This window comes from Variovorax sp. GW821-FHT06D12 (assembly GCF_059419205.1).
Map to the genome: position 1 here is coordinate 1 of NZ_JBWKRI010000012.1, position 53980 is coordinate 53980.

Here is a 53980-nt window from a genome sequence, read left to right on the forward strand (position 1 = left end):
CGCCTTTTCTTTGCTTACTTTCTTTTGGCGAAGCAAAAGAAAGTGAGTCCGCCGCCGGGCGGAACTCCCGGCCCCGGAAAGCAAACCCACGCGCCAAGTTCAACGAGCCAGCAAGGCAGGCAAAGCCGAAGCCAACATAGCAACCCCAGACAACGTCAACAAGCTCAACACGATCTTGCGAAACGCCGCTTCACTGATCCCGATATACAACCGCGCCCCCAACAACACCGGCACCGCAACAGCCGCAGCGACCAACACCAGCAACGGCAAAACCGACCGCCCGATGCTCCCGCTCGCCACATGCACAGCAAATGCCACAGCCAACATCGAGAGATTGAAGTTCTGGATCACAGCACGTTGCGTGTCGCGCTGAAAGCCGCGCAGCGTGCACCACAACGTAGGCACGACACCCGAGAAGCCGCCGATGCCCGCCATCACACCGCCGATGGCACCCGCGACACCGTCCGCCGCGCGACCGCCAAAAGTGATCTTCGGCAGGTGCTGCGACATCAGCATGGCCGGGCACCACAGCACCAGCAGCGTACCCAGGCACACCTTGAACAGCACGATGTCCAGGTGCGGCAGCAGCCAGACACCGAAGGGCACGCCGACCAGTCCGCCGAGCACGAAGGGCCAGAGGATGCGCTTGTCGAAAGACCGCCGCACCGTGAGCGCCGCAATCACCTGCCCCGTGAGGGCGCCGAACAGCGCGAGCACGGCGGCCAGTTGCGGCTCCAGCGTCCAGGCCCACACGGACATCGCGACCATGCCGAAGGCAAAGCCCGACAGGCCCTGCACGAACCCCGCCAGCACAGCGCCGACGATCACATAGACATACAAGGCTTGCATGCGGCCGATGATTGGGGGCCGCCCCCCGCGCCCAAGTGGCTTACGCCGACGCAGGCACCAGCGCCGTGCGCCGCACGCGCCGCACATTGAAGGCACTGGCGATCAACACGCCCTGCACCAGCGCCAGCCCGACGATCACGCTCGTGTACTGGCCGGCGTCCATCAGGCGACCGAACACCAGCGGCGCCACGGCCTGGCCGATGTCCAGGCCCGCGTACACCACGCCGTAGACGCGCCCCGTCGCATTGGGCGGCGTCGACTTCTTCACCAGCAGGTCGCGCGACGGCCCGGCGATGCCCGAGACGAAACCCATCGCGCCGAACAACACCGGCACCATCACCGGCGGAAACTGCGCAAAGGCCAGCACCAACGCCAGCGCCGCCGCCACGCCGAAGCCCGCGCCCACGATGCGCTCGCAGCGCGACGGGTCGGAGGCCAGGAAGCCCCCCACCACCATGCCGGCCGCACTCGCCACCATGTAGACCGTGAGGCACACCGCCACCAGCGCCACAGGCACGGCGTGCAGATGGCCGGCCGCCACGGGCGCGAAGGTCTGCACCACGCTGATCACGGCGGCGTAGAAAAAGAAGAAGCCGAAGCACATCCACACGGCCGGGATGCGCAGGAAGTCGAACTCGCCGCCCACCGGTGCGGGCTCGCCCTGCCCCGTGGCCTTGTGCACGGCCGCAGCATCGAGAGCCAGCACGCTGCGATAGATCCACAGCACCAGCAGCACCACGATCGCCACCACGCCGGCCGAGGCCAGCGCCACGCGCCACGAGAAGGCGATGGCGATCGGCACCACGAAGGCCGGCGCCAACGCCCAGCCCAGGCTGCCGGTGATGCCGTGCACGCTGTAGGCATGGCCCAGGCGCGTGGGCGCGACCTTGCGGTTGAACAACGTGTAGTCGACCGGGTGGAACACGCCGTTGCCGATGCCGCCGACCACCGCGCACGCCAGCAGCATCCAGTAGCTCTGCGCCATGGCATAGCCGAAGGCCGCGAGCCCCAGCGCGCCCAGCCCGACGAACAGCACCGGGCGCGGGCCCAGCTTGTCGACGATGAAGCCCGAGGCCGCCTGCACGATGCACGAGACCACGAAGAACACGGTGAGCACCGCCCCGAGCTCGACATAGCTCACCTGGAACGCGTCCTTCAGCCACGGAAACAGCGGCGCCAGGATCAGCTGGCTGAAATGGCTCACCGCATGCGCCAGGCCGACCAGCCCGATCAGTTGGGCGTCGGTGCGCAAAGTGGTGGCGGGAACGGCTGTCGAGGAAGTGGATGACATGGATTGCTACAAAAAACCGGTGCGGGCACCGATGCTATGCGGCACCGACGCGGCAGAATGGCGATACAGCGACAACATTTGTCGAAACCATGCCAAGCGCCGTTCCCCCCCACGCTCCGCCCGCTCCCGAGCCAGCCTCCCCCGCCAAGGCGCGCGGAACCCCCACCGCGCCGACCAACAGCGTGGGCCCGCTCACGCCGCACCTGTACGCCCCCGACGCGGTGCGACCGCTGCGCGCCAAGGAACATTTCCTGAGCGCCGACACGCTGGTCGAGCTGCACGAGCACCCGTGGCCGCAGCTCACGTTCTCGACGCGCGGCGTGATCCGTTTGAGTACGCAGGACGGCAGCTACATCGTGCCGCCGTCGCGCGCGCTGTGGGTGCCGGCCAACATGCCGCACAGCATCACGCTGATCGAAGACGCCGAGCTGCGCACCGTCTACCTGCACGCCTGGATCGCGCCCACCTGGGAGAAGTGCGAGGTGCTCGAGATCAGCCCGCTGCTGCGCGCGCTGATGCTCGCACTCGACACCACGCCCGACGGCCTGCCCCCGGCCGACCCGCATGCGCCGCAGCGCGAACGCATGATCGCGCCGCTGCTGGTCGACGAGGTCGAGCGCGCCACGCAGATCCGCATCGACGTGCCGCTGCCCTCCGACAAGCGCCTGCGCCAGCTGTGCGAGACGCTGCTGCGCAACCCGGCCGACCGCGCCACGCTGGCCGAGCGCGCCGCCGCCATCGGCGCCAGCGAGCGCACGGTGGCGCGGCTGTTCCGCGACCAGCTCGGCATGAGCTGGCAGCAATGGCGCCAGCAGGCCGTGATGGCGCACGCGCTGCCGCTGCTCGCGCGCGGCATGGCCGTGAGCCAGGTGGCGTCGGCCAGCGGCTACGCCACCGACAGCGCGTTCTGCGCCATGTTCAAGGCCGCCACGGGACGCTCGCCCACCTCGTTCCAGCACCGCAAGCGGCCGGCCACCCTTTGATGCCGCAGGGCATGGACCGGGCACACCATGGGGCTCTGGCAAGATCGGCGACCGACACCGACACCATGCACTCACCGATCCCCCTGCACATCGCGGCCGAGGCCAGGCCTGCAACGTGGACCGCCGACATCTGGCTGCGCATCCGCCGCCATTTCCTGCTGAAGGCGGTCGGCACCACGGCCTTCACCTGGCTGTTCTTCATCGGCTACTTCCACCTGCTGCGCAACCCGGCCTTTCCGGTCACGGTGATGCCGCTGACGCCGCTGGACCACCTGATCCCGTTCCAGCCCTACACGCTCGGCGCCTACCTGTCGCTGTGGGTGTACGTGGGCTTTGCGCCGGGGCTGCAGCTCACGTTTCGCGAGCTGGTGGTCTACGGGCTGTGGATCGGCGCGCTGTGCCTGAGCGGCCTGGGCCTTTTCTACTTCTGGCCGACGCAGATCCCGCCGCTGGACATCGACGTCTCGGGCTACCCCGGCTTCGCGATGCTGCAGGGCGTGGACGCGGCGGGCAACGCCTGCCCGTCGATGCACGTGGCGGTCGCCATCTTCACCGCCGTGCGCCTGGCCGACGTGCTGCGCGCGGCGCGCACGCCGTGGCTGTTGCAGGCGATCAACTGGGCCTGGTTTGCCGCCATTGCCTATTCCACGCTGGCGGTCAAGCAGCATGTGGTGCTCGACGCGGTGGCCGGCGCGCTGCTCGGGCTGGCCTTCGCGCTGCCCTCGTTGCGCTGGCGCCCCGGCCCCCGTTGATCCGGGGCCGCCCCGAGGATTTCCCTAAGGTCGAAGCGGATATCATCAATCACCATTGATCATCAACACAGGCCGAACGAGGAAGGGATCGACCCCGTGGCCCGCCACCCGCAAGGGACAGGCAGCCCATCGATCAACGGCGGCACAAGACGACAGGCATCGCAGATGAGTTCGCTGAAGGAATTGCAGGACCTGATCCACGAGAAGTACGGCATCGAACCGTCCAAGCTCGACCCGCACGCCTCGATGCGTGAAACCGGCGGACTCGATTCGCTGGCCCTGGCCGAATTCCTGTTCGCCATCGAAGACCATTTCGGCATCACCATGCCAGACGACGACGCGAGCATCGACACCCTGGCCGAGCTCGCGCAGCTGGTCGACAAGGTCCGGGCCGCCAAGACAGCGTGAGCACGCACGAAGTCGCCGTCACCGGGCTGGGCGTCATGGCGCCGCATGGCGACGCGCCCGACGCACTGTTCGATGCGCTCTTGCAGGGCCGCTCGGCCATCGCACCGGTCTTTCCCGAACTCCCCAAACCCGCCGCCGCCGCCACGGTCGCCTTCGACGAAACGCGCTGGTTCACCAAGCTGCAGCTCGCCGGCGTCGACCGCGTGAGCCAGCTGGCCGTGGCCGCCGCCGACCTCGCCCTGCGCGATGCGGGGCTGACCCTGAGCGATGCCGGCATCGATGCCGAGCGCGTCGGCGTCTACGCCGGCTGCGGCATGGGCGGCGCCGCCGCGCTCGAGGCCGCCTACCGCGGCAACGGGCGCGTCTCGCCGCTCACCATTCCCGCCTTCATGCCCAACGCGCCGGCCGCCCATGTGGCGATGCGCAACGGCGTGCTGGGCCCGGTGCTCACGTACTCGGTCGCCTGCGCCTCGTCGTCGGTGGCCATTGCCGAGGCCGCCAAGGCGGTGCAGCGCGGCGAGGTCGACATCGCCATCGCGGGCGGCAGCGAAGCGCTCATCGTCCCGGGCGTGGTGCTGGCCTGGCAGGCCATGCAGACGCTGGCCGGCTTCCAGCCCGGCGAAGCGGCCGGCGCGGTGCGCCCCTTTGCCACCGACCGCAGCGGCTTCGCACTGGGCGAAGGCTCGGCCTTCCTCATTCTCGAATCGGCCGAACGCGCCCGCGCACGCGGCGCCCGCCGCTACGCCACGCTGGCCGGCTGGGGCCTGAGCAGCGACGCCACCCACCTCACCAAGCCCGACGCACCGGGCCAGGCCCGCGCCCTGCGCGCCGCGCTGCGCCAGGCCGGCCTGCAGCCGCGCGACGTGGGCTACTGCAACGCGCACGGCACGGCCACGCGCATCGGCGACGTGGTCGAGCGCAACGCGCTAGCCGAGGTCTGGGGCGCCGATTTCGACGCCCTGCGCGTCAGCTCGACCAAGGCGCTGCACGGCCACATGCTCGGCGCGGCCGGGGCCATCGAGGCGCTGATCACCGTGCTGGCGCTGCACCGGCGCGAGCTGCCGCCCAACGCGAACTGCCGCGAGGTCGACCCCGACTGCCGGATGAACCTCGTCGCCCTCGGTGACAGCGCCGCGCCCGCGCTCGACGCCGCCATCAGCAACTCCTTCGCCTTCGGCGGCACGAACTCGGTGCTGCTGTTCCGCCGAGGCTGAGCCGCGTGCTCTTGCGGGCGCTGCGCACCCCGTGGCGCTGTGCCCCGCGCGATAGAGACATTCCGGGCTCTCCGGTATGCTGGTGGGCGCTTCTCCCCCCATGTCCGTCCAAGGAGGCCACCATGCACGTTCGCTCCACATTCGTCGCCCTTGCCCTGCTCGCCGCAGGCGCTTCGGTGCAGGCCAACAACCTGCTCGACCAGCTGAAAGAACAGGCCGGCGCGGCGGTCAACTCGCAAGGCAGCAGCAACAGCAGCGGTGGCAGCTCGGCGCTCAGCGGCCTCAGCCTCGGCGGCTTCAAGATGCCCGCCATCGGCTCCAGCACCATCGGCAGCGCGGCCGGCGTGCTCGAGTACTGCGTCAAGAACAACTACCTCGGTGGCGATGCCGCCTCCGTCAAGGACAAGCTGCTGGCCAAGATCACCGGCCAGAAGAAACAGGAAAACGACTTCGCGAGCGGTGCCAAGGGCCTGCTCAAGGGCGGCGACGGCAAGTCGCTCAACCTCAAGGGGCTGTCGTCGAAGGTCAAGGAAAAGGCCTGCGACTACGTCCTGAAGAACGCGACCTCACTGATCTAGGCTCTTTCTCTCTCTCCCGCTCTCCGCGCGCGGCGTGCCCGCCGTGCGCGCGCCCCGCTTCATGAATCCGGCTTCCCCTTCCTCTTCCCCCGCACCGTCTCTTCGCCAGCGCCTCGCACGCTGGGTTCCCTGCCTCGGCTGGCCCCGCCCGTCCGCCGCGCTGCTGCGCAACGAGGCCATGGCCGGCATCACCGTCGCGCTGATGGTGCTGCCGCAGGGCGTGGCCTATGCGGCGCTGGCCGGCATGCCGCTGGTCACGGGCGTGTACGCGGCGCTGTTTCCGGCGCTCATCGCCGTGATGTTCAGCTCGTCGCAGCGGCTGTCGGTCGGGCCGACCGCGCTCACCAGCCTGCTGGTGGGCGCGTCGCTCGCGCCGCTGGCGGTGGCGGGCAGCGACGAATGGGTGGCGATGGCGGTGTGGCTCACGCTGATGTCGGGCGCGATCCAGATCGTGCTCGGCGCGGGGCGCTTCGGCTGGCTGCTGCGGCTGGTCAATTCGCCGGTGCTGATCGGCTTCACGCAGGGCGCGGCGGTGCTGATCGCGATTTCGCAACTGCCCGCGTTGCTGGGCTTCACGGGGCGCACCATCCCGCAGGTGCTGCAGGGCGGGCCGCTGCCCGACCTCACGGCCATCGCCTTCGGCCTGGGCAGCATCGCCGTGCTGTGGCTGGGCAAGCGCTGGGTGCCACGCTTTCCGACCACGATGGCGCTGGTGGCCGGCGCGGCCGCCATCAGCTGGAGCATCAACTACGCGCTGCGCGGCGGCGCCGTGGTGGGCGCCCTGCCATCGGGCCTGCCCTCTTTCTACTGGCCCGGCCTGCTGCCGGCGCACACCTTCAGCGCGCTGGTACTGCCCGCGCTGATGATCACGCTGGTGAGCTTTCTCGAAACCGCGTCGAGCGCCAAGGTCGACAACGGCCGCGCCGGCACGCTGTGGAACGAAAACCAGGACCTGATCGGCCAGGGGCTGGCCAAGCTGGCCTCGGGCTTCACGGGGTCGTTCCCCACCAGCTCGTCGTTCTCGCGCTCGGCCATCACGCTCTACGCGGGCGCGCAGACCGGCTGGGCGACGCTGTTCAGCGTGGCGGTGGTGGCCGGCGCGCTGCTGTGGCTCATGCCGCTGCTGTACCACGTGCCGCAGGCGGTGCTGGCGGCAGTGGTGGTCACGGCCATCCTCGGGCTGGTGAAGCCGTCGAGCTTCACCGCGCTGTGGCGCGTTTCGCGGCTCGAAGCCGGCATCGCCTTCGGCACCTTCGTGCTCACCATCGCCACCGCGCCGAGCATCTACTGGGGCGTGCTGGGCGGCCTGCTCGCCAGCCTGGCGCACTACATGTACCGCCACCTGCACCCGCGCATCATCGAAGTGGGCCTGCACCCCGACGGCAGCCTGCGCGACCGCCACCTCTGGAAGCTGCCGCCGCTCGCGCCGCAGCTGTATGCGGTGCGCATGGACGCCGAACTCGACTTCGCCTCCGCCTCCACGCTGGAGCGCGCGCTCACGGTCGCGCTGGCCGAGCGCCCCGACCTGACCGACGTGTGCCTGTTCGCACAGCCGATCAACCGCATCGACATCACCGGTGCCGAGGTGTTCGGCTCGATCCGCCGGATGATGGAATCCAAGGGCGTGCGCCTGCACCTGAGCGGCATGAAGCTGCCAGCCATGCAGGTGCTCGAACGCGCCGGCCTGCTCGCACCGGGGCCGATGCTCTTCAGCTACCGCACCGACGCCGAGGCGCTGGCCGCGCTGATGCCGCGCATCGACATGCCCGAAGAGGCCGAAGCCGCGGCCTGACCGCGCGCGCCTCTTCCCCCACACGGGCGCCATGAAAACCACCATCGAAGAACTGGTCGCCTTCCGCGCCGTGGTGGACACCGGCTCGATCACCGCTGCGGCCGACCAGCTGGGCCAGACCGTGTCGGGCATCAGCCGCGCGCTGAGCCGGCTCGAGCAGAAGCTCGGCACCACGCTGATGCGTCGCACCACGCGGCGGCTCGAACTCACCGAGGAAGGCGCCGCCTTTTTGCAGCGCACACGCGCCATCCTCGACGCGATCGACGACGCCGAAGAGCACATGGCCGCGCGCCGCCAGCAGCCCGCCGGCCGGCTGCGCGTGAACGCGGCCTCGCCCTTCATGCTGCACGCCATCGTGCCGCTGGTGCCGGAGTTCCGCCGGCTCTATCCGCAGATCAGCCTCGAACTCGACACCGACGACCTGCCCATCGACCTGCTGGAGCGGCGCACCGACGTGGCGATCCGCATCGGCCCGCTGCGCGATTCCACGCTGCACGCGCGCCCGCTCGGCACGCACCGGCTGCGCGTGCTCGCGAGCCCCGCCTACCTCGAGGCCCATGGCAAGCCGCGCAAGGTCGACGAGCTGGCCGGGCATGCGCTGCTGGGCTTCACACAGCCCGAGTCGCTCAACCGCTGGCCGCTGCGCGGCGTGCATGGCGACGAATGGACCATCGCGCCCACCGTGGTCGCGTCCAGCGGCGAGACGCTGCGCCAGCTCGCGCTGGCCGGCGTGGGCATCGTCTGCCTGTCGGACTTCATGACCGCCGCCGACCGCGCCAGCGGCGCGCTGGTGCAGGTGCTGCCCAAGGACACGGTCGACGTGCGCCAGCCCGTCAACGCCGTGTACTACCGCAACACGCAGCTGTCGGCGCGGATCACCTCGTTCCTCGACTTCCTGTCGCAGCGCATGGGCTGAGTTCAGCCTGGTGGCATCCGCTCGAACTTCGGCAGCGCCGGATCGAGGAAGTCCCAGGCGTGCCCGCGCACCGCGTACGTGACCGCCTGCGGCCGGTAGCGCCCCGGGTCGTCCAGGCTGGCGGCATGCACGGTGAAGACGCCGGGCATCGCCGCGAAGGTCATGTACACGGGCGAGCCGCAGGTCGGACAGAACGCGCGCGTCTTGACGTTGCCGCTGTCGCCCTTGAGGCTCCACAGCGTGGCCGCGCCGGTCTGCTTCACCTCGGCGCCCGCGAAGCTGAGGTACGAGCCGTGGCCCGTGCCGCTCTTGTGCTGGCAGTCCAGGCACTGGCAGTCGTTCTGGAACACGGGTTCCCCTGAAATCTCGTAGCGGATGGCGCCGCATGCGCAACCGCCGGTGTAGGCCGGGTTCATGGTTCTTGTCCTTTTCGAAGTGGTGAAGGGCAATCTAGTCGCGCGAGGCCTGGAGCGGGGAGTAACAAGATCGTCGTGAATCCGGGGCGGGCCAGAATCCGGCAGTCACGAAGACGCATCCCCAAGGAAATGCCATGCACGTCGACCTGGTGTCCGAAGCCCAACACGACTCGCTCATCGAGCTGCTGACCGAACTGCACGGCTTCTACAACGAAGGCGCGCGCGTGCCGCACGAGCTGGTGCGCGAGCACCTGCTGGGCAATCTCCTCGCCCCCGGCTCGCCGCACCAGCTCGTGGTGGCATCGACAGACGCGCACACCGTGGTCGGGCTGGCCGCGATCACCTGGGTCTTCTCGCTGGTCGACTTCGCACCGGCGCAACGCAGGCACTGCCAGCTCAAGGAGCTCTATGTGAAGTCGGGCCACCGCAGCGCCGGGGCGGGCCGCGCCCTCATGGCATGGGTGGCCGCGCGCGCCATCGCCAAGGGATGCCACCGCATCGACTGGCCCGTGAAGGCGACGAATGCGCGCGGCATCGCGTTCTATGAAGGGCTCGGCGCCTTCCAGGTTGCGGAGCGACTGAGCTATCGGTTGCTGGAACCGGCCCTGGGCGAGCTTGCGGCCTTCACGGCCCCTGCGTGACCGCCACCCGCTCCACCGCCGCCGACGCGATCTCGTAGCCGCTCACGCCCATGTCGGCCGATGCGTAGCGCGCCGCCTTCAGCGTGCCGCTCACGCGCACCGTGTCCATCGCATGCAGCCCCTTCACGGGCGCGGGCGCGATCACGTGGACGATCTGGTTGGCGGGCGGTGGCGGGGTGTGGATGCAGGCGCCGAAGTACGGCACCAGCAGGAACTCGCGGATGCCGTCTTGCGTGGCATCGAGCGGCACGACGAAGCCCGACAGCTTCGCGGGCTTGCCGTCGAGCGCGACGTTGACCGGCGCGTTGTCCCAGACGGCACGCATCTCGTCGAGCATCTGGATCGCGCGCGGGTCGTTGTCGCGCAGCGCTTCGAGGCTGATGTTGCGGTAGCGCTGGGTCGGGTCCCACTCCTTGGGCACCAGCGCGTCCCAGGCCATCTCCTGCGCGGCCGGCGCGCTGGCCGCGCCCTGCCCCTGGGCCGCGTCCGGGCTGCAGGCGGACAGCAGGCTGCCCGCGACCGCCATCAGCAGCACCATTCCCGTGCGACGAACAAAAACACTCATGGCCCCGATTGTGCTTGCCGAAGGTGACACAGCGCTCGGGGCAGGCCGGAAGACCCGCCTTGAAACGAATGGGCACACATGGCAAAAAGGCGGGCGCCGCGCCAGAATGCCGCACCACGACCACGAGGAGATCCGCATGGCACCCACAGGATGGCTTGGATTGACGTCACTCGGCACGGTTCACACCGCGATCAGCCTGATCGCCGTGTTCGCAGGCATCTGGGCCCTCCTGCGCTACAAGGAAATCACCCTGCGCACCGGCCTGGGCCAGGTCTTCGTCTGGACCACGGTGCTGACCTGCCTCACGGGCTTCGGCATCTTCCAGCACGGCGGCTTCGGCAAGCCCCATGCGCTGGGCATCATCACTTTGGTGGCGCTGGCCGTCGGCGCGCTGGCGGGGTATGGGCGGCTCGGGGCGAAATCACGCTACATCGAGGCGGTCGCCTATTCGGCGAGCTTTCTCTTCCACTGGATTCCGGCCTTCACCGAGACGCTGACGCGGCTGCCGCTGGGCGCGCCGCTGCTGCCGAACGCCGAGGCGCCCGAACTGAAGGCGATCACCGCGGTGCTCGGCGCGCTGTACGTGGTCGGCGTGACGCTGCAGATCAAGCGGCTGCGCGGCGACAAGCCCGTCAGTCCTGCACCCGCCCGCGCAGGCTCTTGATCTGCGAACGCTGGCTCTTGCCTTCGAGCCGGCGCTGCTTCGAACCGTAGGTGGGCTTGGTGGCGCGCCGCACGCGCGGCGGCGTGGCCACGCTGTCGATCACCGCCTGCAGCCGCGCGAGCGCGTCGGCGCGGTTCATCTCCTGCGTGCGGTGCTGCTGCGCCTTGAGCACGAACACGCCTTCCTGCGTGATGCGGCTGTCGCGCAAGGCGAGCAGCCGTTCCTTCACGTCGGCCGGCAGCGAGCTGGCGTGGATGTCGTAGCGCAGGTGCACCGCGCTCGACACCTTGTTGACGTTCTGCCCGCCCGCACCCTGCGCACGGATGGCGCTGATCTCGACTTCGTCGGGGTCGATCAGGAGTGGGGGGCGGAGCATGCCCGCGAGTGTGCCTTCAAACGCGTTCAAACACGGCGGCAATGCCTTGCCCGCCGCCGATGCACATCGTCACCAGCGCGTAGCGGCCGCCCGTGCGGTGCAGCTCGGCGATCGCCTTCGTCGTGATGATCGCGCCGGTCGCGCCCACCGGGTGGCCCAGCGAAATGCCCGAGCCGTTCGGGTTCACCTTGGCGGGGTCGAAGCCCAGCTCCTTGATGACGGCGCAAGCCTGCGCCGCGAACGCTTCGTTCGACTCGATCACGTCGAAGTCGCTGACCTTCAGGCCCGTGCGCTCCAACACCTTGCGCGTGGCCGGCACCGGGCCGATGCCCATGTACGCGGGTTCGACGCCGGCGTGCGCATAGCCCACGAGCCGTGCCAGCGGCTTCAGGCCCAGCGCCTTCACGCGGCCGCCTTCGGCCAGCACCACGGCAGCGGCGCCGTCGTTGATGCCCGAGGCGTTGCCGGCGGTCACGAGGCCGTCCTTCTTGAACGCGGGCTTCATCTTCGCGAGCGTGTCGACGGTGGTGTCAGCGCGCACGTGCTCGTCGGTGTCGAACAGCACGACGCCCTTGCGCGTCTTCACCTCGACCGGAACGATCTGATCCTTGAAGCGGCCCGCGGCAATGGCGGCGGCGGCGCGCTGCTGGCTGGTCACGGCCAGTTCGTCCATCTGCTCGCGCGTGATGCCGTAGCGCGCGGCCACGTTCTCGGCCGTGATGCCCATGTGGATCTTCTCCCACGGGTCGTGCAGGATGCCCAGCATGTAGTCGACCAGCACCGCGTCGCCCATGCGTGCGCCGTAGCGGGCCGAGGTGTCGAAGTACGGGCCGCGGCTCATCGATTCGGAGCCACCGCCGATGGCGATGTCGCAGTCGCCCAGCGCAATGGCCTGCGCCGCCGACACGATGGCCTGCAGGCCCGAGCCGCACAGGCGGTTCACGTTGAAGGCCGGCGTCTCGATCGGGCAGCCCGCATCGATGGCGGCCACGCGGCTCAGGTACGCGTCCTTCACGTCGGTGGGAATCACGTTGCCCATGACCACATGGCCGATGGCGTCGGCGGCCACGCCGCTGCGCTCGATGGCGGCCTTGACGGCGGTGGTGGCCAGTTGCGTGTTGGGCACGTCCTTGAGCGCACCGCCGAAGGTGCCGATGGCGGTGCGGGCGGTGCCGACCACGAAGATGTCGCGTTGGGTCATGGGATGGATCTCCTGGATTGAAAAAACGAAAACAAGGAATTCTTCAGCGGCCCGTGAAGGCCGCGGGCTTCTTGCCGAAAAAGGCATCGAGGCCGATGCGGAAATCGGCGGTGGCCGCGCACGACTGGAACGCGGCCGACTCGGCATCGAGCTGGCTCGCCAGGTCGCGGTCAAGCGATCCGCGCATCAGCCGGCGCAGGTGGCCCAGCGCCACGGTCGGGCCCTTGGCCAGCCGCTGCGCGAGTGCCATGGCCTCGGCTTCGAGCTCGGCCGCGGGCACCACGCGGTTGATGAGGCCCATGCGCTCGGCGGCGGCGGAGTCGTAGGTATCGCCGAGCATCGCGATCTCCAGCGCGCGGCGCATGCCGACCAGGCGCGGCAGCGCCCACGAGGCGCCGACGTCGCAGCTGGTGCCGACGTTCACGTAGGCCAGGTTGAAGCGCGTGCCCTCGGCCGCGAGCACGAAGTCGGCCTGCAGCATCAGGCTCAGCCCCGCACCGGCCGCCACGCCGTGCACCTGCGCGACCAGCGGCGCGTCCATGGCGTCGAGCACGGTCAGCGCCTCGTGCAGCGGGCCGATGAGGTCGGCCGCGCCCTGCTTCGGGTCGGCGCTGAGCACGCCGAGGTCGCCGCCGGCCATGAAGCCCTTGCCCGCGCCGCTCAGCAGCACGGCGCGCACGCTCTTGTCGGCAGCCAGGGTGCGCGCGGCGGCGAGGAAGGCGGTGGCCATCGGCACGTCGATGGCGTTGAGCGCGGCCGGCCGGTTGAAGCGCAGCGTGGCCACCGCGCCTTCGCGGCCCACCAGCAGGGGCGAAGAAGAAGTCTCTGAAGTCATGGGTTCGCTTTCGTCGGGGCGCGCTGCAGCACGCCGTTGAGCAGCAGCTCGATGCCCTGGTCGGCAATCTGGTCGGGCGTGAGGTCGCCGTCGGGGCGGTACCAGCGGCCGATCCAGCTCAGCGCGCCGGCCAGCATGAAGGCCGCCATCTTCGGGTCGCAGGGCGCCAGCGCGCCCTCGGCCACGCCCTCTTCGATGAGGCGGCGGAAATGCCCGTCGATGCCGGCCTTGAGGCGGCGCAGTTCCTTCTTGAGCGGATCGGGCAGCGGGTCTTCGCCGATGCGGATCACGCACATGCCGAAGTCCTGCGTGACCACGCCCGAGTAGATGCGCATGCAGGCCTTGAGCTGGTCGATGGCGCTGCCGCCTGCGGCGCGCACCTCGCCGATGCCGGTCTGCATGAGGTCCAGCGCCATCTTCACGCACTCGAGCAGGATCTGGTCCTTGTTCTCGATGTAGTAGTACAGCGTGGGCTTGCTCACGTTGAGCCGCTCGGCAATGTCGTCGAGCGAGGTCGCGTGGAAGCCGCGCTCGTTGAACAGCTGGGCGGCCGTGCGCAACACGGCCATGCGCTTGACCTCGCGCTGCTGCGCGCGGCGGTCGGCAGGCGCCCACGGAGAGGCTGAAGCAGGAACGGCGGTGGAACGGGGCATGGGGTTTGTGCGGGCGGGGAAAGTCCCGATGCCGCGAACTGCGGCGAACACGGACATTACCGGCCAGTAGGAATTTTACGGGCCAGTAGCATTTCGCTGCTGGACACAAACCCTGACCTTGCGGCGCGCCCCTTAGCCATGCCTGACGAGACTCGACGGGATACCTCCATGTCCGCACCTTCCGCCACGGCCCCGGTGCTGCAGGCCGAGGCGTTGACGCTGGCATTCGGCGGCGTGAAGGCGCTCACCAACGTCGGCTTCAGCGTCGCGCCCGGCTCCATCACCGCGGTGATCGGGCCCAACGGCGCGGGCAAGACCTCGCTGTTCAACACCATCTCGGGCTTCTACAAGCCCTCGCAGGGCCGCGTGCTGTTCGAGGGCGCCGACATCACCCGCCTGCCCGCCCCCAGGCGCGCCGCGCTGGGCCTGGCGCGCAGCTTCCAGAACATCGCGCTGTTCCGTGGCATGACCGTGCTCGACAACATCAAGCTCGGCCGCCACGCCCACCTGAAGACCAACGTGTTCGACGCCCTCTTCTACCTGGGCCGCGCGCGCCGCGAAGAGGCCGAGCTGCGCCGTGACGTGGAAGAACGCATCATCGATTTCCTCGAGATCGACCACATCCGCCACGCCTCGGTGGCCGCCCTGCCCTACGGCCTGCAGAAGCGCGTCGAAATGGCGCGCGCCCTGGCCATGCAGCCCAAGGTGCTGATGCTCGACGAACCCGTGGCTGGCATGAACCGCGAAGAGACCGAAGACATGGCGCGCTTCATCCTCGACGTGCGGCGCGAATGGGGCATCACGGTGCTGATGGTGGAGCACGACATGGGCATGGTGATGGACCTGTCGGACCACGTGGTGGTGCTCAACTTCGGCCAAGTCATCGCGCAAGGCACGCCCGCGCAGGTGCAGGCCGACCCGGAAGTGATCCGCGCCTACCTCGGCGCGGGCGACGTGGGCGAGCTGCGCCGCCGGCTGCGCGGCGAAGCCACGGCAGGAGCCGCCTGATGGATTGGGCCTACCTCTTCGAGATCGCGCTCACCGGCATCGCCGGCGGCGGCCTGTATGCGCTGGCGGCGCTGGCCTTCGTGCTGGTCTACAAGGCGACGCGCGTGGTCAACATCGCCATCGGCGAGATGCTGATGGTCGGCGCCTACCTGTTCTTCACCTTCGCCGCGAGCTTCTCGCTGCCGATCTGGATGGCGGTGCTGGGCTCGGTGATCGGCACCGGCCTGCTGGGCGCGGTGATCGAGCGCACCATGATCCGCCCGCTGCTGGGCGAGCCGCCGATCTCGGTGTTCATGGTGACGGTGGGGCTGGCGTCGATCCTCGTCGGGCTGGTCGAGATCATCTGGACCGCCGACCAGCGCCGCCTGCCCGAGTTCCTGCCCAACACGCCCGTGATGATCGGCGAGGCCTTCCTGGCGCCCAAGATCGCCTACGGCGCACTCATCGCCGTGGTGCTGATCGGCCTGGTGCTGCTGCTGTTCCGCTTCTGGCGCGGCGGCGTGGCGCTGCGGGCCACGGCCTCGGACCAGGCGGCTGCGTACTCGATGGGCATCCACGTGCCGCGCGTGTTCTCGCTCGCCTGGGTCGCCTCGGCCATGATCGCGGCGGTGGCCGGCATCATCGTCGGCGCCATCGGCGGCATCTCGTCGTCGATGGGCGTGTTCGGGCTGTCGGTGCTGGTGGTGGTGATCGTCGGCGGGCTCGACAGCGTGCTCGGCGCACTCGTCGGCGGCGTGCTCATCGGGTTGATCGAAGCACTGGCCGGCTCCTACCTGGGCGGCGAATACAAGCTGCTCGCCACCTTCATCGTGCTGGTGTTCGTGCTGATGGTGCGGCCGTACGGGCTCTTCGGCACGCACGAGATCGAGAGACTCTAGCCATGCGCATCGGCACCCTCAAGCAAAGCTACATCGCCGACGCGGCGCTGTTCGACTCGCGCACGCAGAAGGTGTGGCTCGCGATCGGCGCGGCGCTGCTCGTGCTGTTCCCCTTCATGGCCAGCGACTACTGGCTGTACCTCGCGTGCCTCGTCGCCATCAACGTCGCGAGCGCCACGGGCCTGAACATCCTCACGGGCTACACGGGCCTCGTGAGCCTCGGGCAGGCCGCGTTCATGGGGCTGGGCGCGTACACGGTCGCGATCATGCAGACGCGGTTGGGCACGCCCTTCCTGCTGAACATCCTCGCGGGCGGCGTGGTCGCGATGCTCGGCGGGCTCGTCGTCGGCATTCCGTCGCTGCGCGTGAAGGGCCTGTACCTGGCCATCGCGACCATCGCCGCGTCGTTCATCACGCACTTCCTGTTCGCCAACCTCAAGCTCACGGGCGGCACCACGGGCATCTCGCTGCCGCCCGCGCAGCTCTTCGGCCTGCCGCTGGACACCTCGTTTCGCCTGTACTGGGTGATCGTGCCCGTGATGGTGCTGATGGTGCTCGGCGCGGCCAACCTGTTCCGCACGCGCGTGGGTCGCGCCTTCATCGCCATCCGCGACCGCGACATCTCGGCCGAGGTGCTGGGCATTCCGCTGCTGCGCTACAAGCTGCTGTCGTTCGGGCTGTCGTCGTTCTACGCCGGCGTGGCGGGGGGCCTGTGGGCCTACTTCTTCCGCGTGGTCACGCCCGAGAGCTTTCCGCTCCTGATGTCGATCTTCTTCCTGGCCGCCATCATCGTCGGCGGCATGGGCACCATCCTGGGTGGCATCTTCGGCGCCGTGTTCATGACCATGGTGCCCGAGCTGCTCAAGCTGGTGGTCGACCTGCTGCCGGGCGGCGTCGAGATGACCGTGTTCCTCTCGCCGGTGCGCACCGTCGTCTTCGGCCTGCTGATCGTCGGATTTCTGGTGTTCGAGCCGCACGGGCTCGCAGAAGTGTGGCGGCGCCTGCGCCGCTTTTTCCATCTATGGCCGTTTCGTAACTAGAACCAGGAGACACACATGCCCAAGACAACGAAGAAGCTTTCCCCCCAGCGCCGCGCCCTGCTGATCGCCGCAGGCCTGGCCGCCGCCGTGCCGTTCGCAGCGAACGCGCAAGGCAACGAGGACATCGTCATCGGCGGCTCGATCCCCATGACCGGCGTGTTCGCCTTCGCGGGCGTGGGCATCAACGCCGGCATTGCCGACTACGTGAAGATGGTCAACGACGCGGGCGGCATCAAGGGCCGCAAGCTGCGCTACGTACCGGAAGACACGGGCTACAAGGTCGACGTGTCGGTGGCGGCCTTCAAGAAGATCACGAGCCAGAACAAGGTCAACCTCTACTACGGCGACTCCACCGGTTTCTCCAAGACCATCAACCCCGAGCTCGACCGCGGCGGCCAGATTTTGATGGCGGGCGCCTCGTTCGCGACCGAGCTGAACGACCCGGCCAAGTACCCGAACCAGTTCCTCGTGGGCCCCGACTACACCGAGCAGATCGGCATCCTGCTGCGCCACATCGCCAAGGAAAAGCCGGGCGCGAAGGTGGCCTTCGTGTACTCCGACTCCGAGTTCGGCCGCGACCCCATCGAGGCCAGCGAAGCTGCTGCCAAAAAGCTGGGCCTGAGCGTGCCCGTGAAGCTCATGACGCCCGCGGGCAGCGTCGACGTGTCGACCGAAGTCATCAAGCTGCGCCGCGCCGCGCCCGACTACACGATCTTCCACGGCTACATCCTGGCGCCCATTCCCGAGTTCGTGCAGCAGGGCAAGCAGATGGGCATGACCAGCAAGTGGATGGGCACCTTCTGGACCATGGACAGCTCCACCGTCATGAAGATGGGCGAAGGCGGCGACGGCTTCATGGGTGTCATGCCCTACCGCTACTACTACGACACCTCGGCCAAGGCGCCGATGCTCGACAAGATCCGCGCGCTGCGCCCCGAGTACCAGAGCACGGCCTACACGCAGGGCTTCCTCACGGCGATGCTGTTCACCGAGGCCGCCAAGCGCACGCTCGACGCCGGCAAGCCGCTCGATGGCAAGAACCTGAAGGCCGCGCTCAACACCATCAAGGACTTCGACACCGGCGGGATCATCGGCACGCCGATCACCATCAAGGGCAATTCGATTCCCGTGGGCCGCGTCTACAAGGCCGACATGAAGGCGCAGAAGATGGTGCCGGCCTCCGACTGGATCGCACTGAACTGATCGACACGATGGACGCGCGCGCGGCACCGCCCGACCTCGTACTGGAGGTCAACAACATCGAGGTGGTCTACAACAAGGTCGTGCAGGTGCTGCGCGGCCTGTCGCTGGCCGTGCCGCGCGGACAGATCGTGGCGCTGCTGGGCAGCAACGGCGCGGGCAAGTCGACCACGCTGAAGGCGGTGTCGGGCCTGCTCGCGCTGGAGGACGGCGAGGTCGAGGCCGGGCGCATCGTGTTCGACGGCGCACCGACCGAGCGGCTCGCGCCGCAGCAGCTGGTGCGGCGCGGCCTGAGCCATGTGATGGAAGGCCGGCGCGTGTTCGAAGACCTCACGGTCGAAGAGAACCTGGTCGCTGCGACCTACGCGCTGACGGGCCGCACGGGCGTCGCGCCCGCGTCGCGCAACTTCGACGACGTCTACGCCTACTTCCCTCGCCTGCACGAGCGCCGCAAGGGCCTCGCGGGCTACCTCTCGGGCGGCGAGCAGCAGATGCTCGCCATCGGCCGCGCGCTGGTCGCGCAGCCCCAGCTGATATTGCTCGACGAGCCTTCGCTGGGCCTGTCGCCCAAGCTGGTCGAGGACATCTTCACGATCATCGCGCGCATCAACGCCGAGCGCGGCACCTCGATGCTGCTGGTGGAACAGAACGCCAGCGTGGCACTGGCCATTGCGCACACGGGCTACATCATGGAAAGCGGCAAGGTCGTGATCGACGGCAGCGCCGAGCGCCTTGCGGCCGACCCCGACGTGCGCGAGTTCTACCTCGGCGTGGGCGGCAGCGGCGAATCGCGCAGCTTCCGCGAGCTGAAGCACTACAAGCGCCGCAAGCGCTGGCTGTCATGACGACGAACCCGCTCCCTTCGCTCACGCTGCCGCAGATGCTGCGCGAGCAGGCACGCCTGCAGCCGCAGCGCACCGCGATCCGCCAGAAGGACTTCGGCATCTGGCATCCGCTGGACTGGGCCGGCTACCTGCAGCGCGCGAGCCGCTTCGGCCTGGGCCTGCACGCCATGGGCCTCGCGCCCGGCGGGCACCTGGGCGTGATCTCGGAGAACCGCGTCGAGTGGCTGCTCGCGCAGATGGGCGCGGGGCTCATCGGCGCCGTGACCGTGGGCGTGTACCCCACCAGCCCGAGCAACGAGGTGGCCTACGTGGTCGGCCATGCGGACATCGAGGTGATCGTCTGCGAGGACCAGGAGCAGACCGACAAGGTGCTCGACGCGCTCGACCAATTGCCGCGCCTGCGCAAGATCGTCGTGATCGAGACCAAGGGCCTTGCGAGCTACCCGCCCGAAGTGCGCGAGCGCATCGCGACCTTTGCGGAGGTCGAGCAGGCCGGCGCCGAGGTGCTGGCGCGCGATGGCACCGCGCTCATCGACGCCGCGCTGCAGCGGCAGACGCTCGCCGACATCGGTTTGATGATCTACACCTCGGGCTCCACCGGCAAGCCCAAGGGCGCGATGATTTCGTACCGCAACATCCGCGGCGTCGTGCCCGGCATCGTCGAGCGGCTCGGGCTCGACGGCGGCACCACGCACCTGTCGTACCTGCCGCTGTGCCACGTGGCCGAGCAGATGCTCACGGCCTTCGTGCCGCTGTACCTGGGCTCGCAGGTCAACTTCGGCGAATCGATCCGCACCGTGCAGGAAGACCTGCGCGAGGTGGCCCCCACCATGTTCCTCGGCGTGCCACGCATCTGGGAAAAGCTGCACGCGGGCATCAGCATCAAGATGCAGGAAACCGGGCGGCTGCAGCGCGCGCTGTTCCGCAAGGCCATCGAGGCCTGCGCGCCGCTGGCCGAGAAGCCGCGCAGCACCTGGACGCTGGCCGAGCGCGGCCGCTTCGCCCTCGCCTACTGGACCGTGCTGCGCGCCCTGCAGAACTTCATCGGCCTGCGCCGCGCGCGCATCGCGCTCACGGGCGCGGCGCCGATTCCCGCGGACGTGGTGCGCTTCTTTCGCACGCTGGGCGTGCCGCTGGTCGAGGTGTACGGGCTCACCGAATCGACCGGCATGGTCTCGGGCCACCGCGCCGACGCCGTGACCATCGGCACCGTCGGCCCGCCCACGCTGGGCACCGAGCACCGCGTGGGCGAAGCCGGCGAGCTGCTGGTGCGCGGCGACATGGTGTTCGAGGGCTACTACAAGAACCCCGAGGCCACGGCCTCATCGATCCGCGATGGCTGGCTGCACACGGGCGACGTGGTGCGCGAGGAAGCCGGCGGGCAGCTGCGCATCGTCGACCGGCTGAAGGACATCATGATCACCGCCGGCGGCAAGAACCTCACGCCCTCGGAGATCGAGAACACCATGAAGGGCAGCCCCTTCATCAAGGAATGCATCGTGGTGGCGGACGGCCGCAAGTTCGTCGGCGCGCTGCTGCAGATCGACTACGAGACGGTCGGCAAATGGGCCGAAGCGCAGCGCCTGCCCTTTACGCATTTCCGCTCGCTGGTGGAAGAACCCAAGGTGCGCGCGCTGATCGAGGCCGAAGTGGCGCGCGGCAATGGGAAGCTGGCGCAGGTGTCGCAGATCAGACGTTTTCATCTGCTCACCAAAGAGTTGGACCATGACGACGGTGAAGTCACCGCCACCATGAAGGTGCGGCGCTCCAGCATCTACAAGGCCTACGCCAACGAGATCGAGGCGCTGTACAGCGCCTGATCGGGAAGAAAAAGGCTCAGTCGCCGCGCACGGGCCGGGCCCGCACGTCGGTCACATCGTCGGCAGGGCCCAGCACGACCGGGCTGCGCACCGATTCGCCGCGCGCACGGGCACTGACCACGTCGGCGGCCGTGGGCTCGGCCGGCTGTTGTGCCGCATGGCGAAATCGGTCGAAACCCGAGCGCGGGTTGAAACGCATGACCCAGGGCGTCACGGGCTTGCCCGTGAGGCGCCCCCAGGCGTAGCGCACACCCCACACCGCCGCCAGCAGCAGGGCCGCCACGGCCAGGCTGGCCGCGAAGACCAGCCCCAGGAGCAGAAGAATGACGCGAAGAATGAAGTTCATCATCCGACTTTAGGCCGATGCAGCCGCCGTTGGTTCCCCGCCCTTGCGGAACGAGAACTGGCCCGGCGACTGGATCGGGTCGGTTTCGACCTCGATCGTGTCCTTCGGCCCGAAGCTGCCGTCCAGCAACAGCTTCGAGAGCGGGTTCTCGATGCGCTGCTGGATCGCACGCTTGAGCGGACGCGCACCGAACACCGGGTCGAAGCCGACCTTGGCAATTTCGGCCAGCGCCGCAGGCGACACCTGCAGGCCCAGGTCCATCTTCGCCAGGCGCGCCTGCAGCACCTTGAGCTGGATCGCGGCGATCGATTCGATGTTCTTCGCGTCGAGCGCGTGGAACACGACGGTCTCGTCGATGCGGTTCAGAAACTCGGGGCGGAAGTAGTTCTTCAGCTCGTCCCACACCGCTTCCTTGATCTCCTCGCTCGGCTGGCCCACCATCGCCTGGATGATCGGCGAGCCGATGTTGCTGGTCATCACGATCACGGTGTTCTTGAAGTCCACGGTGCGGCCCTGGCCGTCCGTGAGGCGACCGTCGTCGAGCACCTGCAGCAGCACGTTGAACACGTCGGGGTGGGCCTTCTCGACCTCGTCGAGCAGCACCACGCTGTAGGGCTTGCGGCGCACGGCTTCCGTGAGGTAGCCGCCCTCTTCATAGCCCACGTAGCCCGGCGGCGCGCCGATGAGGCGGGCGACCGAATGCTTCTCCATGAACTCGCTCATGTCGATGCGGATCAGGTGGTCTTCGCTGTCGAACAGGAAGCCCGCGAGCGCCTTGCACAGTTCGGTCTTGCCCACGCCCGTGGGGCCGAGGAACAGGAACGAACCCGTGGGGCGGTTCGGATCGCTCAGGCCCGAGCGCGAGCGGCGGATCGCGTTGGCGACCGCACCGATGGCCTCGTCCTGGCCGACCACGCGCTCGTGCAGCTTGTCTTCCATCACGAGCAGCTTGTCGCGTTCGCCCTGCATCAGCTTGGCGACCGGGATGCCGGTGGCGCGTGCCACGACCTCGGCGATTTCTTCCGAACCGACCTGCGTGCGCAGCAGCGTGGGCGCACTGGACTTGCCCTTGCTCGCCTCGCTCTCTTCGGCTTCCTTCAGGCGCTTCTCGAGCGCCGGCAGTTGGCCGTATTGCAGCTCGGCGACCTTGTTGAAGTCGCCCTTGCGCTTCCATTCCTCGATCTGGAACTTGATCTTGTCGATGTCTTCGCGCACGTGCGCGCTGCCCTGGGCCTGGGCCTTCTCGGCCTGCCAGATCTCGTCGTAGTCGGCGATTTCCTTTTGCAGCTTGGTGATCTCGTCCTCGATGAGGCCGAAGCGCTTCTGCGAGGCTTCGTCCTTTTCGCGGCGCACGGCTTCGCGCTCGATCTGCAGCTGGATCAGGCGGCGGTCGAGGCGGTCCATGACCTCGGGCTTGGAGTCCATCTCGATCTTGATCTTGGCCGCGGCCTCGTCGATCAGGTCGATGGCCTTGTCGGGCAGGAAGCGGTCGGTGATGTAGCGATCAGACAGCTCGGCCGCGGCCACGATGGCCGGGTCGGTGATCTGCACGCCGTGGTGCACTTCGTACTTCTCCTGCAGGCCGCGCAGGATGGCGATGGTGGCCTCGACGCTGGGCTCGCCCACGATGATCTTCTGGAAGCGGCGCTCCAGCGCGGCGTCCTTCTCGATGTACTTGCGGTACTCGTCCAGGGTGGTGGCACCCACGCAGTGCAGCTCGCCGCGCGCGAGCGCGGGCTTGAGCATGTTGCCCGCGTCCATCGCGCCTTCGGCCTTGCCGGCACCGACCATGGTGTGCAGCTCGTCGATGAAGACGATGGTCTGGCCTTCGTCCTTCGCGAGTTCGTTGAGCACGGTCTTCAGGCGCTCTTCGAACTCGCCGCGGAACTTGGCACCGGCCAGCAGCGCGGCCATGTCGAGCGACAGCACGCGTTTGCCCTTCAGCGACTCGGGCACTTCGCCCGCGACGATGCGCTGGGCCAGGCCTTCGACGATGGCGGTCTTGCCCACGCCGGGTTCGCCGATGAGCACGGGGTTGTTCTTGGTGCGGCGTTGCAGCACCTGGATGGCGCGGCGGATTTCCTCGTCGCGGCCGATGACCGGGTCGAGCTTGCCCAGGCGGGCGCGCTCGGTGAGGTCCAGGCAGTATTTCTTGAGGGCTTCGCGCTGGCCTTCGGCGTCGGCGCTGTTCACGCCCTGCCCGCCGCGCACGGCCTCGATGGCCGATTCGAGCGACTTGCGGCTCAGGCCGTTGTCCTTGGCGATCTTGCCGATGTCGGCCTTGCTGTCGGCCACGGCGAGCAGAAAGAGTTCGCCCGCAATGAACTGGTCATTGCGCTTGATGGCTTCCTTCTCGGTCGCCTGCAGCAGCTTGCCCAGCTCGGGGCCGACCTGCACGATGTCGTGGCCCTGCACCTGGGGCAGTTTCTTGATGGCGCCTTCGGCGGCCTGCAGCAGCCCGGGCACGTTGACGCCGGCACGCTCCAGCAGGGCGCGCGGGCCGTCGTCCTGGCGCAGCATCGCGACCAGCAGGTGGGCCGGCTCGATGTAGGCGTTGTCGCTGCCAAGGGCGAGCGACTGGGCGTCGCTCAGTGCTTCCTGAAATTTGGTGGTGAGTTTGTCTTGTCGCATGGTGGTATTCCTGCATCCAAAATAGGGCTGTTCGGGCACGATTCAAGGTTGCGAATCGGATTTGCACCCTGGGCACGGGTATTGCACCGGGCCCCGCACCTTCCTGCCGTAGGCATTTCTCTCTTTCTTCGAATGGAGTCGATCATGGTTTTTTCAATGCAGCGCGTCCAACCGATGCGCCGCGCGTTCAGCGTGGGTCTCTTGGCTGCGGCCATGGGCATGGCCGGCCTGGCGCAGGCCCAGAGCGGCACGCCGGTGCGCCTCCTGGTGGGTTTTCCCGCCGGCGCGGGCACCGACGCCATCGCCCGCACCCTGGGCGAAAAGCTCAAGGACGTGCTGGGCGTGCCCGTGGTGGTCGAGAACCGCGCGGGCGCGGGCGGCCAGATCGCGGCGCAGGCGCTGAAGGCCGCGCCGGCCGACGGCCACACGCTGTTCCTGTCGCATGACCACTCCATCTCGATCCTGCCGCAGGTGGTGAAGAACCCGGGCTTCAACCCCGCCACCGACTTCGTGCCCGTGGCCGGCTTTGCCACCTTTGCCAACGTGCTGGCGGTGTCGGGCGGCACGCCGGCCAAGAGCATCGACGAGTACGTGAAGTGGATCCGCACGCAAAAGGGCGGCAAGGAAACCATCGGCGTGCCGGCACCCGCGTCGATCCCCGAGTTCCTGGTGAAGATGATCTCGGACAAGTACAAGATCGACGTGCAGCCCGCGCCCTACCGCGGCAGCGCGCCCATGACGGCCGACATGCTGGGCAATCAGATCACGGCGGGCATCGCCTCGGTGCCCGACTTCATCGAGAACCACCGCGCGGGCAAGGTGCGCATCGTGGCCTCGATCGGCGCCAAGCGCCAGGCGCTGCTGCCGAACGTGCCGACCTTCACCGAGCTGGGCTTTGCGAACCTGGAGGACCTGCCCTACTACGGCATCTTCGCGCCGGTGGGCACGCCGCAGCCAATCATCGACAGGTACGGCGACGCGCTGCAGAAGGTGCTGGCCATGCCCGACGTGAAGCAGAAGCTCACCACCATGGGCCTGACGGTCGGCTACGAGCCCCAGGGCCAGTTCGCCGGCCGCGTGCGCACCTACACGCAGACCTGGGAAAAGATCATCCAGGCGAGCGGCTTCAAGCCCTGATCTGTTTCGAAACGACGGGCGGGCTGAGGCGCCCTCCGTCACATGGGTGATATTCCGGCCCGGCGGGGCCCCTCTACGATGGGCCCTCGCCTTCCAACAACAAAGCCGGAGACACATCCTCATGCGATTCACGACCCTCGCCGCCTCGCTGGCGGCCGCGCTGCTGCTCGGCGCCTGCGGCAGCACCGCGCCCATTTCCCCTGCCGACGTCGGCGAATTGCGCCCGGGTTCGGGCTACCTGAAGGGCTACCTGCCCGCCGCCGAGCTGCCCGACAGCCTCGCCCTGCTGCCGGCGCCCCCGGCCGAGGGCTCGGCCGCGCTGGCGGCCGACGGCGCCACCTTCCGTGCGCTCACGGCCCTGCAGGGCACGCCGCGCGGCGCACTGGCGGTGCAGGACGCCAACCTCAAGTTTCCGAAGGCCGCCGAGGTGTTCTCGTGCGCGCTGGGCATGCCGATCTCCGAGCAGGCCACGCCGAACCTGAACATGCTGCTGCGCCGCACGCTGGCCGACGCCGGCTCGGCCACCTACAAGGCCAAGAACACCTACAACCGCACGCGCCCCTTCGTCGCGTTCAAGACCGGCAGCTGCACGCCCGCCGAAGAAGCCTCGCTGGCCAAGGACGGCTCCTACCCCTCGGGCCACTCGGCCGTGGGCTGGGCCTGGGCGCTGGTGCTGACGGAACTCGCCCCCGAACGCGCCGACGCGCTGCTGCAGCGTGGACGGGCCTTCTCGCAAAGCCGCGCGGTCTGCGGCGTGCACTGGCAGAGCGACATCGAGAACGGCCGGCTGGTCGGCGCGGCGACCGTGGCCAGGCTGCACACGAACCCGGTGTTCCAGGCGCAGATGGCGGGCGCCCGCGCGGAGATTGCGAAGGCCCGTGCGGCGGGTGCGGTGCCCGCTCAGGACTGCAGTGCGGAAGCCAAAGCACTGGCGGCCTCGGCGCTGATCGCGCCCTGAGTCTCGACCGCCCCGCTCAGGTGGCGCTGTTCGAAGCCGCGATGCCCCAGCGCGCCAGCGCCTCGTCGTCGGTCACGCGGGCATCGACCCAGCGCGCGCCCTCGGGCGTCTGCTCCTTCTTCCAGAACGGCGCCTGGGTCTTCAGGTAGTCCATCAGGAACTCGCAGGCCTGGAAGCTCTGGCCGCGGTGGGCGGACACGACCGCCACCATCATGATCTGGTCCAGCGGCTGCAACAGCCCCACGCGGTGGATCACGCGCGCGCCAAGGATGTCGAAGCGCTTGTGGGCCTCGTCGATCATGGCCTCGATGGCCTTCTCGGTCATGCCGGGGTAGTGCTCCAGCTCCATCGAGGCGATGGTGCTGCCGTCGTTGCGGTCGCGCACGGTGCCGATGAAGCTGCAGACGGCGCCGACGCGCGCGTCGGCCGCGCGCAGGGCGGCGATCTCGGCACCGGCGTCGAAGTCGGCCGTCTGGATGGAAACGCGAGGGAGCGAGGACATGCCCAAATTGTGGCACTGCCGCCCTACACTGCGCCGATGCCGGCTCCCACGTCGCAGCCCCTGACACCCGACGATGTCGAGATGCTGCGGCGCGTCGACCTTGCCGCGCGCACCCCGGCTGCCGGCTTGGCGGTGCTGGCCGTCCTGCTGGCGGGTTGCGCCCTCGTCTTCGTGGTGATCGGGCGGCTGCCCGGCGCCCCGGCGGGCCTGGCCCTGGCGATGAACGCGGCGGCACTGGTCACCTTGCTGCTGGGCGTGTGGCTGTTCACCCATCGGACGCGGATCGACCGGCGCCGGGCCCAGGCCACCCGCGAGGCCCTGGCGAAGAACAGCAAGTTCACCGTGGCCGGCACCGTGGACCACGTGGCCGCCCTGCCCGGCGGCGCGCTGCGCTACACGGTCGACGGCCAGTTCCACATCGACGTCGCGCCAGTGCTGGGCCTGGACGCACCTCGCAGCCACGCCACGGGCCGACCGCTGACGGCGGTGCGGCACCTGGCGCAAGCGCCCGTCGAGATCGAATGCCTGGCGCGCGACAACGCCGTGCATCTGCTGCTGCGCACGCGCTATCCGATGGCACGCGAGGCCACGCGCACCGAGCGGCCGGCCACCTCGCGCGACCGTCGGCGCGCCGGGCGCTCGGACCGCCGCTTCATGGGCATCGTGCTGGCGGGCGGCGCGGTCCTGGCGATCGGGACGGCGTGGGCCGACGGTTTTCGCCCGGGCTTCGGCCTGTTCATGGCGGGGTACGCAGCCGCCATCTGCGCGCTGGTGTTCGCGGTCGGCGTGCTGCCACAGCTGCTGCGCGCACGCCGGTTCACGCACCTGCACACGGTGAGCGGGCCGGTCACCGAAATCCTCACGGCCCAGGTGCCGCAGGGCAAGCACACGGCGGAGGTGCGCTGGTTCCGGGTCGACGGCCAGCTGTTCGGCGCACTCGACCTCAAGACCGACGCGCAGCTGGGCAACCAGGTCACGGTCGAGTTCCTGGGCAATGCCCGCGCCGCCGACGGCGGCCGTGTCGTGAGCCTGCAACGCAGCGCCACCGCACCGCCGGCCTAGGCGCGACAATGCAGCCCATGCCTTCGCGCCGCACGTCCACCCGCCTCTCGCCTTCGTTCGAAGGTCAGGCACGCGCGCGCCAGGGCAACAAAGCCAAAAAACCAAAGCTCGTCTGACCGGAGCCGAGGTTCCGTCGTCGGATGAGCGACGGAACCTGCCAAGGCTTTGGCCCCTCTTGGGTTGCGCGCGCATCGGACGGTGGTTCTTTCCATCGGTCGATTCCTGAAAGGAAGCCTGCGTGCCACATCAACAACCAACCGCCGACACCGCCACCGCCACCGATTTCTCGGGCCTGTGGGTCGCCCTCGTCACCCCGTTCCGCGACGGCGCGGTCGACCACTCCGCCCTGGCGGCGCTCGTGCGCCGGCTCGCCGACGACGGCGTGACCGGCTTCGTGCCCTGCGGCTCCACCGGCGAGGCCGCCGCGCTCGACGAGGCCGAACAGCTCGCCGTGCTCGACACCGTGCTCACCGCTGCCGGTGGCCTGCCGGTCGTGATGGGCGTGTCGGGCTACCACCTGGGCAAGACCACGGCATGGGTGCGCAGGCTCTCGGAACGCCCGCTGGCGGGCCTGCTGGTGGCCGCGCCGCACTACATCCGCCCGTCGCAGGCCGGCGTGATCGAGTGGTTCCACGCCATCGCCGATGCCAGCACGGTGCCCGTGCTGGTCTATGACATCCCCTACCGCACCGGCGTGACCATCGCGCGCGAGACGATGCTGGCGCTGGCCGAGCACCCGCGCATCCGCGGCATCAAGGACTGCGGCGGCGACATGGCCAAGACGCGCGCGGTGATCGCCGACGGCCGGCTGCAGGTGCTCACGGGCGAAGACCACCAGATCTTCGCCACCATGGCCGAAGGCGGCGTGGGCGCCATCGCGGCCAGCGGCCATGTGCAGACGAAGCGCCTCGTGCGGCTGGTGCGCCTGCTGGCCGAGAACCGGCTGGCCGAGGCGCGCGCCGAATGGCAACCTCTGCAACCGCTGCTGGAGATGCTGTTCGCCGAACCCAACCCGGGCCCGCTGAAGGCGCTGCTGGCGCATGCGGGCGAACTGCGTGACGAGCTGCGCTCGCCGATGACGCGCGCGTCGGACGGCCTGCGCGAGCGCCTCGTGGCGCTGGACGCGCGGCTCAGCCGCCCGTGACGGGCGGAAAGAACGCGACTTCGCAGTCGTCGCGCAGGGCGGCGGCTTCGTCGCTCATGGCCTGGTCGAGCGCCATGCGCACGGCCTTGCCGCGCGCGAGCGCGCTGGCGTAGGCGCCGCCGCGGGCGATGAGCTCGTCGCGCAGGGCTGCGAGCGTGCCGGCGGCCGTGTCGACGGTTTCACCGCTGCTGGACAGTGCCTCGCGCACGGAGGCGAAATAACGGATGCGGACCTTCATGGGGTGGTTCAGCCGAGCAGCGATGCGAGGGGAATGAAGTTCACGGTGTCGCCGACCTGGATGGTCCGGCCCGCCGGGTTGTCGACCAGGCCGTCGCCCCAGACCATCGAGGTGAGCACGCCCGAGCTCTGGTTGGCGAACAGGTCGAGCCCGCCCGCCGCGTTGCGCCGCACGCGCAGGAACTCGCGGCGCTTGTCGGCACGCATCCAGTCGAAATCGGCGCGCAGCGGCACGGCCGCGGGCGCCACGCGCGTGGCGCCCTGCAGCGCGAGCAGGAAGGGCCGCACCAGCATCAGGAAGGTCAGGAAGCTCGACACCGGGTTGCCGGGCAGCCCCGTGACATGGCACACGCCCTGCCCGTTGCTGCGTGCGATCGAGCCGTAGGCGAAGGGCTTGCCGGGCTTCATCGACAGCGCCCAATGCTGCAGCTCGCCCAGCGACTGCAGCGCGGCACGGATGTGGTCTTCTTCGCCGACCGAGACCCCGCCGGTGGTGATGATCAGGTCGTTCGCCTCGGCCGCCTCGCGCAGCGCGGCGATGGTGGCTTCGCGGTTGTCGGGCACGATGCCCAGGTCGTTCACCTCGCAACCCAGGCGGTGCAGCAGCGCGCGCATGAAGAAGCGGTTCGAGTTGTAGATCGCGCCAGGCTTCATCGCGTCGGGCGCGACCTCGCCGGGCATCACCAGCTCGTCGCCGGTGGAGAGCATGGCCACGCGCGGCTTGCGCGCGACCTGCAGCGTGTCGAGGCCGACGCTGGCGGCCAGGCCGAGCGCGGCGGGCGTGAGGCGTTCACCGCGCTGGAGCACCACGTCGCCCGAGGCCACGTCCTCGCCTGCGCGGCGCACCCACTGGCCGGCCACGGGCGCGATGGCGATGCGCACCGCCCCCAGGCCGCCCTCTTGCGGCGTGGCGGTCGTGTCTTCCTGCATGACGACCGCGTCGGCGCCTTCAGGAATCTGCGCCCCCGTAAAGATGCGCGCCGCCGTGCCGGCCGCGAGCGGCGTGCCGACGGTGCCGGCGGGAATGCGCTGCGTCACGGCCAGCTCGGTGCCGGGCGTGGCGCAATCGGCCGCGCGCACGGCATAGCCGTCCATCGCGCTGTTGTCGCGCGGCGGCACGGTGAGGCCCGAGACGAGGTCCTGCGCCAGCACGCGCCCGTCGGCGTCGAAGGTGCCGACGCTTTCGGCCGGCAGCAGCGGCCGGGCCTTGGCGAGCAGCACCGCGATCGCTTCATCGAGCGGCATCAGCGGCGGGCGCAAGGACGAGGCGGCGAAGGGAACGGGAGAGGAATCAGCCATGGTGTCCGGGGTTGTAGTCGAAGCGCTCGCCGCTGTCGATCAACCACGTGGCAATGGCCTCGGCGTCGTTGAGGTCGAGCACCGGGCGCGCGGTGGCCTCGGGCAGGCCGTCCGGCGCATCGGTGGCGATGGCGGTGACAAAGGGGTCGTCGATGTAGAGCGCGGGGCGCGGCGCCTCGCCGTCGCCGCTCGGACGCCAGACCTCGATCTTGAGCACGTCGCTGTGCCGGAAGCCCTCGACCAGCGCCCAGTCGACCGCCGGGTGCAGCTCGGCGAGCAGCTGGTGCACCGTGAGCTCGACCGGCACCTCGAACTCGCGCATCAGCGCCAGCCGCTGGTCGGACGCGACGACCACCTCGAAGGCCCCGGCCTGCCGATGGCGCCAGGTGTCCTTGCCGACGTGGTCGATGTCGAAGCGGTGGTGCGCATGCTTGACCACCGACACGCGCAGCCCGCGCTGCTTGAGCACGGGAATCAGGCGCTCCACCAGCGTGGTCTTGCCTGCGCCGGAATACCCGGCGAAGCCGACAACCTTCATGCCGCGGGCGCCCCGGTCAGTCGCAGTGCTGGGCGATGTAGGCCTTGACGGCCTCGGCATCGGCCGGCAGCTGGACCACGCGCTTGGGCAAGGCTTCGATGCCTTCGAACTTCTTCGGGCGCGCGGGCTCCTCGCCCAGCGCCTCGACCACCGTGGCCGCGAACTTGATCGGCAGCGCGGTCTCGAGCACCACCATCGGCACGCCGGGCGTGAGCTGCTCGCGCGCGGCCTTGAGGCCGTCGGCGGTGTGCGGATCGATCAGCGTGGCGAAGCGCTTCTCGGTGTCGCGGATCATCGAGAGCCGGTCGGCGTGCGTGCTGCGACCGCTGCGAAAGCCGAAGCGCTCGGCGGCCTGCTTGAAGGCCGGGTCGGCGCTCAGGTCGAAGCTGCCCGTCAGGCCCAGGTCGTCCACGAACAGCTGGCGCAACTTTGCGGGATCGCGGCCGACGAGGTCGAACACGAAGCGCTCGAAGTTGCTGGCCTTGCTGATGTCCATCGACGGGCTGGAGGTTTCGTGCGTGTCGACCGCCGCGCGCACGCGGTACACGCCGGTGCGGAAGAACTCGTCGAGCACGTCGTTCTCGTTGGTGGCGACCACCAGCGTCTGGATCGGCAGGCCCATCATGCGTGCCACGTGGCCCGCGCAGACGTTGCCGAAGTTGCCCGAGGGCACGGTGAAGCTCACCGGCTTGTCGTTGCTCGCGGTGGCCTGGAAGTAGCCCGCGAAGTAGTAGACGACCTGCGCCAGCAGGCGCGCCCAGTTGATCGAGTTGACCGTGCCGATGCGGTACTTGCGCTTGAAGGCCAGGTCGTTCGACACGGCCTTGACGATGTCCTGGCAGTCGTCGAACACGCCGGTGATGGCGATGTTGTGGATGTTGGCGTCCTGCAGGCTGAACATCTGCGCCTGCTGGAACGGGCTCATGCGGCCATCGGGCGAGGTCATGAAGACGCGCACGCCCTTCTTGCCGCGCATGGCGTACTCGGCCGCGCTGCCGGTGTCGCCGCTGGTGGCGCCCAGGATGTTGAGCTCGGCGCCGCGGCGGGCCAGTTCGTACTCGAACAGGTTGCCCAAGAGCTGCATCGCCATGTCCTTGAAGGCCAGCGTGGGGCCGTTGGACAGAGCTTCGAGGTACACGCCATCTTCGAGCTCGCGCAGCGGCACGATCTCGTCGGTGCCGAACACCTCGGCCGTGTAGGTCTTCGCGCAGATCGCCTTCAGGTCGGGTGCAGGAATGTCGTCGATGTACAGCGAGAGGATTTCGAAGGCCAGCTCGGCGTAGGGCAGCGTGCGCCACTTGGCGAGCGTGGCGGTGTCGACCTGCGGGTACGTCTCGGGCAGGTACAGGCCGCCATCGGGCGCCAGACCTTCGAGGAGGATTTCGCAGAAGCGCTTGCGGTCGGCGTGGCCGCGGGTGCTCAGGTAGTTCACTTCAACTCTTCCTTGCGGATGCGTACGATGGGCTCGAGCACGGTCGGCAGCGCCTGCAGCTCGGCCATGACGTCATTGACGGTGCCTTCGCGCGCGTCGTGCGTGAGGATGATGAGGTCGGTCTGCGTCGAGCCCTCGCCGCCCACTTCGTCGGCTTCGCGCTGCAGCACGGCGTCGATGCTGATGCCGGCGGTGGCCAGCAGGCCCGTCACCTTGGCGAGCACGCCGGCCTGGTCGGCCACGCGCAGGCGCAGGTAGTAGCTGGTGACGACTTCCGACATCGGCAGCACCTTCAGGTCGCTCATGGCGTCGGGGTGGAAAGCCAGGTGCGGCACGCGGTGCGCGGCGTCGGCGGTGTGCAGGCGGGTGATGTCGACCAGGTCGGCAATGACGGCGCTGGCGGTCGGCTCGCTGCCGGCGCCCTTGCCGTAGTACAGCGTGGTGCCGACGGCGTCGCCGTGCACGACCACGGCGTTCATGGCGCCTTCGACGTTCGCCAGCAGGCGCTTGGACGGCACGAGCGACGGATGCACGCGCAGCTCGATGCCCTGGGCGGTGCGCTTGGTCACGCCCAGCAGCTTGATGCGGTAGCCGAGCTGCTCGGCGTACTTGATGTCCTGCGCGGCGAGCTTGGTGATGCCTTCGACGTGGGCCTTGTCGAACTGCACCGGAATACCGAACGCGATGGCGCTCATCAGCGTGACCTTGTGCGCGGCGTCGACGCCTTCGATGTCGAAGGTGGGGTCGGCTTCGGCGTAGCCCAGGCGCTGGGCTTCCTTCAGCACGGTGGCGAAGTCCAGGCCCTTGTCGCGCATCTCGGACAGGATGAAGTTGGTGGTGCCGTTGATGATGCCGGCCAGCCACTGGATGCTGTTGGCCGTGAGGCCTTCGCGCAGCGCCTTGATGATCGGGATGCCGCCGGCCACCGCGGCCTCGAAGGCCACCATCACGCCCTTGGCATGCGCGGCCGCGAAGATCTCGGTGCCGTGCACGGCGAGCAGCGCCTTGTTGGCCGTGACCACGTGCTTGCCGGCCGCGATGGCTTCGAGCACGAGCTGCTTGGCGATGCCGTAGCCGCCGATGAGTTCGATGACGATGTCGATGTCGGGGTTGGCGATGACTTCGCGCGCATCGGCGACCACCTTCACGCCTTCGCCGGCCACTTCGCGGGCACGGGCGGTGTCGAGGTCGGCCACCATGGTGATCTCGATGCCGCGGCCGGCGCGGCGCTTGATTTCTTCCTGATTGCGCAGGAGCACCTTGAAGGTGCCGCTGCCGACCGTGCCTGCGCCGAGCAGGCCTACTTGGATGGATTTCATGGGAGGGGTCGCGTTCATGGTTTGGATGAGGTGAGAGACGGTGCTGCGGCGTCCACGAGGCGGCTGACGTAGCGCGGCAGGCTCCAGGCGCCGCCCGCAAAGCCGCGGCACATGCCGTCGCCGTTCGCACCGGTGCGCACGAAGGTCGTGCCGTTGAAGTGCCAGGTTTCGCTCGACCAGCAATCGCCGATGCCGCGGCCCTTCATGGAAGAGGTGACGCTGGCGTCCTTGTCGTCGAACTCGCCGCTCGCCTCGAGCGACACGGGCGCATAGGGCGGCTTGTCGTTGGCGGTCCAGAGCAGCGTGGTGTAGTTGTACGCGCCCACGCCGCAGCCCAGCGCCAGAAGCACCTTGCGGTCGTTCAGGCGGTGAACCTCCACCGACCTGGCGTTGACCTGGTCCTGGTTGTTGCACCGCTCGCGCGCGTCTTTCAGGTCGAGCGACGGAAAGATGCGCGCGGCCAGCGTGTCGTCGCCAGCTCGCGCCTTCGGCGGCTTGACCACATGGACGACGGGCATGGGCACCGGCGGCAGCACGGAAGATTCGGGCTTGGCGCCCTTGCGCACCAGCGCACCCGGGGTGCCGACGCGGCCTTGCGTTTCGTCCATCTTCAGCAGCACGGCGTTGAGGCCGGCGAGCGACAGCGTCCACTTCTTGCCGCCGTTGGCCGTGACGGTGGCGTCGTCGCTCTTGAGCAGTTCGGGCAGCACGGCGCGGACCTGCCCCTGGTCGAAGCTGGCGGTTCCCGCGTCGAGGCCGGACAGGGCGGCCTTGCCGACCTTGAAGCGCAGCGGCCCCTTGGCGCGGCCGTCATCGCCGATCTGCAGCTGGATGTCGAGGGCCGTGTTCGGCCCGGCCGCGCGGGTGATCAGCATCGACACCTGCTGGTGCTCCCCGCTGTCCGCCTGGTAGCCGGCGGCGCGGCAGGTCAGCGTGTTGTCGCAGACCAGTTCCCAGTCGTTGTGCGAGAACGAGACCGGCTCTTTCTTCCCGGCCGCGCCGACAGACAGTGCGCCCAGCAACAGCGCGGCAGCGACGCAGGCGGATCTCATGGTCCCGTCTTGCGACGCAACCGGTACTGCTCCAGGAACTTGGCGATGCGGTTGATGGCCTCGCGCAAGTCGTCTTCGTGGGGCAGGAACACGATGCGGAAGTGGTCCGGCGTGGCCCAGTTGAAGCCGGTGCCCTGCACCAGCATCACACGGGTTTCCTTCAGCAGCTCGAGGAAGAACTGGCGGTCGTCCGCGATCGGATAGACCGCGGGGTCGAGCTTGGGAAACATGTAGAGCGCCGCGCTGGGCTTGACGCAGCTCACGCCCGGGATGGCGGTGATCAGCTCGTAGGCCAGGTCGCGCTGGCGGCGCAGGCGCCCGCCTTCGCACACGAGGTCGTTGATGCTCTGGTAGCCGCCGAGCGCCGTCTGGATCGCCCATTGACCCGGCACGTTGGCGCACAGGCGCATGTTCGAGAGCATGTTCAGGCCCTCGATGTAGTCGCGTGCGCTGCGCTTGTCGCCCGACACCACGAGCCAGCCGGCACGGTAGCCGCACGAGCGGTAGCTCTTGGACAGCGAATTGAAGGTCAGCGTGAGCACGTCGGTCGACAGGCTGGCGATGGCCGTGTGCTTGACGCCGTCGTACAGCACCTTGTCGTAGACCTCGTCGGCGAAGATCACGAGGCCGTGCTCGCGGGCGATCTCGACGAGGCTCTTGAGCAGCTCGTCGGAATACAGCGCGCCGGTCGGGTTGTTCGGGTTGATGACCACGATGCCCTTGGTGCGGGGCGTGATCTTGGCGCGGATGTCGGCCAGGTTCGGCATCCAGCCGTTGTCCTCGTCGCACAGGTAGTGCACCGGCGTGCCGCCCGACAGGCTCGTGGAAGCGGTCCACAGCGGGTAGTCGGGGGCCGGCAGCAGCAGCTCGTCGCCGTCGTTGAGCAGCGCGTTGGTGGACATGGCGATCAGCTCGCTGGCGCCGTTGCCCAGGTAGATGTCGTCGAGCGTGACGCCCGCGATGCCCTGCTTCTGGGTCTCGTGCATCACGGCCTTGCGCGCCGCGAAAACGCCCTTGCTGTCCGAGTAGCCCGCCGAGGTCGGCAGGTTGCGGATCATGTCCTGCTGGATCTCCTCAGGCGCATCGAAGCCGAACACGGCCAGGTTGCCGATGTTGAGCTTGATGATCTTCTGGCCTTCTTCCTCCATCTGCTTGGCGGCGTCCATGATGGGGCCGCGGATGTCATAGAGGACGTTGGCCAGCTTGGCCGATTTCTTGAGCTGCTTCAAAGGGGCCCTCCCGGGCGGGTTTACTCGAAGGTCAAAGGCCCCTGCGGGCCTCGTGTCACTAGGGAAAACCTATAATTTGACCACAGTTCCCAGTGCCCCGATGAAGCTCCAGCCCGACAAATCCGACGCCCAGACCCTCACCGCACACGGCCCCGGCTGGGTCGCGATCAACAACGAAAAGGTGGAGGGCAGCGTGGTCGTGGGTTCGCGCGGCGAACGCTTTGCCTGGGATTGCACGCGTTTCGACCAGCTAGGGCCCGAACATTTCGCGCAACTGGCCTCTTTGGGCGCCGAACTGATCATTTTCGGCAGCGGAACCCGCATCCGATTTCCCCAACCGGCCTGGCTGCAACCCCTTATGGCTCAACGCACCGGTGTGGAGACCATGGACACCCCGGCAGCCTGCCGCACCTACAACATCCTGGCCGGCGAAGGCCGGCACGTCATCGCCGCCCTGCTCGTCGAGAGCCCGGCGGGTGGCTGAGAGAGGGGTTTTCGAGGTAAAATACCGGGTTGCGAACCGGCCAGCTACCCCAAGTTAGCAACGACCAATCCTCCGTTCATCGAGCAAGCCCGAAAAAGGCTGAGAGGGCTCGGAGAACGGAATCTAACGGAGAAAACAAGTTTCATGGCGATCGTTGTCAACAAACCCATTCCTGAATTCGACGCCAACGCCACGGGCGGCATCAAGGTTTCGAACACCTCGCACCTCGGCCACGTCATGGTCATGTATTTTTACCCGAAAGATAACACTCCGGGTTGCACGACCGAAGCGATGCAGTTCCGCGACCACTACAAAGACTTCGAAAAAGCCGGTGCCACGGTTTTCGGCGTGTCGCGCGACAACATGAAGTCGCACGACGAATTCAAGGCCAAGCTCGAACTCCCCTTCGAACTGATTGCCGACACCGAAGAAAAAATGTGCCACATGTTCGGCGTGGTCAAGAACAAGATCATGTACGGCAAGAAGGTCAAGGGCATCGAGCGCAGCACTTTCCTGATCGGCGCCGACGGCATCCTGAAGGCCGAATGGCGCGGGCTCAAGGTTCCAGGCCATGTCGAAGACGTCCTCAAGGCCGTCAAGGCACTCAAGAAGGCCGCCTGATCGCGCCGCAAGGCACCGGGCGTGCGCTTTTGCATCAAGTCGTGGGAATTGCCCCACGCAGTGTGCAAAGAGCCTCTGGTGCGTCTTTTGCGGTGTGCATAATGGCCTCATGCCGTTGAGCTCCACGACCGCATCCTCCGAACGAAGCCGCCTGGGTCTACAGGCGGCTTTTTCGTTTTCCGGCCCTCCTCTTTCTTCCTTGCGAGCGACCTGACCCATGCCATTGCCTCCCGCCCCCACGAAACGCGCCGCATTGCTCTCGCCGGATGCCATCGACGCACCCGCCCGTCCCTCGCACAGAAACTCGCGCCGTTCCGGCGATTCGCGCGACGACGCCCCCGCCAAGAGCGGACCGCAGCCGCTGGAGCTGTTCGACAACCTCGGCACGGAAGGCGGCGGCGATGCGCCTGTCGCCCGCCCGGCACGCCGCGCGAAAAACAAGGCTGCACCCGCCCCGGCGCCCACGTCGGCACCGGTGAGCGCCCCGCAGCAGCAGCAACAACCCGCGATGGTGCAGGTCGAGACGCGCGTGCCCACGCCCGCCCCGGCCGCCACCACGCCCGCCGCGGCACCCCAGCAAGCCCCAGCACGCCCCAAGCGCAAGTCCACGGGCCCCGCCAAGCTGTTCGTGCTCGACACGAACGTGCTGCTGCATGACCCGATGTGCCTGTTCCGCTTCGAGGAACACGACATCTTCCTGCCGATGATCGTGCTGGAAGAGCTCGACGGCCACAAGAAGGGCACGACCGAAGTCGCACGCAACGGCCGCCAGACCAGCCGCACGCTCGACGCGCTGGCCGCCGCGCAGGACGCCGACATCGACAAGGGCCTGAAGCTGGACACCACCGGCCACCGCGAAGCCGGCGGGCGCCTCTTCTTCCAGACCGCCCCGCTCGACTACTCGCTGCCGATCAGCCTGCCCCAGGGCAAGGCCGACAACCAGATCCTGGGCGTCGTGCACGCACTGCGCGACGAGTACGCCAAGGACCGCCCGGGCAAGCCGAAGCAGGAAGTGGTGCTGGTGTCCAAGGACATCAACATGCGCGTCAAGGCGCGCGCGCTGGGCCTGGCGGCCGACGACTACCAGAACGACAAGACGCTGGAAGACGGCGACCTGCTCTACGCCGGCTCGCTCGCCCTCCCGCCCGACTTCTGGACCCGCCAGAGCAAGACGGTCGAAAGCTGGCAAAGCGGCAGCAACACCTTCTACCGGATCAGCGGCCCGCTGGTGCCCAACCTGTACATCAACCAGTTCGTCTTCTTCGAGGCGCCCGGCGAGCCGAGCATGTATGCGCGCGTCACCGAAATCCGCGACAAGACCGCGGTGCTCAAGACGCTCAAGGACTACAGCTCGGGCAAGAACGCGGTCTGGGGCGTGAACACGCGCAACCGCGAGCAGAACTTCGCGATGAACCTGCTGATGGACCCCGAGATCGACTTCGTCACGCTGACCGGCACGGCCGGCACCGGCAAGACGCTGATGGCGCTGGCTTCCGGCCTCACGCAGGTGCTCGACGACCGCCGCTACACCGAGATCATCATGACCCGCGCCACGGTGAGCGTCGGTGAAGACATCGGCTTCCTGCCCGGCACCGAGGAAGAAAAGATGGGCCCCTGGATGGGCGCACTCGACGACAACCTCGAGTTCCTGGCCAAGGGCGACGGCGGCGGTGCCGGCGAGTGGGGCCGCGCGGCCACCAACGAGCTGATCCGCAGCCGCATCAAGGTCAAGAGCATGAACTTCATGCGCGGCCGGACCTTCCTGAACAAGTACGTGATCATCGACGAGGCGCAGAACCTCACGCCCAAGCAGATGAAGACGCTGATCACCCGCGCCGGCCCCGGTACGAAGATCATCTGCATGGGCAACCTCGCGCAGATCGACACGCCCTACCTCACCGAAGGCTCGTCGGGCCTGACCTTCGCGGTCGACAAGTTCAAGGGCTGGCCACACGGCGGGCACATCACGCTGGCGCGCGGCGAACGCTCGCGCCTGGCCGACTTCGCAAGCGACGTACTCTAAATTCATCGGCTCTGGCCGACACCAGCCCGCGCATGCTCCCGGAGCATCGCGGGCTTTTTTTCGCCCGCCATGACAGGCTACTGACAAGACGTTGTCAGGAGGCGGCTCGCACCATCCAGGCTCCTTCCAACGCAACGAACGAAAGAGAGCACTTCATGACCACCCATGCCATCACCTGGTTCGAGATTCCGGTCGCCAACCTGGACCGCGCCCAGGCCTTCTACGAAACCGTGCTCGCGCGCAAGCTGCGCCGCGAAGACTTCGGCGGCAACCCGCTGGCCGTGTTTCCCTACGACGACCCCGCCACCGGCGGCGCTCTGAAGCCCAGCGCCAACACCAGTGCGCAGGCGGGCAGCGGCATTCGCGTCTACCTCGACTGCATGCCCAGCATCGATGCCGTGCTCTCGCGCGTCGAAGCGGCCGGCGGGCAGATCGTGGCGCCCAAGTCGGCGCTGCCGCCGGGCATGGGCTTCATCGCCCACCTGCGCGACACCGAAGGCAACGAAGTCGGCCTGCACGCCCCGGCCTGAGACACCATGGCACAACGCAACTGGATTGCGGTCGCCAGCGCCGAGCACGCCCGGCGCGGCCGGGACCACCGGCCGCTCGGGTTCATGCAGGTGGGCCACGGCAAGCTCGCGCCGCTCAAGCGTGTGGCGGCGGGCGATCGCGTGGCCTACTACGCGCCGGCCACGGTGTTCGGCGGCACGGACAAGCTGCAAAGCTTCGTGGCGCTGGGCATCGTGCAGCCGGGCGATCCGTACGAGTTCGACATGGGCAACGGCTTCGTCCCGTGGCGCCGCGACGTGGCCTATGTCGCCGCGCACGAGGCGCCCATCGCCCCGCTGATCGAACGCCTTGCCTTCATCGAAACCCCGAAGCAATGGGGCTACAAGTTCCGCTTCGGCCTGTTCGACATCACCGACATCGACATGAAACTGATCGCGCAGACGATGAAGGCCGAACCGAAGGCGCTCCTGTTTTGAGCGCTTTCGCCCTCCTCATCCGCCACTTCCGGAGAAAAAACGCATGGACCCCATCCGCCAACACCACGACGCCTTCCGCGTCTGTGGCCTCACGGTACGCACCACCAACCGCGAAGAGATCGACCCCGCCACCGCACGCATCGGCGCGCTGTGGAACCGCTTCTTCGGCGAACAGACCTACGAGTCGACGCCGCACCGCACCAGCGACACACGCATCTTCAGCGTCTACTCCGCCTACGAATCGGACGCGCACGGCGCCTTCGACATGACGGCCGGCGTCGCCGTCTCGGATGGCGCCAACAGCGTCGCCATCGAAGCCGGCGACTACCTCGTATTCACCGGCCGCGGCGAGATGCCGCAGATGGTGATCGCCACCTGGCAGCGCATCTGGCAGTATTTCGAGGCGCACCCGGAAATCGTGCGCCGCTACTGCAGCGATTTCGAAGCCTACGAGGGGCCGGACGCCGTGGCGATCCATATCGGAGTCTCATGAGTACACGCAAGGGCTGGCGCGACAGGCTGGCCGGCTACCCGAACCTGCCGAACGTGAAGGCCATCCCCCCGGCCATGCGCGCGCGGCATGGCGAGGGCACCATCGCCACGCCCTCGCCCGCCGAAGTCGAGGACGCGATGCGCGGCGTGCCCGAAGGCCGGCTTGCGACCGTGCTCGGCATCGGCGAAGACATCGCGGCGCGCCACCAGGCCACCATCGGCTGCACCGTGACCACGGCCATCTTCGCCCACATGGTGGCCCACGCCACCGAGGAAGCCATGACGACGGGCGCCGGTCGCACGCCAGGCACACCGTACTGGCGCACGCTCAAGATCGGCGGCGAGCTCAACCCGAAGTACCCGGGCGGCATCGAGGCCCAGATGTCGCGCCTCGAGGCCGAAGGCCACACGGTGGTCCAGCGCGGCAAGCGCTACTTTGTCGAGGACTTCGCCAGGAAGCTCGTCGGAACGCGTTGATGCGCCGCGCCGACCGCCTCTTCCAGCTCGTGCAGCTCATCCGCGGCCGCCGGCTCACCACGGCCGCCTTCCTGGCGCAGCGCCTGGAGGTGTCGGAGCGCACGGTGTACCGCGACGTGGCCGACCTGCAGCACCAGGGCGTGCCGATCGAGGGCGAGGCCGGCGTCGGCTATCGGCTCGGCGCGGGCTTCGAGCTGCCGCCGTTGATGTTCACGCAGGACGAGGCATCGGCGCTCGTGGCCGCCGCGCGCATGACCCAGAGCTGGGTCGATCCGGCGATGGCGCGCAACATCGAAACCGGCCTGGGCAAGATCCTGTCAGTGCTCCCGCCGGCGGCGCGCGTCTCGGCGGAGGCGCTGGCGCTGTATGCGCCCGCGCTCGGCCTCGACGACGCCCTGCGCACGCGGCTGCAGACGCTGCGCGAGGCCGTGCAGGCGCACCAGAAGCTGCGGCTGCACTACCGCGACGTCTCGGGCGATGCCAGCGAGCGCACGGTGCGGCCGCTGGGCTGCTTCTACTGGGGCAAGGTCTGGACGCTCTCGACGTGGTGCGAGCTGCGCAACGATTTCCGCGGCTTCCGGGTCGACCGCATGGAGACCGTGGAGGTGCTCGCGACGCGCTTCCAGGACGAACCCGGCAAGACGCTGGCCGACCTGCTGCGGCAGGTGAAGGCCGAGGCGCAGCGCCACAAGGTGTGGGAGCAGAAGCCGCCGGCCTCGACGTCCGAGCCTGGCAGCGATGCCGGCTGACGAGTTGCCTTGGGTCAGTACTCGTCGTTGTTGCTGTAGCCGACGAGGTTCTCGAACTTGGTGATCGGCTTCAGGAAGGCCAGCTTCACCGTGCCGGTCGGTCCGTTCCGGTGCTTGCTGATGATCACCTCGGCCACGCCCGGCTCCTTCGACTCCTTGTTGTAGTAGTCGTCGCGGTAGATGAACATGATGATGTCCGCGTCCTGCTCGATGGCGCCGGATTCGCGCAAGTCGCTCATCATGGGGCGCTTGTCGGTACGCGCTTCGACGCCGCGGCTGAGCTGCGACAGCGCGATCACCGGGCACTTCAGTTCCTTGGCCAGCATCTTCAGGCCGCGCGAGATTTCGCCCACGGCCGTGGCGCGGTTCTCGTCGCCCGAGCTGCTGGTGGACATGAGCTGCAAGTAGTCGACCACGATCAGGCCCAGGCGCCCGTACTGGCGCGCCAGCCGGCGCGCATTGGCGCGCAGTTCGCTGGACGAAAGGCCCGGTGTCTCGTCGATGTGCAGCGACACCGTGCGCAGCTTCTCGATGGCTTCGGTCAGGCGCGGCCACTCCTCGTCGCTGAGCTTGCCAGTGCGCAGGTGGCCCTGGTCGATGCGGCCGATGGAACCCACGATACGCACCGCCAGCTGGGCGGCGCCCATTTCCATCGAGAACACCGCCACCGGCAGCCCCTCTTCGAGCGCCACGTGCTCGGCGATGTTGATCGCCAGCGAGGTCTTGCCCATCGACGGACGCGCGGCCAGCACGATCATGTCGCCCGGCTGCAGGCCCGAGGTCATCTTGTCGAAGTCGTTGAAGCCCGTGCGCACGCCCGTGATGTCGTTCGGGTTCTCGGCCATCTCGGTCACACGGTCGAGCAGCTCGACCACCAGGGAATCCATGCTCTGGAAGCCCTGCTTCATCCGCGTGCCTTCTTCGCCGATGTTGAAGATCTTCTGCTCGGCTTCGTCCAGGATCTTGTCGACCGGCTTGCCCTGCGGATTGAAGGCGTTGGTCGCGATCTCGTCGGCGGCGGTCACGAGCTTGCGCAGGATGGAGCGCTCGCGCACGATCTCGGCGTAGCGCCGGATGTTGCTCGCGCTCGGCACGTACTGCGCGAGCGAGTTCAGGTAGACCAGTCCGCCGATGTCGTCGGCCTTGCCCAGGTTCTGCAGCTGCTCGAAGACCGTGATCACGTCGGCCGGCTTGCTGGCATTGATCAGCCCGCCGATGGCCGCGTAGATCAGCTTGTGCTCATGGCGGTAGAAGTCGCCGTCGACCAGCAGGTCGCCCATGCGGTCCCAGGCGCCGTTGTCCAGCAGCAAGCCCCCCAGCACGCTGGATTCGGCCTCGATGGAATGAGGCGGAATGCGCAATTGCGCGATCTGGCGGTCGGCCGACGAATCATTGTCGGCATAGGAGAAAACGGCGGACATGGACTTCCCTTGCAACCCTGCATGCTAAGCCGCGCAGGGCGCGGCGTGTGTGGACAAGGTTGTTAATAAACAGTGAACTTCCGGTGCGGCGAGGTGGACAACTCGCGCGCAGAAAAGAAAAAGCCGCCCGAAGGCGGCTTTCTTGCGTCAGCGCACCGAGCGCTGCGAACGATCAGGCGGTTTCGCCGTAGACCGTGACGGTGATCTCGACGACCACGTCGGTGTGCAGCGAGACGCTCACGGTGTTGTCGCCAACAACTTTGATCGGGCCGTTGGGCAGACGCACTTGCGACTTGGCAACCTTGTAGCCCTGCTTGTTCAGCTCTTCGGCGATGTCGCCGTTGGTGACCGAACCGAACAGACGGCCGTCCACGCCAGCCTTTTGGGTCAGCTTGACGGTCGAGCCGGCGAGCTTTTCGCCCTGGGCTTGCGACTCGGCCAGCTTGGCGGCCGCAGCCTTTTCGAGTTCGACGCGCTTGGCTTCGAATTCGGCCTTGTTGGCAGCGGTGGCGCGACGGGCGCGGCCCGAGGGGATCAGGAAGTTGCGTGCGTAGCCGTCCTTGACCTTGACGATGTCGCCCAGGCCGCCGACGTTCAGAACCTTGTCCAGAAGAATGATTTGCATGGTGTGTGCTCCTTCTTAGACGCGGTGCTGGTCGCTGTACGGCACCATGGCCAGGAAGCGCGCGCGCTTGATGGCGGTGTTCAGCTGACGCTGGTAGATCGCGCGCGTGCCGGTCAGGCGTGCGGGGATGATCTTGCCGTTTTCGCTGATGAAGTCACGCAGCGTGTCGATGTCCTTGTAGTCGATTTCTTCGACGCCAGCGACGGTGAAACGGCAGAAGCGCTTGCGCTTGAACAGCAGCGACTGGGTGTTGCGCTTCGGGCGCTTGTCTTTGTTGAATTTCTTGAACGTGGCCATTGGGGGACCTCTTGTCGAAAATTAATCTTGCTGAAAATCCTGGATGTGCAGGACCGGATGCTTGCCGTTGCCCGGTGTCGCGAGAAACCCCTGGAATCGCCAGAGACTTCCCATCGACTGCGCTGCGAGCCGCTCGGCGATGGCGCCGAACGCAACGGCCTTGAGGGCCGTCTTCACCTGCCGGGGCTTTCCCGCCTCCTGGAGCGTCGACTCATGGTCGAGCTTCAGATCGAGGGCGGGCAGGCCGGCTGGCGTGTATCGCAGGGTTCCGAGTTCGGCGACAGAGGCGGTCAGCAGAAGCTGGTTGACCCCGGTCGCCGCAGCGGCAGCCGTCACGCCATCAGTTGTTGTTGGCGGCGTATTCGGCCTGCTGGGCCTTGCGGGCCTCTTCGCGCTCGACCGTCTTCATCATCGACGAAGGACCGGTGTCGGCCTTCTTCTTCTGAACGGTCAGGTGACGCAGCACGGCATCGTTGAACTTGAACGCGTGTTCCAGTTCACCCATCACGGCTTGTTCAGCTTCGATGTTGACGCACAGGTAGTGGGCCTTGTTGAGCTTGTTGATCTGGTAGGCCAGCTGACGGCGGCCCCAGTCTTCAACGCGGTGGACCTTGCCGCCGCCGGCCGTGATCAGGCCCTTGTAACGCTCCAGCATGGCCGGAACTTGTTCGCTCTGATCCGGGTGGATGAGCAAGATGATTTCGTAGTGACGCATGGCACTCCTTGTGGATTCTTCCGTGGAAGAGGAAAAGCCACCCGCAGCGTCGGGCGCGGTATGGCAAGGCAAAGCCGGCGATTATAGCCCTGTGTTGCGCGATCCGGCAAGGCACCTCAGTCGTTGAGGGCCTTGTCGAGGGCAGCGGCCTTCTCCGGGCCCACGGCGGCGCGGATCTTGGGTGCCAGTGCCAGGAGGTCTTCGTAGCTGGTCGTGCCTTCGACCTGAAGGTTGAGCCGGAAGCCCATCAGGCCCAGGCTGCCGGTCAGCTGGGTGGCGATGGGGTATGCGTCCTTGTAGCGCTGCTGGCGGCTGCGACCGGAAGACGCAGCCGGCGGCGGGGCCGCCGAAACTGCAGGCGCCGCGGCTGGCGGCTGGCCGGCCAGAGGCGCCAGCAGGCCCAGCGCAACCATCTGATCGACCTCCTCGCGCCCGATGCCCAAGCCCGAGGCCAGCACGTCGTCGATCGAGCGCTTGCCGTCGAACTGGATGAAGGCCGAGCGCTGGCGCGGCGTCAACGGCACCGAGCGGTCCTTGAGGACCTGCTGTCCGGCTTCCGTCTTGACAAGAATCATGGGGGTCTCCGGCGAAGTGCTGACACAGGCCCTGACGGGCCGCATCACCTCAGGCAGGCAGCCGGATTGCACCGCCTGCGAATGTCACGAGTCTGACACCGGAAACGCACTTTGTTTCACTTGCACGGGCAGGCACGGGGGAATCCCCCATGGGGATTTCCGCCATTCGCCGCGTGGCATCACGTGGCGGGGCATGCCCGCCGCGCGCTAGCTCAGCCTCTTTGGGCGAGCTGCTGCCAGGTGTCGATCACGCTGTCCGGGTTCAGCGAGATCGATTCGATGCCCTGCTCCGCCAGCCACAGCGCGAAGTCCGGGTGGTCGCTTGGGCCCTGGCCGCAGATGCCGACGTACTTGCCTTCGGCCTTGCAGGCCTTGATGACGCGGCTCAGCAGCGCCTTGATGGCCGGATCGCGCTCGTCGAAGTCAGCCGCCAGCAGCTCGAGGCCGGAGTCGCGGTCCAGGCCCAGCGTGAGCTGGGTCAGGTCGTTCGAACCGATCGAGAAGCCGTCGAAGAACTTCAGGAACTCTTCCGGCAACACGGCATTGCTCGGCACTTCGCACATCATGATCAGCTTGAGCGCGTTCTCGCCGCGCTTGAGGCCATGCTCGCCCAGCAGCGTGGTCACGCGCTCGGCCTGGCCCAGGGTGCGCACGAAGGGCACCATGATCTGCACGTTGGTCAGGCCCATGTCGTTGCGCACGCGCTTGAGCGCCTCGCATTCCATGGCAAAGGCCTCGCCGAAATCGGCACTCAGGTAGCGCGCGGCACCGCGGAAGCCCAGCATCGGGTTCTCTTCTTCGGGCTCATAGCGGCTGCCGCCGATCAGCTTGCGGTACTCGTTCGACTTGAAGTCCGAGAGACGCACGATGACGGGCTTGGGCCAGAACGCAGCGGCGATGGTCGCGACGCCCTCGGTCACCTTGTCGACGTAGAACGCGCGCGGCGAGGCATGCCCGCGGGCCACCGACTCGACAGCCTTCTTCAGGTCGTTGTCGACGTTCGGGTAGTCGAGGATCGCCTTCGGGTGCACGCCGATGTTGTTGTTGATGATGAACTCAAGGCGGGCCAGGCCCACGCCGTGGTTCGGCAGCTGCGCGAAGTCGAAGGCGAGCTGGGGGTTGCCCACGTTCATCATGATCTTCAGATCGATCTCGGGCATCACGCCGCGCTGCACTTCGGTCACTTCGGTCTCGAGCAGGCCGTCGTAGATGAAGCCGGTGTCGCCCTCGGCGCAGCTCACGGTGACGAGCGTGCCGTCCTTGAGCAGGTCGGTGGCGTCGCCGCAGCCGACCACGGCCGGAATGCCGAGTTCGCGCGCGATGATGGCGGCGTGGCAGGTGCGACCGCCACGGTTGGTGACGATGGCGGCGGCGCGCTTCATCACCGGTTCCCAGTTGGGGTCGGTCATGTCGGTGACGAGCACGTCGCCGGCCTGCACCTGGTCCATTTCGCTGATGTTGTGCACGATGCGCACGGCACCCGTGCCGATCTTCTGGCCGATGGCACGGCCTTCGGCCAGCACGGCGCCCTTGCCCAGCAGCTTGTAGCGCTGCTCGGCCTTGCCCTGCTGCTGGCTCTTCACCGTTTCAGGACGCGCCTGCAGGATGTAGAGGTGGCCGTCGGTGCCGTCCTTGCCCCATTCGATGTCCATCGGGCGGCCGTAGTGTTCTTCGATCACCAGCGCGTAGCGGGCCAGTTGCTCGACGTCGGCGTCGCTCAGCGAGTAGCGGTTGCGCTGCTCGGCCTTGACGTCGGTGGTCTTGACCAGCTTGCCGCTCGCCTTTTTCTCTTCGGGCGTGGCGAACTCCATCTGGATCAGCTTGGAGCCGAGATTGCGGCGGATGACGGCCTTCTTGCCGGCCTTGAGGGTCGGCTTGTGGACGTAGAACTCGTCGGGATTCACCGAGCCCTGCACCACCGTCTCACCCAGGCCGTAGCTCGAGGTGATGAACACGACCTGGTCGAAGCCCGACTCGGTGTCGATGGTGAACATCACGCCGGCGGCGCCGAGGTCGGAGCGCACCATGCGCTGCACGCCGGCCGAGAGCGCGACCACGTCGTGCTCGAAGCCCTTGTGCACGCGGTAGCTGATGGCGCGGTCGTTGTACAGGGAGGCGAACACCTCCTTCATCTTGTGCAGCACGTCGTCGATGCCGACCACGTTCAGGAAGGTTTCCTGCTGGCCGGCGAACGAGGCGTCGGGCAGGTCTTCGGCGGTGGCCGAGGAACGCACGGCGAACGAGGCGGCGGGGTTGCCGGCGCTCAGCGTGGCAAAGGCCTCGCCGATGGCTTTCTGCAGGTCGGCCGGGAACGGCTGGGCCTCGACCATGGCGCGGATTTCGGCACCGGCCGCGGCCAAGGCGCGCACGTCTTCGGTGTCCAGCGCAGCCAGGCGCTTGCTGATCTTGTCGGCCAGGCCGTCGTGCGCCAGGAACTGGCGGAACGCGTGGGCCGTGGTCGCAAAACCAGTCGGCACGCGCACGCCCTGTGGCAGCTGCGAGATCATTTCGCCGAGGCTGGCGTTCTTGCCGCCAACCGACTCGACGTCGGTCATCCTCAGGTTTTCAAATGGCACGACCAGTGCGGTCGCCTCGAAAAGTGCAGACATGGGGAAGCTCCAGAAGTTGAAACCGGCGCTGCATGCAGACGGCGCAGCACGATCGTTGTCGTTGCTTTGGGTGCGGTCGCGGTGTGCATGGAAAGAATTCGAGGGGGTGGGGAAAGCGGATTCCCGATAATGGCCCGGATTGTAGGCGTGGCAGGTCGCGCGCGCCGCAGGACTCCGCCGCAAAAGCAACACCATGCATACACGCACCGTTTTCTTCGTCTCCGACGGCACCGGCATCACCGCCGAAACCTTCGGCAATGCCGTTCTGGCCCAGTTCGAGATGAAGCCGCGCCACGTGCGGCTGCCGTTCACCGACACGGTCGACAAGGCGCACCAGGCGGTGCGGCAGATCAACCACACGGCCGAAGTCGAGGGCGTGCGCCCCATCGTCTTCACCACGCTGGCCAACATGGACGTGCTGGGCGTGATCGAAACCGGCTGCAAGGGCATGCTGCTGGACATGTTCGGCACCTTCGTGCGGCCGCTCGAGATCGAGCTGGCCATGAAGTCGAACCATCGCATCGGCCGCTTCAGCGACGTCAGCAAGAGCAAGGCCTACAACGACCGCATCGCGGCCATCGACTTCAGCCTGCAGCACGACGACGGCCAAAGCCACCGCGACCTGGAAGGCGCCGACGTGATCCTGGTCGGCGTGAGCCGCAGCGGCAAGACGCCCACCTCGCTCTACCTGGCGATGCAGCACGGCCTGAAGGCGGCCAATTACCCGCTGATTCCCGAAGATTTCGACCGCCGCCAGCTCCCGCCGGCGCTGAGCCCGCACCGCAAGAAGATCTTCGGCCTGACGATCCAGCCCGAGCGGCTGAGCGAGATCCGCAACGAGCGCCGGCCCAACTCGCGCTACGCCAGCCTCGAGAACTGCCGCCACGAAATCAGCGAGGCCGAGGCCATGATGCGGCGAGCCGGCATCCGCTGGCTCTCGACGACCACCAAGTCGATCGAGGAAATCGCCACCACGATCCTGCAGGAGCTGCGGCCGGAGCGGTTGGTCTACTGATCTGCTAGCTCTTCAGTAGCAAGCACCGCCCGCCCGACGGACTATCCGAACAGATACTGCGTGACGCCGTCCGCGCCGGTCACCGGCTGGCAGGGCATGCGCCAGACGGCCTCGATCAGCGCGGGCCGTAGCACCTCGGCGGTCGCCCCCTGGCGCAAGCCGCCGGGCGCGCCCAGCACCACCACTTCGTCGGCATAGCGCCGCGCCAGGTTCAGGTCATGCAGCACGGCCACTACGCCCACGCCCCGCGCCGCCCAGGCGCGCAGCAGGCGCATCGCCGAATGCTGGTGCGCGAGGTCGAGCGCGGCGGTCGGCTCGTCGAGCAGCAGCCAGCGGCTCGCGCCGTCAGGGCGTGGGTGCCAGAGCTGGGCCAGCGCCCGCGCCAGGTGAACCCGCGCCTTCTCGCCGCCCGACAGCGTGTTGAGGATGCGTGGCGCCAGCGCCGTGACGTCGGTCAGCGCCATCGCCTCACCCATGATCGCGTCCTCGTCGCGGGTCGGCGCGCGGCGGTGCGGGTAGCGGCCGAGCGCGACGATGTCCTGCGCCGTGAAGTCGAAGGCGACCGCGCTTTCCTGCGGCATCAGGGCCCGGCGCAATGCCAGCGTGGGCATGCCGTGGTCTGACAGTGGCCGGCCGTCGAGCGTCGCCCTGCCCTGCGTCGGCTCACGCTGGCCGGCCAGCACCGACAGCAGCGTCGACTTGCCCGCGCCGTTCGGGCCGAGGATCGCGGTCACGCGGCCCGGCGCCAGTTCGACCGACGCATTCGCCAACAAGGTCTTCGCGCCGATGCGCACCTCGACGCCGGCGCACGCCAGCGCCCCATGCCCCGTCGCCGTCGTCATATGCGCCCCCTGAAATGCCGCAGCATCAAGAGGAACATCGGCACGCCGATGAAGGCCGTGAGCACGCCCAGCGGCAGCTCGGCCGGCGCCATCACGGTGCGCGCCACCGTGTCGGCCGCGAGCACCAGCGCCGCGCCCAGCAGCGCCGAGGCCGGCAGCACGATGCGGTGGTCGGGCCCGGCCACCATGCGCACCCAGTGCGGCGCGATCAGGCCGATGAAACCGATGATCCCGGTCGTGGCCGTCACCGCGCCCACCGCCACCGCGGTGATGACCACGGCGCGCCGTTTGGTGCGCTCCACGTCCACGCCCAGCAGCGCCGCCTGCGCCTCGCCGAGCGCAATGGCGTTCAGGGGCGAAGCGAGCGATGCCGCGGCCCAGCACGAGAGCAACACCGCCACGCCCACCAGGATGACCGCGCTCCAGCGCGCACCGCCCAAGCTGCCCAGCAGCCAGAACTGCAGGCTGCGCAGTTGCTCGTCGGTCGCCATCACGCTCAGCAGGCCGAGGCCGGCGCCGGCCAGCGCGTTGATCGCGATACCTGCCAGCAGCATCAGCGCCATGCGCGTGCCGCCGTCGCTGCGCGACAGGCCGTAGATCAGCAAGGTCACGGCGAAGCCACCGCCGAAAGCCATCAGCACCAGCGTCCAGCTGCCGAGCGTGCGCGGCAGCATCGGCCAGAACGAGGCGCCCAGCACGATGGTGACGCCGGCCGCCAGCGCCGCGCCGCTGCTGATGCCGATCAGCCCCGGGTCGGCCAGCGGATTGCGGAACAACCCCTGCATCAGCGTGCCCGCCATGCCGAGCCCCGCACCCGCCGCCACGCCGAGAACCAGGCGCGGCAAGCGGATGTTGAGGAACACGAGGTGCTCGGGCGACTGGCCGCTTGCACCCTGCCCCAGCGAGGTCAGCACGTTCCACAGTTGCGAAAGACTGATGGCGTAGGCACCCGACACGGCGCCCACCGCGAAGGCCGCGACGAGCAGCACCGCGCTGCCGCAAAGCACGGCACGCGCCCCGAAGCGCTGGCTCATTGAGTAGCCTTCGCGCTTCGCGCTGCGGTATTCGCCTTGGGAGCGCCCCGGCGGCTCATGCCAGCGCGGCCCGGAATTTGTCGTGCAATTCGCCGATGGCGGCCGGCAGGCGCGGGCCGAAGCCCAGCAGCAGCAAGGCGTCCTGCGTGATCAGCGCGCGCTTCTTGTACGCCGGCGTGAGCGCCAGCTCGGGCCGCTGCCAGAAGCGCTCGACGCCGCCGTGCGCCTCGATGCTCTGCGTGCTCGTGAGGATGATGTCGGGCGCCGCGCTGGCCATGGCCTCGGCCGTCATCGGCCGGTAGCCGTGGAAGCCGCCCAGCGCGTTCACGCCACCCGCAAAGCCGATCACCGCATGCGCCGCGGTCTTCTCGCCGGACACCTGCGGGCTCGCGCTGTGCGACAGCACGAACAGCACCTTCGGCTTGCGGCCCTTCGCGCCGCCGATGCGCTGCAGGACCTGCGCCCATTCGGCATCGAGCCGGCCTTGCAACTCACGCGCCTGTGCTTCCTTGGCGGCAGCGCGACCCACGGCCTGCACCTTGCGCTGCACTTCGGCCCAGGTGTGATCGGCCTCGATGATCTCGACCTTGACGCCGGCCGTGCGAATCTGGTCGAGCACGACGGTCGGGCCCGACTCGTTGGTCGCGATGATCGCATCGGGCTTCAGCGAGAGCAGCCCTTCGGCCGACAGCTGGCGCATGTAGCCCACCTTGGGCGTGGCACGCGCAGCGGCGGGAAACAGGCTGGTCGTGTCGGTGCCGACCAGCTGGCCTTCGGCGCCGAGTGCATAGACCACCTCGGTGATCGCGCCACTGACCGTCACCAACCGCGGCAGGCGCTTGCTGCCCTGCGCGAACGCGGGCCACGCGCCCGCGCCGAGCGCTGCAGCAGACAGCAGGCGCAGCGCATCACGGCGACGCGGCACGGAAGAAGAAAGAAAAGAGGAATCTCGTTGTTCAGTCATGGGGTCACGGACAGCGAAAGAGAAAGATGCGCGTCAGCCGCGCCGGGGAATGTTGTGCGCGATGCGCCAGAGCACACCGGTCGGGTCGGTCAACGTGAAATCGACCATGCCCCACGGGCGCTCGGCGGGCGGCGTGGTCTGCACGGCGTAGCGTTCGGTCAGCCGCTGCGCCTGCACGCGGTCCCACCAGGCCAGCGCGTCATCGACGAGCAGATGCATCATGAAATTCTCTGCATGGGTCTGGACGTAGAAGTCCTGCAGCAGGAAGCTGCTCTCGCCACAGAAGAAGTAAGCAATGCCGTCCTCGTTCGAGGCCAGCGTGAAGCCCAGGTCCTGGTAGAAGGCAATAGAGCGCGCGAAGTCCTTCGCCGGCACGAAGGCTTTGATCTCGACCACGCCCGGAACGGCCTCGACGCTCATCGCGCTTGCACCTCAGAAGTGGCCAGGCGCGAGAGCTTGGCCACGATCTGGCGCCACTCCGCGCGCTCGGGCACGCCCGGCTTGCGCGCACCGAAGAACATCGCCATCAGCTCGCCCTCGCCATCGAAGGCCTCGACCGAGGTCACGATGCCATCGCTGGTCGGCTTCTGCACGATCCAGACGCTCGTGATGCGGTCTTCGCGCAGGTGCAGGTTGAAGCCGGGGTCGAGCACGTTGAGCCACTGCATGCCGTGCATCTCCATCGGCTCGATGCGCACGACCGGGCCCGAGTGGATCTGGATGCAGCCCGGGCTGCCGACGAACACCATGATCGGCGTGCCGTCGAACGAGGCCTCGAGCAGCAGCTCGCGCACCGCGCCGGTCTCGGCCCGCTGCGTGAACTCGCCCTCGGTGAGGCGAAAGCTCTGCTGGCGCTCCACGTCGAACTTGTTCAGCAGGCCGAAGAACTCATGCGTGTCCTGCATGCCGCGCCAGGCGTCGGCCAGCGCGACCGCATCGATGGCGCTGTCGTCGCGCGGCGTCGCCTTCTTCTCGGCGGGCACGAACTGCACCAGTTCGTCGGGCGCGGCGGTGTAGGTGTCGATGACCGACTGGAACGCGTCGCGGTCGGTCGCGTCGCGCACGAAGATCTTGTGCACTGCCACGCCCTGCGGGTTGAAGAACTGCAGGCTCAGCGATGGCGGCACGCCGGCATTGGCCGCCGCCTCGCTGACCGCGAAGCCCGCATGCCAGCGGCTGAAGAACAGGCGCAGGTCGATGACCTCGCCCAGCGCGAGCCCCATCGCGTCGCTGCCGGACACTTTCTCGTAGACGCCGGTCTTCTCGTGCACCGTGGTCTCGTTGCGCGTGAGCGCCAGCACGGGGCCGCACAGCTCCAGCGCCTGCAGCAGCTCGACCCATGGGCCCTTCAGCCGCGCGGCGCGCAGTGCCTTGTCGTGCACGCCGGTGTGCGCCGCAATGGCGGCGCCTTCGCTCAGGCCCATGGCCGCGGCGGCGTCCTTGTGGCGCATGCCCTTGGCGCGCAGTTCGGCAAAACGGGTGCGGATGTCTTCGGCATTCATCGGGTGTCCTTTGTTTGGAGAGAAGTGGCGGCGCGCGTCAGAAGTCCGCCACGAGCGAGACGTTGAAGCTGCGGCCCGGCTGGGTGTAGGCGTCGCGGATGGCCGAGGTGGTCGTCACGCCGCGCACATCGCTCCACATCCAGTAGCGCTTGTTGGTGAGGTTGGTCACCGACGCGTTCAGGCGCAGGTCCTTGCGGATGCGCCACTGCGCGCTGATGTCCAGCGTGGTGGCCGCCGGCGTGCGGAACTGCAGGCCCGTGGTCACTTCGCTGCGATCGACGTCTTCCCACTCCTTGGCGCCATGATGAACCGCATCGAGGCGCACGCTCCAGGCCGGCGCCTGGTACTTGATTCCGGCGCTGAACTTCTGCGGATCGATCGAGTTGAGCGGCCGGTTGTTGGTGCGGTCGCGGCCCTGCGTGCGGCCGTAGGCGAAGGGCACGGAGAAGCCGTTGCCGTTCTCGGTGAAATCGAGCTCGCCCTTGATCTCGAAACCGCTGATGCGCGCGCGCCCGACATTGACGGTCTGGTAAATCAGCGGGTCGATGCGCGGAATGCCGCGCCCGCCCACGAGCTTGTCGTTCTCGATGAGGTCCTTGTAGTCGCCTGTGAAGGCGGCCACGTCGAAGCTCAGGATGCCCGTGCGCCCGCGCACGCCCAGCTCGATGTTCTGGCTCTTCTCGGGCTTGAGGTTCGGGTTCGGGATCGTCTTGTAGCCCGAGATCACGTTCTCGAAGA

The 53980-nt window shown here is 68.1% G+C and carries 59 protein-coding genes (1 of these 59 cut by a window edge); 28 read left to right on the forward strand and 31 right to left on the reverse strand.

All coding sequences use genetic code 11. The features are described 5' to 3' along the window. Positions 1–99: 99 nt before the first annotated feature. Together AC07SQ_RS29185 and AC07SQ_RS29190 are read right to left on the reverse strand one after the other, a co-directional pair. Positions 100–849, reverse strand: a complete 750-nt coding sequence (locus AC07SQ_RS29185; RefSeq protein WP_095950752.1) for a sulfite exporter TauE/SafE family protein — start codon at positions 847–849, stop codon at positions 100–102. Positions 850–889: 40 nt separating this feature from the next. After that, positions 890–2140, reverse strand: coding sequence for an MFS transporter (locus tag AC07SQ_RS29190; protein ID WP_495273424.1), 1251 nt, complete (start codon positions 2138–2140; stop codon positions 890–892). An 89-nt stretch (positions 2141–2229) separates the two neighbouring features. Here AC07SQ_RS29190 and AC07SQ_RS29195 point away from each other — a divergent pair, with 89 nt between their 5' ends. The 7 genes from AC07SQ_RS29195 (at position 2230) to AC07SQ_RS29225 (ending at position 8783) form a co-directional block, all read left to right on the forward strand. Beyond that, positions 2230–3123 (forward strand): AraC family transcriptional regulator, encoded by an 894-nt coding sequence (locus AC07SQ_RS29195; protein ID WP_070059575.1) that lies wholly within the window; start codon positions 2230–2232, stop codon positions 3121–3123. A 65-nt stretch (positions 3124–3188) separates the two neighbouring features. Further along, positions 3189–3875 carry a phosphatase PAP2 family protein gene (locus AC07SQ_RS29200; protein ID WP_095950754.1) on the forward strand — a complete coding sequence of 229 codons (687 nt, stop codon included), beginning with the start codon at positions 3189–3191 and terminating at the stop codon, positions 3873–3875. Positions 3876–4040: 165 nt separating this feature from the next. Beyond that, positions 4041–4283 carry an acyl carrier protein gene (locus AC07SQ_RS29205; RefSeq protein WP_062472943.1) on the forward strand — a complete coding sequence of 81 codons (243 nt, stop codon included), beginning with the start codon at positions 4041–4043 and terminating at the stop codon, positions 4281–4283. Next, positions 4280–5497, forward strand: coding sequence for a beta-ketoacyl-[acyl-carrier-protein] synthase family protein (locus AC07SQ_RS29210; RefSeq protein WP_495273423.1), 1218 nt, complete (start codon positions 4280–4282; stop codon positions 5495–5497). Before AC07SQ_RS29205 ends, AC07SQ_RS29210 begins: the two co-directional genes overlap by 4 nt. Before the next feature lie 122 nt (positions 5498–5619). Next, positions 5620–6075: a DUF2501 domain-containing protein gene (locus AC07SQ_RS29215; RefSeq protein ID WP_487849215.1), complete on the forward strand. Its 456-nt coding sequence runs from the start codon at positions 5620–5622 to the stop codon at positions 6073–6075. Positions 6076–6136: 61 nt separating this feature from the next. Continuing rightward, positions 6137–7867, forward strand: coding sequence for a SulP family inorganic anion transporter (locus AC07SQ_RS29220; RefSeq protein WP_095950799.1), 1731 nt, complete (start codon positions 6137–6139; stop codon positions 7865–7867). A gap of 31 nt (positions 7868–7898) precedes the next feature. After that, complete coding sequence (locus tag AC07SQ_RS29225; protein WP_070059579.1) at positions 7899–8783, forward strand: LysR family transcriptional regulator; 885 nt, start codon at positions 7899–7901, stop codon at positions 8781–8783. Between the two features lie 2 nt (positions 8784–8785). Here AC07SQ_RS29225 and AC07SQ_RS29230 read toward each other — a convergent pair whose 3' ends face one another. Continuing rightward, entirely contained in the window at positions 8786–9199 is a 414-nt protein-coding gene (locus tag AC07SQ_RS29230) for a GFA family protein (protein WP_492695268.1), read from the reverse strand. Positions 9200–9333: 134 nt separating this feature from the next. Between AC07SQ_RS29230 and AC07SQ_RS29235 the strand changes: the two genes are divergently transcribed. Next, a complete protein-coding gene (locus AC07SQ_RS29235; RefSeq protein WP_495273422.1) occupies positions 9334–9840 on the forward strand; it encodes a GNAT family N-acetyltransferase in 507 nt (168 codons plus the stop codon). Here the strand turns inward: AC07SQ_RS29235 and AC07SQ_RS29240 are convergent. Continuing rightward, positions 9824–10405, reverse strand: a complete 582-nt coding sequence (locus AC07SQ_RS29240; protein ID WP_095744722.1) for a DUF3299 domain-containing protein — start codon at positions 10403–10405, stop codon at positions 9824–9826. The two genes, AC07SQ_RS29235 and AC07SQ_RS29240, sit on opposite strands and share 17 nt — an antisense overlap. Positions 10406–10541: 136 nt before the next feature. Between AC07SQ_RS29240 and AC07SQ_RS29245 the strand changes: the two genes are divergently transcribed. Further along, a complete protein-coding gene (locus AC07SQ_RS29245) occupies positions 10542–11069 on the forward strand; it encodes a DUF2306 domain-containing protein (protein ID WP_062473063.1) in 528 nt (175 codons plus the stop codon). On the opposite strand, the gene arfB is transcribed toward AC07SQ_RS29245, so the two are convergent. Genes arfB through AC07SQ_RS29265 form a run of 4 tightly spaced genes read right to left on the reverse strand, consistent with a single transcriptional unit; the run spans position 11038 to position 14134 of the window. Then, positions 11038–11445 carry an alternative ribosome rescue aminoacyl-tRNA hydrolase ArfB gene (gene arfB / locus AC07SQ_RS29250; RefSeq protein ID WP_062472954.1) on the reverse strand — a complete coding sequence of 136 codons (408 nt, stop codon included), beginning with the start codon at positions 11443–11445 and terminating at the stop codon, positions 11038–11040. The two genes, AC07SQ_RS29245 and arfB, sit on opposite strands and share 32 nt — an antisense overlap. A gap of 16 nt (positions 11446–11461) precedes the next feature. Next, complete coding sequence (locus tag AC07SQ_RS29255) at positions 11462–12646, reverse strand: acetyl-CoA C-acyltransferase family protein (protein ID WP_319360430.1); 1185 nt, start codon at positions 12644–12646, stop codon at positions 11462–11464. A gap of 43 nt (positions 12647–12689) precedes the next feature. Then, positions 12690–13481: an enoyl-CoA hydratase/isomerase family protein gene (locus AC07SQ_RS29260; protein WP_492732427.1), complete on the reverse strand. Its 792-nt coding sequence runs from the start codon at positions 13479–13481 to the stop codon at positions 12690–12692. Then, positions 13478–14134, reverse strand: a complete 657-nt coding sequence (locus tag AC07SQ_RS29265; protein WP_235926668.1) for a TetR/AcrR family transcriptional regulator — start codon at positions 14132–14134, stop codon at positions 13478–13480. The genes AC07SQ_RS29260 and AC07SQ_RS29265 overlap by 4 nt, the downstream gene beginning before the upstream one ends. Positions 14135–14302: 168 nt before the next feature. Here AC07SQ_RS29265 and AC07SQ_RS29270 point away from each other — a divergent pair, with 168 nt between their 5' ends. The 6 genes from AC07SQ_RS29270 to AC07SQ_RS29295 are packed head-to-tail and all read left to right on the forward strand — an operon-like array spanning position 14303 to position 20925. Further along, positions 14303–15142: an ABC transporter ATP-binding protein gene (locus AC07SQ_RS29270; RefSeq protein WP_495273421.1), complete on the forward strand. Its 840-nt coding sequence runs from the start codon at positions 14303–14305 to the stop codon at positions 15140–15142. Further along, positions 15142–16020 carry a branched-chain amino acid ABC transporter permease gene (locus tag AC07SQ_RS29275; RefSeq protein WP_062472963.1) on the forward strand — a complete coding sequence of 293 codons (879 nt, stop codon included), beginning with the start codon at positions 15142–15144 and terminating at the stop codon, positions 16018–16020. Before AC07SQ_RS29270 ends, AC07SQ_RS29275 begins: the two co-directional genes overlap by 1 nt. Before the next feature lie 2 nt (positions 16021–16022). After that, a complete protein-coding gene (locus AC07SQ_RS29280) occupies positions 16023–17060 on the forward strand; it encodes a branched-chain amino acid ABC transporter permease (RefSeq protein WP_070059585.1) in 1038 nt (345 codons plus the stop codon). Positions 17061–17075: 15 nt separating this feature from the next. After that, positions 17076–18263 carry an ABC transporter substrate-binding protein gene (locus AC07SQ_RS29285; protein ID WP_307586122.1) on the forward strand — a complete coding sequence of 396 codons (1188 nt, stop codon included), beginning with the start codon at positions 17076–17078 and terminating at the stop codon, positions 18261–18263. 8 nt (positions 18264–18271) lie between these two features. After that, a complete protein-coding gene (locus AC07SQ_RS29290) occupies positions 18272–19105 on the forward strand; it encodes an ABC transporter ATP-binding protein (RefSeq protein WP_095744716.1) in 834 nt (277 codons plus the stop codon). Further along, entirely contained in the window at positions 19102–20925 is a 1824-nt protein-coding gene (locus AC07SQ_RS29295) for an AMP-dependent synthetase/ligase (RefSeq protein ID WP_495273420.1), read from the forward strand. Before AC07SQ_RS29290 ends, AC07SQ_RS29295 begins: the two co-directional genes overlap by 4 nt. Before the next feature lie 16 nt (positions 20926–20941). Here AC07SQ_RS29295 and AC07SQ_RS29300 read toward each other — a convergent pair whose 3' ends face one another. Together AC07SQ_RS29300 and clpB are read right to left on the reverse strand one after the other, a co-directional pair. After that, positions 20942–21271 (reverse strand): hypothetical protein, encoded by a 330-nt coding sequence (locus AC07SQ_RS29300; protein ID WP_223301262.1) that lies wholly within the window; start codon positions 21269–21271, stop codon positions 20942–20944. A gap of 9 nt (positions 21272–21280) precedes the next feature. Further along, positions 21281–23902 carry an ATP-dependent chaperone ClpB gene (gene clpB / locus AC07SQ_RS29305; RefSeq protein WP_495273419.1) on the reverse strand — a complete coding sequence of 874 codons (2622 nt, stop codon included), beginning with the start codon at positions 23900–23902 and terminating at the stop codon, positions 21281–21283. A 156-nt stretch (positions 23903–24058) separates the two neighbouring features. On the opposite strand from clpB, the gene AC07SQ_RS29310 reads away from it, so the two are divergent. Both AC07SQ_RS29310 and AC07SQ_RS29315 read left to right on the forward strand, forming a co-directional pair. Next, positions 24059–25039, forward strand: a complete 981-nt coding sequence (locus AC07SQ_RS29310; RefSeq protein ID WP_495273418.1) for a Bug family tripartite tricarboxylate transporter substrate binding protein — start codon at positions 24059–24061, stop codon at positions 25037–25039. A 121-nt stretch (positions 25040–25160) separates the two neighbouring features. Continuing rightward, positions 25161–25997 (forward strand): acid phosphatase, encoded by an 837-nt coding sequence (locus tag AC07SQ_RS29315; RefSeq protein ID WP_495273417.1) that lies wholly within the window; start codon positions 25161–25163, stop codon positions 25995–25997. Between the two features lie 16 nt (positions 25998–26013). Here AC07SQ_RS29315 and AC07SQ_RS29320 read toward each other — a convergent pair whose 3' ends face one another. Further along, positions 26014–26499 (reverse strand): molybdenum cofactor biosynthesis protein MoaE, encoded by a 486-nt coding sequence (locus AC07SQ_RS29320; protein ID WP_447743081.1) that lies wholly within the window; start codon positions 26497–26499, stop codon positions 26014–26016. Positions 26500–26535: 36 nt separating this feature from the next. Here AC07SQ_RS29320 and AC07SQ_RS29325 point away from each other — a divergent pair, with 36 nt between their 5' ends. Beyond that, on the forward strand, positions 26536–27561 hold the full coding sequence (locus tag AC07SQ_RS29325; protein WP_495273416.1) for a hypothetical protein: 1026 nt from the start codon (positions 26536–26538) through the stop codon (positions 27559–27561). A 238-nt stretch (positions 27562–27799) separates the two neighbouring features. Then, entirely contained in the window at positions 27800–28705 is a 906-nt protein-coding gene (dapA, locus tag AC07SQ_RS29330) for a 4-hydroxy-tetrahydrodipicolinate synthase (protein ID WP_495273415.1), read from the forward strand. Here the strand turns inward: dapA and AC07SQ_RS29335 are convergent. The 7 genes from AC07SQ_RS29335 to AC07SQ_RS29365 are packed head-to-tail and all read right to left on the reverse strand — an operon-like array spanning position 28692 to position 35811. Beyond that, a complete protein-coding gene (locus AC07SQ_RS29335; RefSeq protein ID WP_070059592.1) occupies positions 28692–28943 on the reverse strand; it encodes a MoaD/ThiS family protein in 252 nt (83 codons plus the stop codon). The genes dapA and AC07SQ_RS29335 overlap by 14 nt on opposite strands. A gap of 8 nt (positions 28944–28951) precedes the next feature. Beyond that, positions 28952–30241: a molybdopterin molybdotransferase MoeA gene (locus AC07SQ_RS29340; RefSeq protein ID WP_495273414.1), complete on the reverse strand. Its 1290-nt coding sequence runs from the start codon at positions 30239–30241 to the stop codon at positions 28952–28954. Next, the gene (gene mobB, locus AC07SQ_RS29345; RefSeq protein WP_095744706.1) at positions 30234–30779 is read right to left on the reverse strand and encodes a molybdopterin-guanine dinucleotide biosynthesis protein B; all 546 of its coding nucleotides are present in this window, start codon (positions 30777–30779) and stop codon (positions 30234–30236) included. Before mobB ends, AC07SQ_RS29340 begins: the two co-directional genes overlap by 8 nt. 16 nt (positions 30780–30795) lie before the next feature. Then, positions 30796–32211, reverse strand: coding sequence for a threonine synthase (thrC, locus tag AC07SQ_RS29350; protein ID WP_495273413.1), 1416 nt, complete (start codon positions 32209–32211; stop codon positions 30796–30798). Then, positions 32208–33530 (reverse strand): homoserine dehydrogenase, encoded by a 1323-nt coding sequence (locus AC07SQ_RS29355; RefSeq protein ID WP_495273412.1) that lies wholly within the window; start codon positions 33528–33530, stop codon positions 32208–32210. Before AC07SQ_RS29355 ends, thrC begins: the two co-directional genes overlap by 4 nt. A 14-nt stretch (positions 33531–33544) precedes the next feature. Next, positions 33545–34582, reverse strand: a complete 1038-nt coding sequence (locus AC07SQ_RS29360) for a DUF1176 domain-containing protein (protein ID WP_495273411.1) — start codon at positions 34580–34582, stop codon at positions 33545–33547. After that, on the reverse strand, positions 34579–35811 hold the full coding sequence (locus tag AC07SQ_RS29365) for a pyridoxal phosphate-dependent aminotransferase (protein ID WP_062472994.1): 1233 nt from the start codon (positions 35809–35811) through the stop codon (positions 34579–34581). Before AC07SQ_RS29365 ends, AC07SQ_RS29360 begins: the two co-directional genes overlap by 4 nt. Before the next feature lie 100 nt (positions 35812–35911). Between AC07SQ_RS29365 and AC07SQ_RS29370 the strand changes: the two genes are divergently transcribed. From AC07SQ_RS29370 to AC07SQ_RS29405, 8 genes are all read left to right on the forward strand, one after another. Beyond that, positions 35912–36295, forward strand: coding sequence for an Mth938-like domain-containing protein (locus AC07SQ_RS29370; protein WP_495273410.1), 384 nt, complete (start codon positions 35912–35914; stop codon positions 36293–36295). A 144-nt stretch (positions 36296–36439) separates the two neighbouring features. After that, entirely contained in the window at positions 36440–36916 is a 477-nt protein-coding gene (locus tag AC07SQ_RS29375; protein WP_062472998.1) for a peroxiredoxin, read from the forward strand. Positions 36917–37133: 217 nt separating this feature from the next. Beyond that, positions 37134–38939 carry a PhoH family protein gene (locus AC07SQ_RS29380; protein WP_495273409.1) on the forward strand — a complete coding sequence of 602 codons (1806 nt, stop codon included), beginning with the start codon at positions 37134–37136 and terminating at the stop codon, positions 38937–38939. Between the two features lie 155 nt (positions 38940–39094). After that, complete coding sequence (locus AC07SQ_RS29385) at positions 39095–39469, forward strand: VOC family protein (RefSeq protein WP_495273408.1); 375 nt, start codon at positions 39095–39097, stop codon at positions 39467–39469. Positions 39470–39475: 6 nt separating this feature from the next. Further along, a complete protein-coding gene (locus tag AC07SQ_RS29390; RefSeq protein ID WP_070059600.1) occupies positions 39476–39925 on the forward strand; it encodes an EVE domain-containing protein in 450 nt (149 codons plus the stop codon). A 43-nt stretch (positions 39926–39968) separates the two neighbouring features. Further along, positions 39969–40418: a GyrI-like domain-containing protein gene (locus AC07SQ_RS29395; protein ID WP_495273407.1), complete on the forward strand. Its 450-nt coding sequence runs from the start codon at positions 39969–39971 to the stop codon at positions 40416–40418. Beyond that, positions 40415–40894, forward strand: a complete 480-nt coding sequence (locus AC07SQ_RS29400) for an MGMT family protein (protein WP_495273406.1) — start codon at positions 40415–40417, stop codon at positions 40892–40894. Before AC07SQ_RS29395 ends, AC07SQ_RS29400 begins: the two co-directional genes overlap by 4 nt. After that, a complete protein-coding gene (locus tag AC07SQ_RS29405; RefSeq protein ID WP_495273405.1) occupies positions 40894–41643 on the forward strand; it encodes a helix-turn-helix transcriptional regulator in 750 nt (249 codons plus the stop codon). Before AC07SQ_RS29400 ends, AC07SQ_RS29405 begins: the two co-directional genes overlap by 1 nt. A 14-nt stretch (positions 41644–41657) precedes the next feature. Here the strand turns inward: AC07SQ_RS29405 and dnaB are convergent, their stop codons facing one another. The 7 genes from dnaB to ppsA form a co-directional block, all read right to left on the reverse strand. Continuing rightward, positions 41658–43064: a replicative DNA helicase gene (dnaB, locus tag AC07SQ_RS29410; RefSeq protein ID WP_062473012.1), complete on the reverse strand. Its 1407-nt coding sequence runs from the start codon at positions 43062–43064 to the stop codon at positions 41658–41660. A gap of 172 nt (positions 43065–43236) precedes the next feature. Continuing rightward, a complete protein-coding gene (gene rplI / locus AC07SQ_RS29415; protein WP_056583114.1) occupies positions 43237–43689 on the reverse strand; it encodes a 50S ribosomal protein L9 in 453 nt (150 codons plus the stop codon). Positions 43690–43704: 15 nt separating this feature from the next. Next, a complete protein-coding gene (gene rpsR, locus AC07SQ_RS29420) occupies positions 43705–43986 on the reverse strand; it encodes a 30S ribosomal protein S18 (RefSeq protein WP_007830781.1) in 282 nt (93 codons plus the stop codon). A 21-nt stretch (positions 43987–44007) separates the two neighbouring features. After that, positions 44008–44322, reverse strand: coding sequence for a primosomal replication protein N (priB, locus tag AC07SQ_RS29425; protein ID WP_062473014.1), 315 nt, complete (start codon positions 44320–44322; stop codon positions 44008–44010). A 4-nt stretch (positions 44323–44326) separates the two neighbouring features. Then, entirely contained in the window at positions 44327–44701 is a 375-nt protein-coding gene (gene rpsF / locus AC07SQ_RS29430; protein ID WP_062473016.1) for a 30S ribosomal protein S6, read from the reverse strand. Between the two features lie 116 nt (positions 44702–44817). Beyond that, positions 44818–45276 (reverse strand): hypothetical protein, encoded by a 459-nt coding sequence (locus AC07SQ_RS29435; protein WP_492685177.1) that lies wholly within the window; start codon positions 45274–45276, stop codon positions 44818–44820. A 212-nt stretch (positions 45277–45488) separates the two neighbouring features. Then, on the reverse strand, positions 45489–47885 hold the full coding sequence (gene ppsA, locus AC07SQ_RS29440; protein WP_062473021.1) for a phosphoenolpyruvate synthase: 2397 nt from the start codon (positions 47883–47885) through the stop codon (positions 45489–45491). A gap of 193 nt (positions 47886–48078) precedes the next feature. Between ppsA and ppsR the strand changes: the two genes are divergently transcribed. After that, positions 48079–48900: a posphoenolpyruvate synthetase regulatory kinase/phosphorylase PpsR gene (ppsR, locus tag AC07SQ_RS29445; RefSeq protein WP_062473023.1), complete on the forward strand. Its 822-nt coding sequence runs from the start codon at positions 48079–48081 to the stop codon at positions 48898–48900. A 41-nt stretch (positions 48901–48941) separates the two neighbouring features. Here ppsR and AC07SQ_RS29450 read toward each other — a convergent pair whose 3' ends face one another. The 6 genes in view from AC07SQ_RS29450 to AC07SQ_RS29475 are tightly spaced (at most 55 nt apart) and all read right to left on the reverse strand, a layout consistent with a single transcriptional unit that may run on beyond the window. Next, complete coding sequence (locus AC07SQ_RS29450; RefSeq protein ID WP_495273404.1) at positions 48942–49742, reverse strand: heme ABC transporter ATP-binding protein; 801 nt, start codon at positions 49740–49742, stop codon at positions 48942–48944. Further along, complete coding sequence (locus AC07SQ_RS29455; RefSeq protein WP_495273403.1) at positions 49739–50776, reverse strand: FecCD family ABC transporter permease; 1038 nt, start codon at positions 50774–50776, stop codon at positions 49739–49741. Before AC07SQ_RS29455 ends, AC07SQ_RS29450 begins: the two co-directional genes overlap by 4 nt. Positions 50777–50831: 55 nt before the next feature. Beyond that, positions 50832–51740, reverse strand: a complete 909-nt coding sequence (locus AC07SQ_RS29460; RefSeq protein ID WP_495273402.1) for a heme/hemin ABC transporter substrate-binding protein — start codon at positions 51738–51740, stop codon at positions 50832–50834. 33 nt (positions 51741–51773) lie between these two features. After that, positions 51774–52160 (reverse strand): VOC family protein, encoded by a 387-nt coding sequence (locus AC07SQ_RS29465; RefSeq protein ID WP_495273401.1) that lies wholly within the window; start codon positions 52158–52160, stop codon positions 51774–51776. Further along, positions 52157–53242, reverse strand: a complete 1086-nt coding sequence (locus tag AC07SQ_RS29470; protein WP_495273400.1) for a hemin-degrading factor — start codon at positions 53240–53242, stop codon at positions 52157–52159. Before AC07SQ_RS29470 ends, AC07SQ_RS29465 begins: the two co-directional genes overlap by 4 nt. Before the next feature lie 37 nt (positions 53243–53279). Continuing rightward, on the reverse strand, positions 53280–53980 hold the final stretch of the coding sequence (locus AC07SQ_RS29475) for a TonB-dependent hemoglobin/transferrin/lactoferrin family receptor (protein ID WP_495273399.1). 1516 nt of this gene lie beyond the right edge of the window; only the last 701 of its 2217 coding nucleotides appear in the window; the start codon falls outside the window, past its right edge; it ends in the stop codon at positions 53280–53282.

Coding starts and splice junctions, on each gene's coding strand:
- AC07SQ_RS29185 (WP_095950752.1), bottom strand. CDS start 849: ATGCAAGCCTTGTATGTCTATGTGATCGTCGGCGCTGTGCTGGCGGGG.
- AC07SQ_RS29190 (WP_495273424.1), bottom strand. CDS start 2,140: ATGTCATCCACTTCCTCGACAGCCGTTCCCGCCACCACTTTGCGCACC.
- AC07SQ_RS29195 (WP_070059575.1), top strand. CDS start 2,230: ATGCCAAGCGCCGTTCCCCCCCACGCTCCGCCCGCTCCCGAGCCAGCC.
- AC07SQ_RS29200 (WP_095950754.1), top strand. CDS start 3,189: ATGCACTCACCGATCCCCCTGCACATCGCGGCCGAGGCCAGGCCTGCA.
- AC07SQ_RS29205 (WP_062472943.1), top strand. CDS start 4,041: ATGAGTTCGCTGAAGGAATTGCAGGACCTGATCCACGAGAAGTACGGC.
- AC07SQ_RS29215 (WP_487849215.1), top strand. CDS start 5,620: ATGCACGTTCGCTCCACATTCGTCGCCCTTGCCCTGCTCGCCGCAGGC.
- AC07SQ_RS29220 (WP_095950799.1), top strand. CDS start 6,137: ATGAATCCGGCTTCCCCTTCCTCTTCCCCCGCACCGTCTCTTCGCCAG.
- AC07SQ_RS29225 (WP_070059579.1), top strand. CDS start 7,899: ATGAAAACCACCATCGAAGAACTGGTCGCCTTCCGCGCCGTGGTGGAC.
- AC07SQ_RS29230 (WP_492695268.1), bottom strand. CDS start 9,199: ATGAACCCGGCCTACACCGGCGGTTGCGCATGCGGCGCCATCCGCTAC.
- AC07SQ_RS29235 (WP_495273422.1), top strand. CDS start 9,334: ATGCACGTCGACCTGGTGTCCGAAGCCCAACACGACTCGCTCATCGAG.
- AC07SQ_RS29240 (WP_095744722.1), bottom strand. CDS start 10,405: ATGAGTGTTTTTGTTCGTCGCACGGGAATGGTGCTGCTGATGGCGGTC.
- AC07SQ_RS29245 (WP_062473063.1), top strand. CDS start 10,542: ATGGCACCCACAGGATGGCTTGGATTGACGTCACTCGGCACGGTTCAC.
- arfB (WP_062472954.1), bottom strand. CDS start 11,445: ATGCTCCGCCCCCCACTCCTGATCGACCCCGACGAAGTCGAGATCAGC.
- AC07SQ_RS29255 (WP_319360430.1), bottom strand. CDS start 12,646: ATGACCCAACGCGACATCTTCGTGGTCGGCACCGCCCGCACCGCCATC.
- AC07SQ_RS29260 (WP_492732427.1), bottom strand. CDS start 13,481: ATGACTTCAGAGACTTCTTCTTCGCCCCTGCTGGTGGGCCGCGAAGGC.
- AC07SQ_RS29265 (WP_235926668.1), bottom strand. CDS start 14,134: ATGCCCCGTTCCACCGCCGTTCCTGCTTCAGCCTCTCCGTGGGCGCCT.
- AC07SQ_RS29270 (WP_495273421.1), top strand. CDS start 14,303: ATGTCCGCACCTTCCGCCACGGCCCCGGTGCTGCAGGCCGAGGCGTTG.
- AC07SQ_RS29275 (WP_062472963.1), top strand. CDS start 15,142: ATGGATTGGGCCTACCTCTTCGAGATCGCGCTCACCGGCATCGCCGGC.
- AC07SQ_RS29280 (WP_070059585.1), top strand. CDS start 16,023: ATGCGCATCGGCACCCTCAAGCAAAGCTACATCGCCGACGCGGCGCTG.
- AC07SQ_RS29285 (WP_307586122.1), top strand. CDS start 17,076: ATGCCCAAGACAACGAAGAAGCTTTCCCCCCAGCGCCGCGCCCTGCTG.
- AC07SQ_RS29290 (WP_095744716.1), top strand. CDS start 18,272: ATGGACGCGCGCGCGGCACCGCCCGACCTCGTACTGGAGGTCAACAAC.
- AC07SQ_RS29295 (WP_495273420.1), top strand. CDS start 19,102: ATGACGACGAACCCGCTCCCTTCGCTCACGCTGCCGCAGATGCTGCGC.
- AC07SQ_RS29300 (WP_223301262.1), bottom strand. CDS start 21,271: ATGAACTTCATTCTTCGCGTCATTCTTCTGCTCCTGGGGCTGGTCTTC.
- clpB (WP_495273419.1), bottom strand. CDS start 23,902: ATGCGACAAGACAAACTCACCACCAAATTTCAGGAAGCACTGAGCGAC.
- AC07SQ_RS29310 (WP_495273418.1), top strand. CDS start 24,059: ATGCAGCGCGTCCAACCGATGCGCCGCGCGTTCAGCGTGGGTCTCTTG.
- AC07SQ_RS29315 (WP_495273417.1), top strand. CDS start 25,161: ATGCGATTCACGACCCTCGCCGCCTCGCTGGCGGCCGCGCTGCTGCTC.
- AC07SQ_RS29320 (WP_447743081.1), bottom strand. CDS start 26,499: ATGTCCTCGCTCCCTCGCGTTTCCATCCAGACGGCCGACTTCGACGCC.
- AC07SQ_RS29325 (WP_495273416.1), top strand. CDS start 26,536: ATGCCGGCTCCCACGTCGCAGCCCCTGACACCCGACGATGTCGAGATG.
- AC07SQ_RS29335 (WP_070059592.1), bottom strand. CDS start 28,943: ATGAAGGTCCGCATCCGTTATTTCGCCTCCGTGCGCGAGGCACTGTCC.
- AC07SQ_RS29340 (WP_495273414.1), bottom strand. CDS start 30,241: ATGGCTGATTCCTCTCCCGTTCCCTTCGCCGCCTCGTCCTTGCGCCCG.
- mobB (WP_095744706.1), bottom strand. CDS start 30,779: ATGAAGGTTGTCGGCTTCGCCGGGTATTCCGGCGCAGGCAAGACCACG.
- AC07SQ_RS29355 (WP_495273412.1), bottom strand. CDS start 33,530: ATGAAATCCATCCAAGTAGGCCTGCTCGGCGCAGGCACGGTCGGCAGC.
- AC07SQ_RS29360 (WP_495273411.1), bottom strand. CDS start 34,582: ATGAGATCCGCCTGCGTCGCTGCCGCGCTGTTGCTGGGCGCACTGTCT.
- AC07SQ_RS29370 (WP_495273410.1), top strand. CDS start 35,912: ATGAAGCTCCAGCCCGACAAATCCGACGCCCAGACCCTCACCGCACAC.
- AC07SQ_RS29375 (WP_062472998.1), top strand. CDS start 36,440: ATGGCGATCGTTGTCAACAAACCCATTCCTGAATTCGACGCCAACGCC.
- AC07SQ_RS29380 (WP_495273409.1), top strand. CDS start 37,134: ATGCCATTGCCTCCCGCCCCCACGAAACGCGCCGCATTGCTCTCGCCG.
- AC07SQ_RS29385 (WP_495273408.1), top strand. CDS start 39,095: ATGACCACCCATGCCATCACCTGGTTCGAGATTCCGGTCGCCAACCTG.
- AC07SQ_RS29390 (WP_070059600.1), top strand. CDS start 39,476: ATGGCACAACGCAACTGGATTGCGGTCGCCAGCGCCGAGCACGCCCGG.
- AC07SQ_RS29395 (WP_495273407.1), top strand. CDS start 39,969: ATGGACCCCATCCGCCAACACCACGACGCCTTCCGCGTCTGTGGCCTC.
- AC07SQ_RS29400 (WP_495273406.1), top strand. CDS start 40,415: ATGAGTACACGCAAGGGCTGGCGCGACAGGCTGGCCGGCTACCCGAAC.
- AC07SQ_RS29405 (WP_495273405.1), top strand. CDS start 40,894: ATGCGCCGCGCCGACCGCCTCTTCCAGCTCGTGCAGCTCATCCGCGGC.
- dnaB (WP_062473012.1), bottom strand. CDS start 43,064: ATGTCCGCCGTTTTCTCCTATGCCGACAATGATTCGTCGGCCGACCGC.
- rplI (WP_056583114.1), bottom strand. CDS start 43,689: ATGCAAATCATTCTTCTGGACAAGGTTCTGAACGTCGGCGGCCTGGGC.
- rpsR (WP_007830781.1), bottom strand. CDS start 43,986: ATGGCCACGTTCAAGAAATTCAACAAAGACAAGCGCCCGAAGCGCAAC.
- rpsF (WP_062473016.1), bottom strand. CDS start 44,701: ATGCGTCACTACGAAATCATCTTGCTCATCCACCCGGATCAGAGCGAA.
- AC07SQ_RS29435 (WP_492685177.1), bottom strand. CDS start 45,276: ATGATTCTTGTCAAGACGGAAGCCGGACAGCAGGTCCTCAAGGACCGC.
- ppsA (WP_062473021.1), bottom strand. CDS start 47,885: ATGTCTGCACTTTTCGAGGCGACCGCACTGGTCGTGCCATTTGAAAAC.
- ppsR (WP_062473023.1), top strand. CDS start 48,079: ATGCATACACGCACCGTTTTCTTCGTCTCCGACGGCACCGGCATCACC.
- AC07SQ_RS29450 (WP_495273404.1), bottom strand. CDS start 49,742: ATGACGACGGCGACGGGGCATGGGGCGCTGGCGTGCGCCGGCGTCGAG.
- AC07SQ_RS29455 (WP_495273403.1), bottom strand. CDS start 50,776: ATGAGCCAGCGCTTCGGGGCGCGTGCCGTGCTTTGCGGCAGCGCGGTG.
- AC07SQ_RS29460 (WP_495273402.1), bottom strand. CDS start 51,740: ATGACTGAACAACGAGATTCCTCTTTTCTTTCTTCTTCCGTGCCGCGT.
- AC07SQ_RS29465 (WP_495273401.1), bottom strand. CDS start 52,160: ATGAGCGTCGAGGCCGTTCCGGGCGTGGTCGAGATCAAAGCCTTCGTG.
- AC07SQ_RS29470 (WP_495273400.1), bottom strand. CDS start 53,242: ATGAATGCCGAAGACATCCGCACCCGTTTTGCCGAACTGCGCGCCAAG.